The sequence below is a fragment of the Aeromonas sp. s11 genome (assembly GCF_040907945.1).
Classification (GTDB): domain Bacteria; phylum Pseudomonadota; class Gammaproteobacteria; order Enterobacterales; family Aeromonadaceae; genus Aeromonas; species Aeromonas veronii.
The window spans coordinates 1-41227 of the sequence record NZ_JBFOCU010000034.1 but is presented as its reverse complement, the minus strand read 5'-3'; the positions used below and the strand labels follow the sequence as shown (position 1 = coordinate 41227).

General features: G+C 55.8%; 56 protein-coding genes and 1 tRNA gene. 8 read left to right on the top strand and 49 right to left on the bottom strand.

What is annotated here, in order from left to right:
• Positions 1–8: 8 nt before the first annotated feature.
• The 8 genes from AB5Y84_RS10445 to AB5Y84_RS10410 form a co-directional block, all read right to left on the bottom strand.
• Positions 9–1171, bottom strand: a protein-coding gene (locus AB5Y84_RS10445; protein WP_368176341.1) for an IS3 family transposase whose coding sequence is annotated in 2 segments (ribosomal slippage) — positions 9–916 and positions 916–1171 — 1164 coding nt in all. Because the reading frame shifts where the segments join, the coding sequence is not laid out codon by codon here.
• A gap of 63 nt (positions 1172–1234) precedes the next feature.
• Positions 1235–6904 carry a PLxRFG domain-containing protein gene (locus tag AB5Y84_RS10440; RefSeq protein WP_368176889.1) on the bottom strand — a complete coding sequence of 1890 codons (5670 nt, stop codon included), beginning with the start codon at positions 6902–6904 and terminating at the stop codon, positions 1235–1237.
• Positions 6905–7025: 121 nt separating this feature from the next.
• Complete coding sequence (locus AB5Y84_RS10435) at positions 7026–7856, bottom strand: hypothetical protein (RefSeq protein WP_139441082.1); 831 nt, start codon at positions 7854–7856, stop codon at positions 7026–7028.
• 105 nt (positions 7857–7961) lie between these two features.
• On the bottom strand, positions 7962–8093 hold the full coding sequence (locus AB5Y84_RS10430) for a hypothetical protein (protein WP_368176888.1): 132 nt from the start codon (positions 8091–8093) through the stop codon (positions 7962–7964).
• The gene (locus tag AB5Y84_RS10425; RefSeq protein ID WP_368176887.1) at positions 8090–8335 is read right to left on the bottom strand and encodes a hypothetical protein; all 246 of its coding nucleotides are present in this window, start codon (positions 8333–8335) and stop codon (positions 8090–8092) included. The genes AB5Y84_RS10430 and AB5Y84_RS10425 overlap by 4 nt, the downstream gene beginning before the upstream one ends.
• A complete protein-coding gene (locus AB5Y84_RS10420; RefSeq protein WP_368176886.1) occupies positions 8332–8607 on the bottom strand; it encodes a hypothetical protein in 276 nt (91 codons plus the stop codon). Before AB5Y84_RS10420 ends, AB5Y84_RS10425 begins: the two co-directional genes overlap by 4 nt.
• Entirely contained in the window at positions 8604–9422 is an 819-nt protein-coding gene (locus AB5Y84_RS10415) for a phage antirepressor N-terminal domain-containing protein (RefSeq protein WP_368176885.1), read from the bottom strand. The genes AB5Y84_RS10420 and AB5Y84_RS10415 overlap by 4 nt, the downstream gene beginning before the upstream one ends.
• Before the next feature lie 81 nt (positions 9423–9503).
• Complete coding sequence (locus tag AB5Y84_RS10410) at positions 9504–9683, bottom strand: hypothetical protein (protein ID WP_368176884.1); 180 nt, start codon at positions 9681–9683, stop codon at positions 9504–9506.
• Between the two features lie 182 nt (positions 9684–9865).
• On the opposite strand from AB5Y84_RS10410, the gene AB5Y84_RS10405 reads away from it, so the two are divergent.
• Both AB5Y84_RS10405 and AB5Y84_RS10400 read left to right on the top strand, forming a co-directional pair.
• Positions 9866–10309, top strand: coding sequence for a hypothetical protein (locus tag AB5Y84_RS10405; protein WP_368176883.1), 444 nt, complete (start codon positions 9866–9868; stop codon positions 10307–10309).
• An 89-nt stretch (positions 10310–10398) separates the two neighbouring features.
• Positions 10399–10869 (top strand): hypothetical protein, encoded by a 471-nt coding sequence (locus AB5Y84_RS10400; RefSeq protein WP_368176882.1) that lies wholly within the window; start codon positions 10399–10401, stop codon positions 10867–10869.
• 21 nt (positions 10870–10890) lie between these two features.
• Here the strand turns inward: AB5Y84_RS10400 and AB5Y84_RS10395 are convergent, their stop codons facing one another.
• From AB5Y84_RS10395 to AB5Y84_RS10230, 34 genes are all read right to left on the bottom strand, one after another.
• Positions 10891–11721 (bottom strand): hypothetical protein, encoded by an 831-nt coding sequence (locus AB5Y84_RS10395; RefSeq protein WP_368176881.1) that lies wholly within the window; start codon positions 11719–11721, stop codon positions 10891–10893.
• A complete protein-coding gene (locus tag AB5Y84_RS10390; protein WP_368176880.1) occupies positions 11718–12191 on the bottom strand; it encodes a hypothetical protein in 474 nt (157 codons plus the stop codon). The genes AB5Y84_RS10395 and AB5Y84_RS10390 overlap by 4 nt, the downstream gene beginning before the upstream one ends.
• A complete protein-coding gene (locus AB5Y84_RS10385) occupies positions 12188–13399 on the bottom strand; it encodes a hypothetical protein (protein WP_368176879.1) in 1212 nt (403 codons plus the stop codon). The genes AB5Y84_RS10390 and AB5Y84_RS10385 overlap by 4 nt, the downstream gene beginning before the upstream one ends.
• On the bottom strand, positions 13400–13771 hold the full coding sequence (locus AB5Y84_RS10380) for a hypothetical protein (protein ID WP_368176878.1): 372 nt from the start codon (positions 13769–13771) through the stop codon (positions 13400–13402). It abuts the gene before it with no gap.
• A 9-nt stretch (positions 13772–13780) separates the two neighbouring features.
• Positions 13781–14554 (bottom strand): hypothetical protein, encoded by a 774-nt coding sequence (locus tag AB5Y84_RS10375; RefSeq protein WP_139441076.1) that lies wholly within the window; start codon positions 14552–14554, stop codon positions 13781–13783.
• 52 nt (positions 14555–14606) lie between these two features.
• Positions 14607–15017 carry a hypothetical protein gene (locus tag AB5Y84_RS10370; protein WP_368176877.1) on the bottom strand — a complete coding sequence of 137 codons (411 nt, stop codon included), beginning with the start codon at positions 15015–15017 and terminating at the stop codon, positions 14607–14609.
• A 544-nt stretch (positions 15018–15561) separates the two neighbouring features.
• Complete coding sequence (locus AB5Y84_RS10365; RefSeq protein ID WP_287868640.1) at positions 15562–15726, bottom strand: hypothetical protein; 165 nt, start codon at positions 15724–15726, stop codon at positions 15562–15564.
• Positions 15727–15870: 144 nt separating this feature from the next.
• Positions 15871–16380, bottom strand: a complete 510-nt coding sequence (locus AB5Y84_RS10360) for a hypothetical protein (RefSeq protein WP_368176876.1) — start codon at positions 16378–16380, stop codon at positions 15871–15873.
• On the bottom strand, positions 16373–18421 hold the full coding sequence (locus AB5Y84_RS10355; RefSeq protein ID WP_368176875.1) for a hypothetical protein: 2049 nt from the start codon (positions 18419–18421) through the stop codon (positions 16373–16375). Before AB5Y84_RS10355 ends, AB5Y84_RS10360 begins: the two co-directional genes overlap by 8 nt.
• A complete protein-coding gene (locus AB5Y84_RS10350) occupies positions 18418–18813 on the bottom strand; it encodes a hypothetical protein (RefSeq protein WP_287868634.1) in 396 nt (131 codons plus the stop codon). The genes AB5Y84_RS10355 and AB5Y84_RS10350 overlap by 4 nt, the downstream gene beginning before the upstream one ends.
• A gap of 2 nt (positions 18814–18815) precedes the next feature.
• Positions 18816–19271: a hypothetical protein gene (locus AB5Y84_RS10345; RefSeq protein ID WP_368176874.1), complete on the bottom strand. Its 456-nt coding sequence runs from the start codon at positions 19269–19271 to the stop codon at positions 18816–18818.
• Between the two features lie 62 nt (positions 19272–19333).
• Positions 19334–20335 carry a N4-gp56 family major capsid protein gene (locus AB5Y84_RS10340; RefSeq protein ID WP_368176873.1) on the bottom strand — a complete coding sequence of 334 codons (1002 nt, stop codon included), beginning with the start codon at positions 20333–20335 and terminating at the stop codon, positions 19334–19336.
• A gap of 17 nt (positions 20336–20352) precedes the next feature.
• Entirely contained in the window at positions 20353–21330 is a 978-nt protein-coding gene (locus tag AB5Y84_RS10335) for a hypothetical protein (RefSeq protein ID WP_368176872.1), read from the bottom strand.
• 54 nt (positions 21331–21384) lie between these two features.
• Entirely contained in the window at positions 21385–21555 is a 171-nt protein-coding gene (locus AB5Y84_RS10330) for a hypothetical protein (protein ID WP_162516394.1), read from the bottom strand.
• A gap of 7 nt (positions 21556–21562) precedes the next feature.
• A complete protein-coding gene (locus AB5Y84_RS10325; protein WP_139441069.1) occupies positions 21563–22045 on the bottom strand; it encodes a Gp49 family protein in 483 nt (160 codons plus the stop codon).
• Between the two features lie 44 nt (positions 22046–22089).
• A tRNA-Met gene (locus tag AB5Y84_RS10320) sits at positions 22090–22165 on the bottom strand.
• Positions 22166–22345: 180 nt separating this feature from the next.
• Entirely contained in the window at positions 22346–22696 is a 351-nt protein-coding gene (locus tag AB5Y84_RS10315) for a hypothetical protein (protein ID WP_368176871.1), read from the bottom strand.
• Between the two features lie 24 nt (positions 22697–22720).
• Positions 22721–24550: a hypothetical protein gene (locus AB5Y84_RS10310; protein ID WP_368176870.1), complete on the bottom strand. Its 1830-nt coding sequence runs from the start codon at positions 24548–24550 to the stop codon at positions 22721–22723.
• A 4-nt stretch (positions 24551–24554) separates the two neighbouring features.
• Complete coding sequence (locus AB5Y84_RS10305) at positions 24555–26108, bottom strand: TerL (protein ID WP_368176869.1); 1554 nt, start codon at positions 26106–26108, stop codon at positions 24555–24557.
• Positions 26098–26688 (bottom strand): hypothetical protein, encoded by a 591-nt coding sequence (locus AB5Y84_RS10300; protein WP_368176868.1) that lies wholly within the window; start codon positions 26686–26688, stop codon positions 26098–26100. The genes AB5Y84_RS10305 and AB5Y84_RS10300 overlap by 11 nt, the downstream gene beginning before the upstream one ends.
• 126 nt (positions 26689–26814) lie before the next feature.
• Positions 26815–26997, bottom strand: coding sequence for a hypothetical protein (locus AB5Y84_RS10295; RefSeq protein WP_368176867.1), 183 nt, complete (start codon positions 26995–26997; stop codon positions 26815–26817).
• Positions 26994–27218: a hypothetical protein gene (locus AB5Y84_RS10290; RefSeq protein WP_368176866.1), complete on the bottom strand. Its 225-nt coding sequence runs from the start codon at positions 27216–27218 to the stop codon at positions 26994–26996. Before AB5Y84_RS10290 ends, AB5Y84_RS10295 begins: the two co-directional genes overlap by 4 nt.
• Positions 27219–27225: 7 nt before the next feature.
• Entirely contained in the window at positions 27226–27774 is a 549-nt protein-coding gene (locus tag AB5Y84_RS10285; protein WP_368176865.1) for a glycoside hydrolase family 108 protein, read from the bottom strand.
• Positions 27771–28136 carry a phage holin family protein gene (locus AB5Y84_RS10280; RefSeq protein ID WP_368176864.1) on the bottom strand — a complete coding sequence of 122 codons (366 nt, stop codon included), beginning with the start codon at positions 28134–28136 and terminating at the stop codon, positions 27771–27773. Before AB5Y84_RS10280 ends, AB5Y84_RS10285 begins: the two co-directional genes overlap by 4 nt.
• A 191-nt stretch (positions 28137–28327) precedes the next feature.
• Entirely contained in the window at positions 28328–28723 is a 396-nt protein-coding gene (locus AB5Y84_RS10275) for a hypothetical protein (protein WP_368176863.1), read from the bottom strand.
• Complete coding sequence (locus AB5Y84_RS10270; RefSeq protein WP_139441060.1) at positions 28723–28917, bottom strand: DUF3283 family protein; 195 nt, start codon at positions 28915–28917, stop codon at positions 28723–28725. The genes AB5Y84_RS10275 and AB5Y84_RS10270 overlap by 1 nt, the downstream gene beginning before the upstream one ends.
• A complete protein-coding gene (locus AB5Y84_RS10265; protein WP_139441059.1) occupies positions 28914–29258 on the bottom strand; it encodes a hypothetical protein in 345 nt (114 codons plus the stop codon). The genes AB5Y84_RS10270 and AB5Y84_RS10265 overlap by 4 nt, the downstream gene beginning before the upstream one ends.
• A 116-nt stretch (positions 29259–29374) precedes the next feature.
• Positions 29375–29986, bottom strand: coding sequence for a hypothetical protein (locus AB5Y84_RS10260; RefSeq protein WP_368176862.1), 612 nt, complete (start codon positions 29984–29986; stop codon positions 29375–29377).
• Positions 29983–30405 (bottom strand): hypothetical protein, encoded by a 423-nt coding sequence (locus tag AB5Y84_RS10255; protein ID WP_279458745.1) that lies wholly within the window; start codon positions 30403–30405, stop codon positions 29983–29985. Before AB5Y84_RS10255 ends, AB5Y84_RS10260 begins: the two co-directional genes overlap by 4 nt.
• On the bottom strand, positions 30402–30656 hold the full coding sequence (locus AB5Y84_RS10250; protein WP_279458744.1) for a hypothetical protein: 255 nt from the start codon (positions 30654–30656) through the stop codon (positions 30402–30404). Before AB5Y84_RS10250 ends, AB5Y84_RS10255 begins: the two co-directional genes overlap by 4 nt.
• Positions 30653–30982: a nuclease domain-containing protein gene (locus AB5Y84_RS10245; RefSeq protein ID WP_368176861.1), complete on the bottom strand. Its 330-nt coding sequence runs from the start codon at positions 30980–30982 to the stop codon at positions 30653–30655. The genes AB5Y84_RS10250 and AB5Y84_RS10245 overlap by 4 nt, the downstream gene beginning before the upstream one ends.
• Positions 30979–31572, bottom strand: a complete 594-nt coding sequence (locus tag AB5Y84_RS10240) for a DUF1367 family protein (protein WP_139441056.1) — start codon at positions 31570–31572, stop codon at positions 30979–30981. Before AB5Y84_RS10240 ends, AB5Y84_RS10245 begins: the two co-directional genes overlap by 4 nt.
• 2 nt (positions 31573–31574) lie before the next feature.
• Complete coding sequence (locus tag AB5Y84_RS10235; RefSeq protein WP_368176860.1) at positions 31575–31802, bottom strand: hypothetical protein; 228 nt, start codon at positions 31800–31802, stop codon at positions 31575–31577.
• Positions 31799–32419: a Rha family transcriptional regulator gene (locus tag AB5Y84_RS10230; protein ID WP_368176859.1), complete on the bottom strand. Its 621-nt coding sequence runs from the start codon at positions 32417–32419 to the stop codon at positions 31799–31801. Before AB5Y84_RS10230 ends, AB5Y84_RS10235 begins: the two co-directional genes overlap by 4 nt.
• Before the next feature lie 595 nt (positions 32420–33014).
• Here AB5Y84_RS10230 and AB5Y84_RS10225 point away from each other — a divergent pair.
• The 4 genes from AB5Y84_RS10225 to AB5Y84_RS10210 all read left to right on the top strand — a co-directional run bounded on the left by AB5Y84_RS10225 (position 33015) and on the right by AB5Y84_RS10210 (position 35106).
• Complete coding sequence (locus tag AB5Y84_RS10225) at positions 33015–33806, top strand: hypothetical protein (protein WP_368176858.1); 792 nt, start codon at positions 33015–33017, stop codon at positions 33804–33806.
• A gap of 123 nt (positions 33807–33929) precedes the next feature.
• Entirely contained in the window at positions 33930–34349 is a 420-nt protein-coding gene (locus AB5Y84_RS10220; protein WP_368176857.1) for a hypothetical protein, read from the top strand.
• A gap of 79 nt (positions 34350–34428) precedes the next feature.
• Positions 34429–34773, top strand: coding sequence for a hypothetical protein (locus AB5Y84_RS10215; RefSeq protein ID WP_158653314.1), 345 nt, complete (start codon positions 34429–34431; stop codon positions 34771–34773).
• Between the two features lie 123 nt (positions 34774–34896).
• Positions 34897–35106 (top strand): hypothetical protein, encoded by a 210-nt coding sequence (locus tag AB5Y84_RS10210; protein ID WP_368176856.1) that lies wholly within the window; start codon positions 34897–34899, stop codon positions 35104–35106.
• Between the two features lie 212 nt (positions 35107–35318).
• Here AB5Y84_RS10210 and AB5Y84_RS10205 read toward each other — a convergent pair whose 3' ends face one another.
• From AB5Y84_RS10205 to AB5Y84_RS10175, 7 genes are all read right to left on the bottom strand, one after another.
• A complete protein-coding gene (locus AB5Y84_RS10205; protein ID WP_368176855.1) occupies positions 35319–35594 on the bottom strand; it encodes a hypothetical protein in 276 nt (91 codons plus the stop codon).
• Positions 35587–37005 carry a replicative DNA helicase gene (locus tag AB5Y84_RS10200; protein ID WP_368176854.1) on the bottom strand — a complete coding sequence of 473 codons (1419 nt, stop codon included), beginning with the start codon at positions 37003–37005 and terminating at the stop codon, positions 35587–35589. The genes AB5Y84_RS10205 and AB5Y84_RS10200 overlap by 8 nt, the downstream gene beginning before the upstream one ends.
• The gene (locus AB5Y84_RS10195; RefSeq protein WP_205756327.1) at positions 36995–37771 is read right to left on the bottom strand and encodes a replication protein; all 777 of its coding nucleotides are present in this window, start codon (positions 37769–37771) and stop codon (positions 36995–36997) included. The genes AB5Y84_RS10200 and AB5Y84_RS10195 overlap by 11 nt, the downstream gene beginning before the upstream one ends.
• 185 nt (positions 37772–37956) lie before the next feature.
• Positions 37957–38112, bottom strand: a complete 156-nt coding sequence (locus tag AB5Y84_RS10190; RefSeq protein ID WP_279458736.1) for a hypothetical protein — start codon at positions 38110–38112, stop codon at positions 37957–37959.
• Positions 38113–38165: 53 nt separating this feature from the next.
• Positions 38166–38369, bottom strand: a complete 204-nt coding sequence (locus AB5Y84_RS10185; RefSeq protein WP_279458735.1) for a hypothetical protein — start codon at positions 38367–38369, stop codon at positions 38166–38168.
• A 5-nt stretch (positions 38370–38374) separates the two neighbouring features.
• Positions 38375–38794, bottom strand: coding sequence for a hypothetical protein (locus AB5Y84_RS10180; protein ID WP_279458734.1), 420 nt, complete (start codon positions 38792–38794; stop codon positions 38375–38377).
• Between the two features lie 41 nt (positions 38795–38835).
• On the bottom strand, positions 38836–39042 hold the full coding sequence (locus tag AB5Y84_RS10175; protein ID WP_279458733.1) for a Cro/CI family transcriptional regulator: 207 nt from the start codon (positions 39040–39042) through the stop codon (positions 38836–38838).
• 17 nt (positions 39043–39059) lie between these two features.
• Here AB5Y84_RS10175 and AB5Y84_RS10170 point away from each other — a divergent pair, with 17 nt between their 5' ends.
• Both AB5Y84_RS10170 and AB5Y84_RS10165 read left to right on the top strand, forming a co-directional pair.
• Positions 39060–39794 carry a helix-turn-helix domain-containing protein gene (locus AB5Y84_RS10170; protein WP_368176853.1) on the top strand — a complete coding sequence of 245 codons (735 nt, stop codon included), beginning with the start codon at positions 39060–39062 and terminating at the stop codon, positions 39792–39794.
• 379 nt (positions 39795–40173) lie between these two features.
• Positions 40174–41205, top strand: coding sequence for an IS630-like element ISAhy2 family transposase (locus tag AB5Y84_RS10165; protein ID WP_001809438.1), 1032 nt, complete (start codon positions 40174–40176; stop codon positions 41203–41205).
• Positions 41206–41227: the final 22 nt, after the last annotated feature.

Here is a 41227-nt window from a genome sequence, read left to right as displayed (position 1 = left end):
TGTAGTGGTCAACTAAATCCGGACACTTGGTTAGGCCGTTCTTCGGCTTTTGCTGGCGGTATCCCGTCATTGTGTTGATGTGGACGCCGCCAGTTGTAGTAATCCATCAGGTAATAACTGATATCCCGCTTTGCTTCCCGCAAGCTCATATATCCCATAGCCGGGAGCCACTCTGACTTCAGGCTTCTGAACAACCGTTCCATCGGGGCGTTATCCCAGCAGTTGCCACGCCGACTCATGCTCTGGGTCATGCGATAGCGCCACACTCGTTGCCGAAATGCCCTACTGCCATATTGGCTGCCCTGGTCAGAGTGAAATAGCACACCAGATGGGCAACCCCGCTGCTGATAGGCCATCTCCAGGGCTTTGATTGCCAATTCTGCATCAGGTTTATCAGACATCGCCCAGCCCACGACCCGCCGAGTGTGCAGGTCAAGCACCGCTGCCAGGTAATGCCAGCAACCACCGGCCCAGACGTAGGTGATATCGCCACACCACACCTGATTGGGTTGCTGGACATCAAATTCGCGGGCCAGCAGATTGGGTATGTCCGGTCGTTCAGACTGTGCCACCTGATAGCGATGAGCGCCCGGTTGCTTGGATACCAGACCGGCTTCCTTCATCAGGTTACGTACTTTGAATCGGCCAATCTGATACCCCAACTCTCGCATCATCGACATCAAGGCGCGGCTGCCTGCAGAGCTCCTGCTCTCTTTGAACAACCGGCGCAACTCACAGCGCTGTTGCATACGTTCACGGTTAATCGTCCGCCTGCGAGCCAGATAATCGTAAAAACAGGAGGTGGGAACATCGAAGGCGCAGCAGACCAAAGTGATGGGGGCTTGCTCCCTTAATCGGTCTATCAGCGCGTATGTGTGAACTCGTCCGCCATCAAGAGAGCAGTAGCCTTTTTTAGAATGTCCTTTTCACGTTCGAGCCGGTTGATACGGGCTTCCAGCTCCTGAATTTTCTGCTGCTCTGGAGTCAGTGCTTTGCTGATTGGGGTTGTGCCAGTTCGTTCGGATTGCAGCTGCAGAACCCAGCGACGGAGCACTGTTTCACCGACATCCAGTGAACGGCTGGCTTCAGGGACAGAATATCCTTGGTCGAGCACCAGGGATGCGGCTTCGAGTTTGAATTCGGCAGTAAATGAGCGACGTAATCTTGTCATTGAACACCTCAGGTCATGGTGGCGACTGTACCACCTAAAATGGTGTCCGGGATGATTAGACCACTACACAATGCTGTGTGCCTGGGTAAGATCCAGCACGCCAGACCTGTATAGTCGCTCAAGCATGGCCCGTTCATCAGCTGGTAACGTGGTAGAGCGGGTCAGTGAACGCCAGGCTTCTGTGGTGCCAGCCTTAAACTTGCCGTGCCTCCAGTAATCCCTCAGCGCCTCAGTCATAGCGGAAGCAGACTTGGCAAAGCCGTACTTGGCGCCAAGCTGCGGCAGCATTACGGTGAAGTTCTGGGTCATGTTAACAACAGCAGAGGCCAGCGATGGGCCGATGTAGTAAAGGAAACCTATGTTACCAGCGGCTCCTGCCCACGCTTTCCCGGTGGGGTTCATGTTTAGATCGTGGCGCTTGTTCATCTCATTAAGCACCTGTTGCGCGATCTCCAAATCATCCGGCTTGAGGCTGCTTGGCTCGCCGGCTACACCAGCTCTGATCTGCTCGCTTAGCTTGTCCAGCTCCCCCTGCATCTTGTGGCCATAGCGGATCTTTGATACATGCCGGGCATAGTGGTAAACGCTGTTGAGGTATGCCCGGTGCGCATCGCGGCTGGCCCCCTTCACCCGGCGACGGTGAATTGCATGCTTGGCGTAGGAGGCATCCGGCATCATACGCAGCATAGCCTGCCAGATCTCGTCTTTCAGGGCTGTCTTGCTCACTCCGTCTGCGTTATCGAGGAAGTTCAGCATCTCCATGCCCAGCTGGTTAGCATTTGCGCTGTCACCACTGCCCTCCTCTTTCACCGTCATTACCGCGTTGTAACCATCTCTCTGGTACTGCTTGACTGCCTGCTCAGCGTCTGCACGGCGCTCGAAGTGCTCACGTACGTACTCGTCTCCCTTACTAGCCTTGATCACGTAATCGCCGTAGCGGGTCAGCGGAAAGTAAGGACCATGCTGCAGGGCGTGTTCCATCTTCTGACGCATCCCAGCAGCCATAGCACGCCCTTCGCTGACGCCAAGCAAGTCTTCCAGTCGTTGCTCTATCGCTCCGCGCAGAGATTCCCATTGCTTGGTATAGGTGTCGAGCATGGTGCCATATAGCGCCTTGGCATTAGCTGGTAACGCATTGTACTGTTTGGCCAGCGCTGAATGATTCAGCTCTATGGTACGCAACTCCGCTTCATAGGCGGCACGGGTCTCAGGCTTCTTGGCCCGCTCCAGCTTCTGTTTTGCCTCCTGATAGTAACTGTTCTCATCAAGTGACTTGTCCGGGTGCAAGCGGGCCATTGTCGCGTCGTGCATCAGGTTGGAAAGATCAGCCTTTTCCTGCTTGCCAAGTGCATCCCACAGAGGGTCTATCCGGGTTTCTGCATCCAGCAGAATGTCGTTGCGATCAGCCTCCATCTGGGTGCGCAAGCGCTGGTACTGGGATACAGCCCCGCCCGTGATATATCGGTAAACTTGGTCAATCTGCAGGTCGGTCAAGGTGCCAAGCATCAACGGCCGCCCCTGCTTGAGCCAGTTTTTTACTGAGCTAAGAGCAGCTCCGGCTTGGTAGACCGCCTTTTGCTTGATGGATTGCTCAAGAGTTTTAGAGTCGTCGGCTGCGGTATTGGATTGGCTCATCTTGAGCCCGCCCTTGCGGATATCATCCTTGGTGAGTACATTTGAATCAGAAACCCGTTCTGGTGAACCACGCTTGGGCAATTGGAGCCCTTGGGTCGTACCGAGCGGGTTTTTATATTGGCTGGTACGTCCATCCTCCTGACTGAACTTCTGACCACCATCCGGGCCGCCATTGTCAGGGCCGCCGCGCTTCATCTTCTTGCCCAGCCCCTCAATAAGCCCCCTGGTTTCGGCGGCGGTAATGCCACCAGGAACAAAGCCGACAGTGCGCAGCGCCTTGGTAACCCATGCCACCACCTGATCCCAGCCTCGGCGCCAGGCACTCTGCTCCAGCTCGGCAAGGTGGGCAACCACCTCCTCGGCCTGCACCCCCAGCTCCTCGTCAGCGTAGTGGGTGTCTACCCAGTCCCACACCGCCTTCATGCTCGGGTCATTCCTGGATTTGATTAGGCGGCTGATCAACTTGGTGTACTCGCCATCGCCCAGCACATTGGCCAGCCCGTAGTGGGCCAGCACCTCATGGCGCAGGATCTCGCGCATCCGCTTGGGGTTGGCAATGGTATCGGCGGCCACATGCAGAGTGCCGTTGTCATCATCGAACGCGGCGCGGCGGATCAGGCCGTCTTTGGCTGCCAGACCAAGCGCCTGCTCCAGATCAGCCTGGGTGGCGTGGATCTGCACATCAATGCCGCTGGCGCCGCGGTACTGCTTGAACCACTCCTTGGTGACCAGCTCCGCCTCTTTACGGGTCAGGTGCTTGGCTGGCTTCTCGCCCTGTGCCATAGCTTGCTTGGAAAAGCTGATAATGCGTTCAGGCTTGTCGTCTTTGGCTGGCTCATCGGCTTGTTTGCCGATCACCTCCTGATCGCCACGAATGTTCTGCTTGGTGCGCTCTCCGTTGCGAATACCTTTGCCAACCGCCCTGATAAGGCTGTCCAGCTCATGCTCTTTGATGGGGCCTTTCACCAAACCTGCTTTACGCAGCAGACGAGCGAATTCGGTCTTGATGTCATTCCAGGTCTGAATGGTGCGGGGCGGCAGCTCTTTCTCTGCGATGCTGGCAAAGACTTCCTCCGCTTTGCCCATTTCATCAAGGTGCTTATAACCTTTGTTCGCGGCACTCCATTCTTTGGCTAGCCACGGCTGTTGTTTCGCATCAATTAGCTTCTGGAGAAGGGAGCGCTTATTTTCAGGCGTAAACGTGTCAGTACCGTAGTGACCCAAGAGCTCATGGCGCAGAGTCTTGATGAGGTCCTCTTTAGCGCCAACTCTTCCAGTTTGCGCCTCTCTCGCTCCGCCTTCTCCTTTTCCAACTCTTCCAGTCGCGTGTTCTCGCGACGACTTGCCTCCTCTCGAACCTCCCTGCTCACCTTTCTGCTCCCCCACGGCACCAGTAGATACCCCTGCGCCAGTGCTTTCAGGTTTCCGAACAGGTATGTCTCGAATGGATGCGGAGGAGGAAAGTAAGGAGCTCCCGTTGTCTCCGGCATTTCCGGATATGATGGTGACAAGTCCAGCGCTTGGGTGGTATGCACCTTTTGTTGTTCTGGCGAACTCTGTTCCTTCAACGCTGGGTCCGTAGATTTCACTGGCCTTCTCCCTGATAAATGGCTCAACCGGAATGTTGCCATTGTAATCCCTCAGGAAATCGTCAACCACCTTCCCTGCGTCCTCAACAGATAATCCCTTCCGCTGCTGGGACAAGCGCACGTTGCTGGCTGGCACGGCATCAGCCTCAATCTGCTGCACCGGCTCGCTGGCGGCAGGCGCGACATACTCCCGCACCTTGGCTGCGGACGACTTGGCGACCACCATGCCTCCCTTGCCCGGGATCGCCTTCACGCCGCTATCCTTGGCCCACTGCTTGATCAGCGGCACCTCGCCTTTCAGGGTGATGGTGCCATCCGGGTTATCGATGGCTTCCGCCCACGGCGTCGGCGCGACGGCAGTCTCAGGCGCTACCGGTTCAGGTTGCGCCACCTCAGAAACAGCAACCCCGGCATCAGTGGCCGGGGCTGTCAGTGTTTGGTCATCTTGCTGCTGTCCATCAGGTACAGGTGGAGCAGCAGCGTTGTCTGTCTGATCTCCGGGTCCAGCTCGGTCGGTGAGTCCGGCAATGGCTGGTTCAGCGCCCGCTGCAACTGGTTCGCCTGTGACAAGCTGATCGCCTTGTCCTTCACTGCCGACTGCAAGTGCCTGGGGAGCCTGCTCATTGGAAACCTCTGCTTGTGGTTGGGTGATATCAGCGATCTTGGCGATACCGAAACCGCCGCCATCGAGGGGGACCGGCGTTTCATCCTGACGACTGGCCAGTGCCGCCTCTTTCTCGCTGGAGAAAGGCAGGCCACGGCGGGTCAGGCGCAGGCTGTTGTATTGGGTTGGTGTTGCGGTAGGTTGTTCCTGTCCAATTTGAGCTGCAGTTGGTGCAGGTAGCTCAGTGCCTACCTCGCTTGCCACGCCATCAATGGTGGCGCCTGGCAGCAGGCCACCTTGCGGTGGAGGCAAAGAACCATCACTCATAAGCTCGCCACTGAGGCTCAGATCTTCAATCGCAGGCGCCATGCCGGCAGATTGCGACGGACGCTCAACCACCCCAGCATCTTGCTCCGTGGCATTGGTTGCCACGCCGGTACCTGGATCCATCAACTCCCCTTCCAGTGGAATGATGGGACGCCCTTTGAAATCATGGCTGCCACGCACGAACCCTTGCCGCTCATAGGCTGGCACATCACGGATAGGGTCGAACTTGCCAGACCCTAGCGGGTTATTTTCACCGGCAAACATGCTTTCGATCTGGCTGTCGATGCTGGCCCCGCGCTCAGCCTGACGCTGATCCAGGCCGTGGATCATATCGTCCATCTGCTCATCACCGGTCACCACCCGGCGCTCAACCCGCACTACCGGCTTGCTGGCTGCCTGCGCCTCCGGCCCACGCACGCCGCCAACCACACCACCGAATGCACCACCAAGGGTGCCTTCGTTCAGCGCGGAGGAGAGCACGCCAGCCATCGGGTCGCGGGTCTCATCAGCCCACTCCTGCACCGCCTGGTTAACGGCTCGCTGGGTTTCGCCCCCCTGCCATGCTTCGGTAGCACCCTCACCGACAAAGCCTCGAGCAGCAGCGCCAGCGCGTGTGGTGCCAACCTTGCCCAGCACGCCGCCCACGCCGCCACCGGCACCGGTCAGCATCCCGGAGAGGAAATCAGCCGACAGCGCACGGGGATCAGACCACGCATCGGTGGCCGCCTTCTCGGCAATGCTGTCTATCGCTGCGCGGCGGATATCGCCAACACTTGCCCCCTGCATATCACCATCAGCCAGCTCCCAGTACGCCTGCTGATAAATGGGGTTGGCGTTGAGCTCATCATTGCCAAGGCCATTGAGGAACCCACGAGCCTCCTGCTCTGCCTGCTGGGCCCGCATCCCTGATGCCATCGCCCCGGCATGGGCACCATAGCCGATAGAGGTCAGGCGGCCGATCGCTTTATCCAGCACAGCACGCTTGGCTGCCTCGCTGGGCGCGGCAAGATACGCAGCCCGCACAGAGTCGAGCGCCCCAGCCTGAATGGCATCCTTCACCGTGGCTTTGGCCACCAGTTCGCGCGCCTGCCCCTCCACCAGATCCTTGGCCAGCAGCTTGCCAGCGCCACGCAGCACCGGTTTTGCCAGCACGCCAGCCCCCTTGGTGCCGCCTACCAGCCCGGTGAACTGCCCCAGTACGGTAGCGAAGTTGCCCGCCCACGCGCGGGGATCGGCCCACGCATCGCCAGCCTCAATGGCGCCGGTCTCCGTATTCTCCTGGAAGAACTGCTTGCCCATCGCCTCCCGCATCGGGGTAGACACCTCTTGCAGCTGGCCATCAGCCCACGCACTCACCCCGCGCCCGGCATCCTTGAGCCCCTGCGAGTCGGCGATCTGCCCAACCGTTTCAAGATCACCGCCCAGCGTCTGGCCAAGGCCGCGCTGGAACATGTCTATGCCGTCCATGATGATCCCCTGCTCATCAGGCTGCTCTTCTGGCTTGCGTGATTGTTCAAACGCCATACGGCGAGCCGTTTGCGCTCTCAGGAAATCATCATAAGTGGGCTTACTGGCCATCAGTTCGTTCTCCGTAGGCAATAAAAAAGCCGGGCCCCTGTTAAGGGTCCGGCCATGATGGGGAAATTTTGTGCCACTACCGCTTAAATGGCAAGCGCGGCGCTACCAACTAACTAGCTACCTACACCGCATCGCTGACATAAAATCGATCAAGATCGCCATCTTTTAACATCGCCTTTGCCTTGATGGTGATCACTTGGTTATGGGCGTAGCTAGCCAAGTATTTATTGTCGGGCATCAAAAATGCCGGATCACTGACGTCAGCTTTTATGCGGGCATTACTCTCATCACCAACAAGGCGCACCTTGCCGGTTTTAGATTCTTTATCCAGCTCGGTGAATACCACTTCCCAGTCACGCAACTCGGTCAGCGTGACATCGCCTTCCGACCAGATGGCGTCTCTGGTTGCCTTATCAATGGTGGTTTTGTAAGGATCTGTCTTCTTGCCAATCGTGAGCGTGTCACACTCCTGCCCTACCGGCTCAACTGCGTTACGAACTGACGGGCGTAGCGAATCCGCCATCTTCTCGATGGTGGTCATCATACGATCGATAACTTGCTGGTCGCGGTTGCCAAGCTCTCGAATCGCTTGCTCAAGTCGCTGACTAAGTAGTTTCATCTCTTCCCTATTACCACTCGCTTTCGCGACAACAAACGCAACAATACCACCGAACAAGGCGCCACCAAAGCCACTAAAGAGTTGCTGCTGTTGCGCAAACTCAATGATAGCCGAAAGTTCAAAACACTTCGCTCTTGGTTCTGAGGCGTAAACCCTCACCCCTTGCGAGCCGAATTGCTTGGCATATTCACCAGTTACAACAAAATGTGAAGACACGGCAAGCACTCTGGCAATGCCCTGCAAAGACCCGCCAAGAGCGTACAGATCTATCTTGTGCTCATCAGCCATTCTGCCGTCATAAGTAACGGGTACTTCCATCAATTCAATTGCCACGTCGCTCTCCCTAGTAAAATCAGAAGATTTTACGGTGCCGAGCGAAAACCACAAAGTGACCCCAGTTGCACTTTAAACAAAAATGGGGCCGAAGCCCCACCGTTATTACTCTGCCTGTTCAGGCATCATGCGCTCTATCCGCGCCGTTATCTTGGCCCGCTCAACGCGAGTCATATCGACACCTTCCAGCTCATCCAGCAAGGCGGCCAGCTCCACCATCAGTTGGGCGGCGCTCATTGGCTCACCCCCAGACGGTGTTTCTCCTCACTGATCCAGCACTCTACAAAGATGAGGGCGTCAGTGATTTTGCTGTGCGCCATTGCTACAGCGCCTTCACCCTGATCATCCATGGTGGAGACAACACCCTTTTGCGTCAGCTGTTGAGCGTCCTCAAGTAAACCTTCTATCTCCTGAAGATAGCCAAGCACCGGATCGGTTGACTCACGCCGAGTTGGGAACTGCACGACATTGTCGCTCATTGCAGACCTCCCGGCGCCGGGTGCGAGTTGACAAGTGGGTGCTCCTGCTTTAACTCAGCAAGCATGTCGCAGGCGTAAATGTATGCCATTCCAGCTCGCTCCATTGCGATATCTTTCAATCCATCGCTGTTGTCGTCGCATACCTTGATGCCGCCGATAATCTCCTCAACCTCGGCAAGATACCAAACGGCCCATTGCAGATCTGTCCACTCGAGGTCTTCACCAGCTGGATCCTGTAAAGCATGGATCGGAACAACCTTGTTGTCGCTCATGCTGCGCCTCCAACTTCCAGCGCAGTAATGATGACACCAACCGCCTCTGCCCCAGCTTCGTTATAGCGAAAGGTCTCTACCTGCTTGGTCGAGCTGCGGGATTTATCCAGAAAGAACTTTCCGTATCGCTCAGTTTTCAGGTTGTGCTCGTTGGCGATACGACCAACCTTATTGGCGCTGATCCCAAACCGCTCGCCCACCTCGGATGCACTGTAATAACGCTCAGTCAACACTGGCAGAGGAAGGATGTTATCACCAACCACCGTATTGACTGCCGTCGCCATCGCGGTTTGTTTTGCCTCCTGACTCAGGTTGGGCATGACCGACAGTGCCACAGTAATGGCATCCGCCGTCATTTTGATCGCCCTCGCCTGACGGTATTCAGGCAGATAGGACTTGGCGGCCTTCTTGACAGATTGGCGATCAGCCTTACCGGTTGTCCAGTATTGCCAGAGCACCTCGTCACACTCTTCCTGATAGGCAACCACCTTCTCGCGGATCTCGGGGGAGACCTTGCCCGGCTGAACCGAGTAGAGCCAGGCCGGAAGCTTGCGGAGTGGAAGGCAAGTCATTGTCTGATTGCCACCGGCTGAAGGTATGGTCATTTCGACCATACCTTTGAACTTTGCTGTCATTTTGCGGTGCTGGGTTTTCCAGTCCAGCCCCATCCCCTCAACCACCGGTTTCATTGGAACATAGGGTTCGCCTTGGTGATCTACCAGATAGAGGTTGCTGCCATGGAACGGCACGAGCATTGACTGATTCGCGGCCCTGCCAATAACTTTGGTTTGCTGATACTGTTGTTGTATAGTCATAAGGTAACTCCAATCATTTGCGTGGTGGGTTTACATTCCTCGGCCTTGGCGGCTGCAACCGCTTTGGCCGAACTCTTTCTACTAGAACTTGAACTCATTCAGGTTTACCTCTCCCCGCTTTACCAGCGCATCCAGTACCGCCAGCCTGTACATCACCTCTGCTGCCAGAGTCCTGAAATGCTGGTCCGCACTCTCGCTATACTCCGCGATCATCGCTGAGGTCATGCGTATCTGTATTGGTTTTTTCTTCTCGCTTGCCATCCTCTCCCTCTCTTGTCTGTTGTTTCGACATGATGAAGATAATCCAACAAATTAGTGCATGCAATGATTTTTCAATACCATATGTGAAACGAAGCGCTTTGACTCTCCTGCGCTGCATGGTAAATACTTGTAGCCATTGAAAAATGCTGATTACTATCCCAATCGGCACATTAGGACCAGTTATGGCTATCGAGAAAAAATCAAAGAAGAACACTACTAGCGTTAACCTTTCCCTCAGGCTAGATCCGCGATCTAAGTACCTGATTGATCTGATGGCTAGACATCAAAAGCGGACGATTACCGGAGTGATTGAGTGGGCGGTTGAGCGCGCCGGCGCTGAAGCCATCTTCGATATTGAGCACGGAGAAAGCTTTTTAGAGGTGATTGATAGGTTATGGTCAACCGACGAGTCGGTCCGTTTGGCTAATCTTGCCCAGGCACGGCCAGATCTCCTTGATTATGATGAACTAAGGATCTGGGAAACCATCAAAGCATCACCAGACCTCTGGAACAGTAATGGCCAGTTGCTGTACTCAACCTTGCAGGAAGAGTGGGACAGCCTGCTAGAGCATGTCGAGCAGCACCGTCTAAGTCGAGCGGTAAAGCCGTACTTTGTTGTCTTATAAAACAACCAATGCTTAGCGATGCTCTCTTCAATATCCTTGTGCTCAACTGTGGGTTGGCTCTGGATTGATCCAAGAAAGGGATAACCTTGATGAACAAAGTCTTTCCAATAACTCTGCTTCTTTTGATTACCTTTACAACACCGTGTAGTGCAAATACGGAGCCCACCTACGAGTACTTTTTGAAGGCCCAAAAGGAGCGCAGGGAAAGTTATGAGCGAGACGCCAAGCTGAATAAAAACATTATTGAAAGCCTGCGGCATGGAGTATCAGATATTAATAGCAAGGCACCCATAGACTATGGCAATGATGTATTTATGACATCAAGCAGCATCACAGATAACGGCCTTATGACCATGAGATTCATTATGAAGTCAAACACCCGATTTCAAATTAATCCAAGGTTGATTTCTGAGGAATTAGTCAACCTAGCATGCACCACTAAATCAATATACTCCGGTATAGATGCAGGCGTCACCGCAAAAGTATTGCTTACCACGGTTGACGGGTTTGATGTTGAATCTGGCCCGATAAGCAAATCAACCTGCGCAAAATATAAATAGCCCGCCGCTCGGCGGGCTTTGTTATTTCTGCATGGCTGCAAACGATGATATGGATGGGTTGGATGATAATGCCCCATCCTGATATGCTTGGGCTCGCTTCTGCAACTCGGCATTGATCTTGGCCCGCCGTTCCGCTTCACCCAGCACTCCGTTTAGATTCTCATTTGAAAACGCCGCGCTCGCCTTGGTGTTTACTCCGTCCCGTGCATCACCAAAAGTTCTGCGCATTGGTGCGGTAGGCTCTGGCACTCTCCGCAAAGCTTCTGGGGCGGCTGCGCCAGTTCCTGAATTGCTGCCATCGCCATTGGTGTCGGCCCCTGGGCCAAGCGATAGCCAGTACTGCAACTCACCCGCGCCGCCATACTCAGAAACCAGCTGTTGCACGTTGGGATCCGAGGCGATCATGTACCCCATCATATCGTGCATGGCGATCGCCTGATCGCGCTGCTCCGGGCTAATCTTGTCATCCGGCATCGCCATAATATCTGACTTCTGCTTGGCGATAGCGGACAGTCTGCCAATGGCGTTTTTAGCATTGGTTTCACGGTATCTGGCGTCGGCGTTGGCGTTCGCTGTTGCGGCCGCTGATGCCAACTGCTTTTGAAACATAGCCAGATCATGCTCCCGCTGCTTGGCGTTCTCACTGGACTGCGCCGCAAGGCGAGTTTCGGTGTCAGCTTTGCCAGCATCAATATTCTTCTGAAGCCGAGTCTCTGCCGCAGTCAGCTCAGTGGTCATCTCCTCCTTACGTTGCGCAGCTTCCCGCTGGCGCTGCTGCTCGGCAAACCCGGCTTGTGCGTTGTTGATGGTACCTGCCCCAAACCCTTTGGCCAATGCTGCGAGCAGGCTCATGCTGCACCCCCTTGCTGTTCGGCTTCATCCATCTTCTGCACGATGGCCTGCAGTATCTGGCTGGCTTCTGCCAGGATCTGGTCGTCAATCACATCATTCTCGGCGTCCATCTCCTTGAGTTTGTCCATGGCGCGAAACAGGGCGTCAATCTTGCTGTCTGGATCACCAATCTTGCCGGATGCCAGCATTTCACGGCAGCCGGCATACACCGCCTTGACAATCTGCTGCGCCGGCACGCTGCGGCCAGCCTCCTTGGCCTGCTTGAGAATGGTGAAAATACCCCCTGCCACCGCATCGGCGACCCCCTGGATCTTGTCCTCGCCAGCCTGCAGGCGACCGGCAACGGCCTGCCCACCATCGCCAAGCAGAGTGGCGCCAAGCATCTCCATCATACTGGCGTGCATCGCGTCATCATTGCCAGCTTGCTGCTGCGGCTGCTGGCCCTGCAGATTCTGAATCAATCCCATCACTCACCATCCCATGCATACTGAGCCCGGATACCGGGGGTTACATCAAACCGGCTGGGGCTGAAATTAAAATCGCCAGCCATGTTCTTATCGAGGTCGCTATTGCTCGGCAAGGAATAACGCGGAGGGGCTGAGTCCACCTCTCCATTGCTTCCACCATTACCATTGCTGTGGCTGGCGCCCGCTTGGCTGACGGCATTGCCAGCCTGCACATTAAGGTCGTTGAGTGCAGCGCCAAAGCCTGACGCTGGCTGGGTCAAGCCGCTCGCCACACCAGAAACCAATTGACTTGCCCCTGGTACCACACCAGACAGAAATCCCATGGCGGCTTTAAGAGTCGAGTCTAACCCCCCTTCTGACCCGAGGGATTGCCCTCTCTGCCCAGTGAGCCGTTCGCTATCAAAATCACCACGTGCAGCATCTCGGCCGATGCCAGAGAAGTAGGAGTCGGTATTGCCGACATCACCGACCAGCCCCGCAACCGCCTTGCCAGCTCCTCCCAATATCGCGCCACCGAAAATATTGGCGCCCGCCTGCTTGTTAAATGCCCCTGATGCGTCGGCAATATTGGCCTTGTCGCGTGCGGTTAAAGTGCCGTTTTGCGCCTTGCGCTGGAGGTTGCCAATCACCCCATTCACGTTGTCAGTTTTGATGGTTTCGTTGAAATTGGTAGACGGCCCCATACCAAGAGCGCCCTTGACCTTTCCACCAAGCGAACCATCGTGCATGCCATACATCGACGGGCCGCCGATAGAGCTGATGTTGTGGTTTGGCGTGCTGGGAGCTGCGCCGTAACTGCTCAAGGTCTGGTTAATAGAAGAAACTCGACTGGCAATGCCACCCTTGCCGCCTTGGTTGCCGTTGGATGACAAGTTGCCACCGCTCGCTTTGGCGTTTCCGCTCGCCATGGCTTGTGCGGCTGCTCGCCCAGCACTGTATGCTCCGCGCTGCGCAGCCTCGCTCATGCTGCCCGTTGAGCGGTTTGCGCCACTGCTGCCGGCCTTGCTACCCGACGAGTTCGCACCACCACTCTTGCTGGATGCTGCTCCCTTGCTGCTTGAGTTGGAGGTGCTGCCACGATTGCCTGCGCTGGCGCCCTGGCTGCTTCCGTTGCGGTTATTGTTGTTGGCACCCTTGCTCGAGCTGCTGCCACCTTTGCTGCCGCCATTACCGCCCTTGCTGCCGCCGCTATTTCCGCTGCTCTTTGCCATTTACGCCCCCTGCTTTTTAATGTTGGCCAGCACGCCACTGGTCAGAACGCCCCCGGTAGCCATGCCATCACCAGCCAGCCCAGGGGTCGATACCTGGTACTCGACCGGCGTCAGGTTGGCCGGCAGTCCATTTTCCTGACGCAACTGGTCCTCCCTTCCCCATAGGTCTTGCTGCATATTGCGCTGGTTCTTCTGGGCCTCTCGGTTCTCCAGATAGGAGCCGCCAGCAACCAACGCGGATCCCAGCAGGGTTGCAGCGCCAGGGCTTTTCTGCATCCAGTCGCCCGCATCCTTTAACCCGCCAAGCACTGCATCAACGGCCTGGTCAGCCATGTCGATCGCGCCTGATACGATGCTGCCAAAATCAAACATGTGACCTCCTTACTTTACGTTTACGCCGGGCAGTGATGCGGACGGGAACTTGGTCCAGTCTGGTTTGATGGTGCTGATGTTGGAGTACATCTGCTGGTACATGGTCAACGTCGAGTTGAGTTCGGTTTTCATGTTGTTGACCAGCTTCTCTTTGTCGGCGGCCTTCATCGTGTTGTCAGCCATGACCGCTGCATAGCGGTCGTTATAGGAGCTGACTGCCTTATCGACCGTGCTCATGTACATCCCGTGGGTATTTGCCACCACCTGCTGCGCCAGCTGATCCATGCTGGCCTTGTTTTGGTTGTCCAACTCTTTCAGACGCTGCTGACCCTCTGCATCCAGCAAGCCAAGGCTGTTTTTGTGCAGCAACTGATCCCGCTCTTTTTGGTATTGGCTCTGCACCCCCAACTCTTTCAGGCGCTGCTGACCCTCTGCATCCAGCAAGCCAAGGCTGTTTTTGTACTGCAACTCGGCCATCCCCTTTTCATGGCCAAACTGATTACCCTGCATGGTCAGTTGATGACTGCGATCAATCCGGTTCTCGTCACTCTTCCATGCCTGCCCCGCGTTCTGGCTGGCGATAGGTAACGCCGCATCGACGATCGCCCGCTGAGATGCCTCTGCACCGATAGACGAATTCGACAAGCCGCGACCGGCCGCATATTGCTCGCCCTTCGCCTTGGCCATGCGCATCAACAGCCCATCCTGGCTAATGGTCTTGTTTACCTGATCGTTCACGTCCTTGGCATCAAAGGGCGTGGTTGTTGCGGTAGTTGCTACCATGTATCCCCCAATAAAAAAGCCGCCTATTGGCGGCTTGCTTGAATACTGAATGTCACCAGGTGAACGCCTGTACCGCGCTCACATCAGTGAGGGTGGAGACAGCAAGTTCAGCAGCGTTACTGGCCTGCCGGATCTGCTCGCGCAAGACCAGCACATCAGCCACCGCTTCAACTCCTGCCTCCCCGAGCCGCTCACGCTCCTGCGCCCGCTGCAAGCGCCAGTCAAGCGCAGTAATGCGGCGTCCCGCCTCAAACTTTATCTCTGAAATTTTACGCGCTTTTGCCTCATCAAGACTAAGCGGCTCTGGAGCTGGCTCTGACTCTGGCTCTGGCTCTACCTCCGGCTCCGGATCCGGCTGCACTTTCTCACGCCATCTATTCGGGTGAAACTTGTTAGCAAATCCGGCATCAGCAAGAATCGTGTTAACAACGACTCCTGAACTATCCAAAATCTCGATTTCCATTATCTGACCCTCCGAATTGCTACAAGTCCTGCACCATTGACACCCGCCGCACAATAACCAGGAATTCTGGCCAGCCAGCCTGAATCACCGCGCTTACCTTGAGAGGAAGTGAAGGCGGATGAGCCTATTGCGTAGTACATCGTCGCTGTATAGCTGCCCCCCATCTGCAAAGAATAACTACCTGCCGCACCACTTGCGGCAAGTACGCTCGCCACGCCGGGCCCACCTCCGTGATCCCCACCATCACCGCCTACGACAGCGATAGACGTAAGGTACAGAGCCGGATTCACAACGGCTCTGATGTTCGCGGACTCTACCTTCCCAGGGGTTCCGTGGCTAGTAAATAGCCCGCCTCCACCACCACCAGCTGAAGTCTCGCTAGTAGAGGGGTTACTAACAGCCCCACCTGACCCGCCAGTGAAATTGAGTTCGCCTCCAGAAGCAGTGCCCCCAGTTCGCGATTTTGCCCCATTCGCTATCATATCCAATGAGGCATCAGGGCATACAACTGTCGAATTACCTCCTGGCGCCCCTACAGTAACGACTACGCCCTGCCCCTTCTGCAAAGGGAATGACTGGTGTATAGATAGCCCACCTGCTCCGCCACCATCGCCTCTGGCTGGCCCACCCCCTCCTGCTCCGTGACCTGCTGACGACCCGCCAGCAGGGTGCCCGCCACCGATAACAATGATCTCGTACTCGCCATCATCTGGCACAGTCCACGAGCTACTGCTAAAAAAGACAGACCATGGATATTCGGTAGGAAAGCTCATATTGACAACATGAGCTCCGAGCGAAGAAAGCTCCTTCTGAGCCTCTTTTACCTCATTAAAAATAATCGGTGCCAGCTCATTCATAGCTCGGTCTCCACTGCGACAGACCCAGTCAGTCGTCCGCTTTCGTTATAGTGATACGAGGTGGTTGTTTTTCGTCCAAGGTAGGTTGACTCAGACCCTATCAGGCGACCCGAAGTGTCATAACTGAATGTGGATACTTGCTGCCCGGCAGGGAATAACGCTGTCACTACGGAAATTCGGCCAGTCGCATCGTAGCTGTAGTCAGCGCTAATATAGCGATCTGCGGTATCCGACCCATGCAGCAGGTTGAGAATTAAATCGCCGTCAGCGTTCGGCTTCTGACCATTGAGTGAGCGCATTGCCCCCACATCGCCAGGGGTCAGGTTGATATCCCCATCCAGCATCTTGCCGTTGATGAGGGTCGTCTTGGTTACGCGCTCCTGCATGTCCTTGGCGACTCGCTCGAAGCCGGTTTGCACGGCACCAAAGTCAGCCTCGACGGCCTGACCATCAGCCAGCTCGCCGGGGACATATTGGTTTAGTCGGTCATAATACGGGTTAGCCACGCCTTACCCTCCTTGCGAAATAGTCCAGCGTCACACCAGTGATGGTGAAGTTTGGGTCTGATGCGCTAGCCCCACCTACCATCAGAGATAGACTGGTTGATGTGCCAGACAGTTCGATAGGCGACTGGGTGTAGCCATAGCTGCCGCTCCAATAAAACTGGTTCCACTGAGCCTGATTCCAGATTGCCGCCTGATCCCAAGCAGTAGAGGCATCCTCACCGATCACCGCGCTCACTCGCTGACTGGTGAAGTGGGCATCCACCATGTAATCGGTTGACCATTTCACCTGCACTTGGGCTTGGTTGGGGGAGGTCTGCTCAACCATAGCGGCCAGCCAGGTCTTATTGACCGCAGGGGAGCCGGCATGAGCAAACGGAAGGCGAATGCGCCAGGTGATCGGCGCGCCATCAAATGAGCGAGATTCCCGATCGCAGGTAAAGACCATGCCGTCATGGCCATCGAGACAGAAGAACACCTGCTCACCCTGCTCCGTGTAACGCCACACGCCAGTCACCGGCGCGGGATACTGGAATGTGGTGGCCATGGGGGTGCCGTCGGCCAGCATGGTCACCGCCAGATTAGTCCTGCCGGCACTGAACAAACGATACTGGTTAAGCTCGGCAACCTGCGTGGATAGCCGCCAGTTCAGACCGTCTATCAGCGACTTGAAGTGGTGATCAGGGTCGAGCTGGTTGAGTGCGAAATCGCCGAACTCCTGCACCCGATCCAGCCTGACCAGGCCGCGATCGGAGAGACCAACCGGGAGAAACAGCGACTGACCAGTACCAGCCGCAATACCAACCGACTCTGAGAGTGCCCGCTGCTCCCAATCCTTCGAGCCAGATCCGTAAAGGCCAAACACCCGCTGCGCCGATGCGATCACCAGCACGCCGCCAGTGGTGGGCAGCATCTCTGTGATTTCATCGCCAATGGCAAATGACTCTGCGCCAAGCAAGGCGCTCCAGGTATGGGGATTGCCAGGCGCGCTGTGCTGGTACTGTCCACCCGGGTACCCCAGAAACAGGTGCCCGGCATGGACGGCGATCGCCATCGGTTTGTCTTTTGCGGCATCTGACTGTGCATGGAGTGGGACAAGCCACCCATCTTCCCGCAGCTCAAAGGCGCGCTGCACGCCAGAGACAACATAGGCGGCCCGCTGCCCCGCCCCGCCAAAGAAGTTGTGCACTGCAGCTTGATATTGGCCGCCAGCCTGAAAAGAGATCGCCGTCACACTGGAGACGGTGCAGGTACCTCCTCCCGGCGCGGTCAGCACATTACCAACGACCGGGGCCTCGCCGGGTGCTGCGATAACTACCCCGCTCTTACCATCTGCCGCCAACTGTGCGACGCACCGGAACGACTTGCCGTCACCAGTTCTGGTGAGGGTGATATCCCCATTGGGTATATTTGCCGCACTGGCAACAGCCAATACCGAGCCAAAGGTGGTGATCCGCTGCCAGCCTAATTCTGTCGCTCTGAACAGCCCTCCGGTTGCGGCGTCTATATCACGCACGGCAAACACAGCGCCGCGCACAGCGATAACCCCGCGAATAGGCCCAACTCCAGGCACCGCACTGATCTGTGAGCGACGCCAGTCGGCTGCAATCGCCTGGGTGGCAATGTTGTCGGCCTTGGTCTTGCTGTATTCGCGCCCAGCCTGCCGCGCCACATAGTGAACGCCATCAATCGCCAGATCCGCGCCTGCCGCTACACCGCCTTCAAGCGCAATGGCATTGATGAATGCCCCTGAACGGGACAAGTACACACCGCGCCCACCTGGCCATGTGATCGCCACGAACCGTTGGTGAGTTATCTCTGGCGCATCCCCTACATCTATCGATATGAACTTTCGGTTTCTGCTCGGCGATGGGTGACCATCAAAGCGGTCATAACCCAGCATTCGTGAGTAGCCACCACTGGCAAGAGCATCGACGTTCACCGCGGCCAGGGCAAATCCTGGCGCCTTAGCCAGCGGCGTGGTGGAAAGGTCAATCCCACCTTTCAGTGAGATGAATGTGCTATTGCGGGTTGGAAGTTTCACCACGCATCTCCATTCACCAATGAGAGTGGAGGCACATACCGCTTCACCAGCAGCCCGTAGTAGACATTCCACTCGCGCTCACCAATAGCAATGAGCTCGGTAGCAGCCTGCCGATACCCGCTCTGAGCGACCGCGTACCAGACGATAGCCATGTGATACTGCGGCTCAATGTACGGCGTGTCAGCCTCTGCGGTCATCGTTTGGGTTGGTGTTGGGGTTTCACCACGCAACCACTCCCAATCGTTGCGCAATAGCTGGATCTTCTCCCAGCTCTCACGGATTGCGTCTGCTGCAGCCTGGGTGCGCGGGCTGCCATCGGTCAGCGTTTTAGGTGGGCCGCCGAGGTCGTGCACCTCTGCGGCATACCGCCTGCACAGCTCAAGGAAGGTCATGGTTAGCCGACCAGACTAACCGGGTAGGACTGCACGGTGCGTGGTACGAGAGAGCCGTCATCGTTCTGCTCGTAACGGGTTTCAGTCGCCTGCTGTAAAACCTGATATACCGGTTCAGGTACTTCCACCGTCTTCTCGCGCTGGATGATGTAAGCAACACCGTTTACTCCGGCATAGACATCATCGTTACCGCGACTGTGAGGATCGCGCGAGATACGGATTTTTACCCGCTTTGCTTTGTTCAGCTCGCGCTGCTCGGCACTGGGTGCGCCAGTGATGGCTTCGGCACTAGGCGCTGTGTTTGCATCGCGGGTTACGCCGTTCGCTTGCTCCTGCTCGATGATCTCGGCGACCAGCTTGTCGCGACTGGTGTTGGCTGCCTTGTCGATGCCGAAGTTCTCGGACAGGTATTTTAGCAAATCGGCCGGGGCGGCGTTATTGAGGTCGATCAGTTCCATGGGTCTGTGCTCCTGAAAAAAGGAAAAGGCCCGCACTTGGCGGGCCGGTTATGGGTTGCGTATTAGAGGGCGGTAACCGCAACCTCGATACGGGTCAGCCACAGCTCGTTGAGGCGAACTGCAGTGAACCAGCTTTTCCAGGAGGCGGAGCCGCGCTGGCCGAGCGGGTCGCCACCACGCGGGGTGTTGGGGTTCAGGATCATCGGCACGATGGAGCCTGGGCCGCCATTTCCCTTGAGCGGAACAATACCGAAAGCGTTCTGCGCCAGCACAACCATCGGGTACACATCGGCACTGGTGCCGCCAGTGGAGACCATGGAGCCCTTGGCGCCACCTGCATCCGGCAGGGAGGCCAGCACCGGGGAGAGCACAAAGCGGAACTCTTCCACGGAGCCGATCTCTTCCGGGCACAGCGGCTGGCGGGTGCCGTACTCGGCAACGGACTTGAAGCCTGCCAGGCCGCGAATGTCGGAATCGCAGTCAGTGTGAGCCACCACCACAAACGCGGCCTCAACCGGCTTGGTGGCTACGTTGACGGACGGAGCCAGGATCTTGGTAATCTTCTTGGCGCGCTGCTTCTTGAGCGAACGAGCGGCAAGGCGCAGCTTGTTGAGGCTGATCGCGGTGTTCACACCATTGCGAGCAGAACCATTCGCATAAATAACGTTGGTACCGCCAGAGATAACGCCCCAGGTCAGCAGCTCAAAGGTTTCGCCAGCCTGCTCACCCAGCAGCATCTGCACATCCTGCAGTACCGGATCTTCGTGGGTATCGGCGATCACATCGGTGATTTCGCACCAGTCGCCATACTGAGACATACCGACGGTCACATCCTGATAGGCCATCTTTTTGCTGGCCGGAGTGACACCCTCAGTAAGCGGGGTGGTGGCCGGAGCGAACGGCACCGGGCGGCAGAACTTGACGGTCTGACCCTTGTTCTTGGGCTGCGGCTTGGGGTCACCAAACTTCTGCAGCACCAGGATAGGCTCGGCGTGCTCGAGCATTTTCACTTCGGCGATGATGCCGACACGCGGGGAGATATCCCCGTAGGTGGTGATTGGCATAGCTTATTTCTCCTGAATCAGTATTTGCGCTGCACCAGACGCTTGTCGGCGTCGGCTGCGGCACGGGTAAAGACAGAGGACTCATCCGCTGTATCCACCGTGGCGCGGCCCTGGCTACCGCCAAGCGGGGCCATGTCTGCCAATTTGCGCTGGCGCTGCGCGTTGCGTTGGGCTTGAGCTTGGAGCTGGGTGGACTTGTAGAGGGTCAGCACCACATCTGCGTCTGCTGCGCTGTCGGAGTTGGCGATGTTCTGCACGGAGGCGGGTTGCTGGGCGATCCAGGCTTGAAACTCCTGACTCACCACAACCTTTTCAGCATCGGGGTGCCGACGCATAAGCTCGTCAGTCTCGATGGTGATCAGCTCTTCGTGCTGGCGCTCCTTGGCCTGCTCACGCAGTTGGTTAACCGGCTCCATACCTTGCGAGATCTCGCTGCGCAGCCCATCGCGCAGGGCATCAGCGACGCCTTGCATGTGGTCGGCAATGTCGGGGTAGTCCTCGCGCATCGCGGCAATGCGGCTCTCCAGCGCATCGAGCTGGCGGCTGGCTTCCTTCCCATCCCCCTGCTTGTCTGCCTGCTGGATGCTGCTGATCTGCTCGTTGAACTGGCGCTCTTTCTCGGCAAGCTGCCGCGCAGTGGCGGCATACCGACCATTGGCGGAGCGGGCGGCCTGAGCCTCCCGATCCCGATCGGCGATCAGCGATTGCAAATAGGCGCGCTGCTCGGGGGTGGCGTCAGCGAACAGGTCATCGCTGGACGCGGCGTGCTGCTCGGCAGCAGAGGCGGCTTCCTGTTGATACTGTTCGTCACCGTCATCACTGGCGGCGTACTGTTGCTCGTCGTGCTGCTCGTCGTTTTGCGGCTCGCTGGTTGCGGGCTCACCACGCAAACGCGCATCGGCGGCACCAGCAGCTTGTGCGAACACATCCAGATCGCGGCCTTCGGCGGCGTTCTGTTCAGCTTCTGATGCGGCTTGGTCGTTCAGGTGATCCATGTAAAATCTCCAAAAAAAAGCCCGCACAAGGCGGGCCGTTGTTACCTTCCGGCGTTAACCGGCTGGCGTAAAATCGTTGATGAGCTTGTCGAGCAGTCGGATCTGGGCCCTGGTGGCCTGGGTCTGCTCGTGCTCCATGTCCTGCTCCAGGTCAGCGCGCAGCTGCTTGAGCTGCTCCTGCAGGTGCAGCAAGACGGCGTTGGTGTCCTGGCTACGGGTGAGCATGGTGGTGTCAGCTCGCCACGGATGGGTTATCAGGGCGCGGAGTGCCGTTCAGATCGGCCAGCGCGTCGGCGTCGGTCAGGACTACAGCATTCTGCGCATCATGCAACTGCTGCTTCAGCAGGTAGCCCTCGAGCATCCACACCTTGTTGATAGCGTTCTCGCGGGCGATCTTGCGGCCTAACTCGGCGCTGAAGTTCTCCGGGCTGGCGCAAGCGCTTTCCCCGGTAACTGTAAAGCCGTTCTTCAGCGTGATGACGCAGAAGGTCAGCAGACGATGCGATTGGTAAGGAGGCGGTGGGGCATGCTCCTTGGTGGTGTCCACGTCCGCGTGGCTGCAATGCAGGGTGCAAGCTACCGCTGCGCCAGCAACGCCATCTGCTGCGGTGAAGTAATACTCGCTGGCGATCACCTCTTCGATGCGCTGCGGGGTTACACGCGGGGCAGTCAGGCCCTTGGCTTGGATCTCTTTCTCGATCTGCTGGTCGCTCATGGCCACTCCAATAAGAAACCCGGCGCATGGCCGGGCTATGAAAATGGCGCTGGTTGCAGGACTCGAACCTGCGTCACCCAGATTATGAGTCGGATGCTCAACCATCTGAGCTAAACCAGCGAAGTTACTCTCTCACCCTGCCTCCGGCAGTGCTTGAGCAGGCCCTTTACCCCGGGTCGGGAGATGGGATCACCTCCTTGTCCAGATTGCGGGCGCCAGAAACGCAAAAACCCGCACAAGGCGGGTTATGAGACTCTGGCAGTCTTAGAGCTATTTTGTGCCACCTGCTGGAAAAGTCAACTACTCCAATCCGTAATTCCCGGTCGGCGGCAGGATCTGCTTCATCTTCACCTCGGCCATAAACTTCTGGGTGTCGTGGGTCTGCTGCTTGTCCAGCTTCTCCAGCTCCACCATCAGCTGCGCCTGACTCATCTGCTTGGCCTGTGCCAGCTTCATCAGCTCGATGCGCTCGCGGCGCTGGCTGTCTTCGTGCTGCAATTGCATAGTGGCCAGCTTGAACTGGCTGGAGAACTCCAGCTCCTGCTGCTTGAGCGATGCCTGCAGCTGGGCCATCTGCAGGGCGCTGGCGCTCTTCATCTGGGCGAGCTGGGTCTCGTGGTCAAACTTGGCCTGAGCCAGCTGCTGCTCCATCTGCAGCTTGATGAGTGCCGGATCTTACTGACCAGCTTCTTGCTGCTGCTTGATAGCCGCCTCGTACTCATCCTTGCTGCGCAGCACCTTGGCGTTGTCGATGTGCATGGACTGCAGCAGGGTCTTCATCGCCTCATAGGGGTTGAACATCGGCGCGAAATTGGGGTTCTGGCTGTACTTGTCCAGGATCTGGGTCAGCTGGGCGGTCTGGATCTCCTTGACCAGCAGCGCACTGGTGCCGCGGGCCTGCACCTCGAAGTCGCCCTTAATGGCGGCATCTTCGCTGAACTGCATGTTCCAGTTGTAGAAGCGGCGGATCATCGGCTTGGTGATATTGTCGTCGTACTCCTTCACTTGCTGGCGGCGCACGGCGTTGGCCGCGTTCATCAGCATCGACATGCCGCCCAGCGTCGGCGTCACCTGCCCCTGCTCACCTTGGCTTATCATTGGCACTCCGGCCTCGCGGTCGAGCAGAGAGAGCGCCAGCTGCAGGATATTGGCCATATCGCTCTGGCGGCTGTCGAAGTGGAACACCCCGAACGCCTTTTGCACCTCGGCATACTGCTGGTTGGAGTCCATCTCCCACACCTTGAAGGGAGTGGCTTCCCAGTTACCATCGCTCGGTGTGATGAGTCGCTTGTTTACCACCACCTGCGGCCCGACTGTCTTGGCGGCATTGTCCAACATTGCCCGCCACGCGGAGTTGATGATCCGCTGCGGGTGGCGCATCAGGTAAGGCATCGACAGGCCGAAGATACTCCCCTCGTCCGGCTCACAGACGTAGACGGAGTAGGGCCACTCCAGAGTATCCATCGGGTTGATGGTCACTTTCAGGATCACATCACCCGAGAAGATGATGACGCCATCGAACTCGCGCCCATCCAGCCCACTGATATCAACCCCGGCCACCGCCAGCAGCTCGATAGGCACTGGGCCGTGATAGGTCCACACCTCATAGCGGGAGTCCTGACTGGTGGGGTTGAGCCCGCACAGGTAGCGGATCTGGTCAACGAACTCGGCATAGCGGGTGCGGGTGGTTGACGGGTCTTGCGCCAGCAGCTTCTCGATCTGCTCGGGAATAAAGCCCATGTCGGTCAGATTGAGCAGCTTGCGCAGCTCCTTCTTGGTCATGTACTCCCGCTCGTAGACAAATTCACAGTCGGCGAAGCGGGTAGCACTCATGTCCGGTACGAAGTCCCACGGCAGCACGCAGCGGGCACCCGGCTTGAGATCCTTCGCAATCTCGACCGCCCATGAGCCATCCTCTTCGGGCAGCCACGCCTGCTTGATGGCACTCTCCACGATCGGCCCCTTGATGATCCCGGTGCCAATCTTGGCGGCATAGTGCAGCATGCGGCGCGACTCGGCGTTGTAGTCGCAGGCGATCAGCTGGTCATCAATGGTCTTTTCCATCGCGGTGGCGGCGGCTTGGGCGGCGGCCAGGATCTGCGATGCGGCTTGGGCGCTATCCGTGGGCTGCTGCTCGCCATTGGCACCGGTCATCATCTGCTTGGCCAGCAGGGACAGCTTCGGATCGGGAGATGGCGCAATGCCATAGTTCTTGTCATCGACCGGGAACAGCATATCCCCCATCTGGGCCGCCCATGCGTCGGTCTTCTCGCGGGTAATGTTGACGAAGGCTTGCGACTTCTTGGCAATCTCCAGCTCCTTGACGAACTCCGGCTCGTACTCGCCACGGTACTGGCGCAGGTCATCCAGCCAGCGTTGCTCGACAAGACTACGCTGCTGCAGCTGGTTATCGAGATCGCGAAAGCGACTGGCACCGAAGACATCAAGGGGCGAAAGCTGCTCCACCGCCTCGCCAGGCAGTGTAATTTCGGTCGGGTTGTTCATGGGGTCAGTATCCTGTTACAGAGTCGGCGGCGCGCTGCGCTGCCCTGGTGGCGTTGCTGTTGATGGTCTGCTTGCGATCCCGCTCCGGCATGGCACCCAAGCACAGGTACTGGGATGCGTCAGCAGGGTGGGAATACTGGTTCTTGTCTGGCTGCTCGGTGTACTTGGTGGCGCCTGCCACGTTGAGCTGCTTGTACTGGTATCCGGTCTCGTAGGCTTTGATGATGACCCGGCAGTGCGGGCTGATAAGCAGGGCTGGCTGACCCTTACCGACAAGGCGTGACATCCACCACCGAACCCCCTCAAGGCGCGCCATCAGGTTGTTGGTGTAGGCCGGTTCGGCGGGCATCCCCTTGTTGTTCAGCACCTCAAAGCAGGTGGTCTCATCTGCCTGACTGCGCCCTACCCCTGCCGGGTCCCCCCAGATGGTGAACTCCATGTTGGCGTAGCGGCTGGTCAGCAGTGGCGACAACTGCTCATCAATGAAGCGCTCGATCCCCATACCAGTGGCCACCACCTCATCCAGAATGCGCAGCTGCCCGAAGGCGGTGATCTGGCCGATGATGGCGGCTGGGGTAAGCTCGAAGTCCATGCCAATGACGATGGGCAGCGACTTGATGGGACCGAGCTTGTCCTTGGCGACGTGCAGATCCCGGTTGAAGTGGTCGATAAAGACCGGCTTACCGGTGGCCACAGTGGCAAAGCGGTTGCAGATGCGCGAGCGCACCCAGTTCAGGGTCTTGCCGCCAAGCTGGTCAAACCAAGCGTCATACCCCTTCTTGTTGTTCTTGACGTTCTCTGCCTTGGGGTTGGCCACGAACCGGCGCCCCAGATAGTCACGGAAGTAGCCGGCATCGATAAGGGCTTGCAGGTCTGGCGAGATGGGCGCACCGGGCGACACCTCTACCAACGCCCCTGGTTGCTCGTAGAAGCTCCAGCCGACCGGCTTGAGTGAGTTGCCGTCGTCATCCTGCTCGAATTCGAATTTGTGCCACCAGTGGTCCTCGTCCGGGCTGTTGGTGTCCATGATGAGGCCGCACCACGTCGGGCCGCCGTCCTTACCGGATGGGTAACGGGCCTGCACCGCCCGGGATGCCGCCTCGTTGACAATGTTCAGGTCGAGGAACTGTGCCTCATTAATCCAGACGCCAGTCATCTCTAACGACAGCATCTTGCGGATGTCCTTGGGCCTGTCCATCGACAGGAAGAAGAACTCAGCCTCGATGGTGGTCCTGCCGTCCGGGTGCGGGATCCGCATCATGCCGACTATCGGGGCGTCGAACTTGATGGGGCACACCTCTTCCGGGATCCAGTCCTGAAAGGTCTTGATGACCGTGGCCTTGAGTTCGCCGTAGGTGTTACGGATGCAGACCCAGCGAGTCTTGCGTACGCCGTCTGCGTTGGGCTCCTGATTGATGGATACGTCCAGCATGAACATCACGCAGCCGACGCTCTTTCCTGAGCCTACCGGCCCGCGCACGGCGGCGATCATTGGCCGATCCCGATGGATAGCCTCAAAGGTCGGGCTCGGGGCATAGGTAATGGTCCTAATCTCCATCGCCTTCCCCGCCCCTGTTCATAAAGCCCAGGTTCCACAGCACCTGAACGCCGGTATTCTTGCCCTTGCGCAGCAGCTCGTACTCGATGCGGGCTTTGTCGGTCAGCGCCTTGTCCTTTTCGGACTGCACCCGCTTGTGGTTGGTGCTCTCGACGATGTACGGGATCTCGACGATGGTCTTCTCGAGCTGCACGATGCGGCCGAGTACGTTATCCATCGCCCGGGTGGTGGAGTTGTAGAGCTTGTAGAGAGACATTCGCTGCTCAATATCCAGCTCGTCCTCTGGCAGCTCCAGATCCTTGGCGATGCGGCCGAGTGTCAGCACCCCGTTACGGAACCCGCAGCGCATGGCGACCAGCTCGTCGGACAGGTTGGCCTTCACCGCATCCTCGATCACCTCATCGGGAAAGAACTTGGCGTAGACCCCATGCCGCTGGGCGGGCTGGGCCACTTTGGTGGCGCGAGGCTTATCGGTTTTCTTGCGGTGGTCACGCTCTGGGTTGAGCGCGTCATTCACCTTGCCGGCAGTGCGGCGCGGCGGCCGCTTGGCTGGCGGCTTCTTGTCTTTGTTATCGGTCATGGTTATCTGGTACAGCGCTCCAGTGCGTCGATGTAATCGAGCAGGCGAGCCGTAGACTCACCAGAAAGAGAAACCCCGCCATCAGCGGCGGGGCTCCAGTCCAGATGTGGGGATGGCGGCGGGCAGTTAGGGCTTGTGCAGCTCGTCGCGCACCCGGTCAGAAGAAGGGCCAAAGCGATCAGAAAAGCGCCCTTGAGGGTCAGCGTGGTTCGCATCGTGTTCCTCTTGTATCTCTCTGGCCCGCTGGATGCGGAGCAGTCTCGCCAGCTCGTCAGCGATCAGCTCCAGCAACTTAAGGAAGGCTGTCACGGCCTTCGCGCCTTGTCTGCCGGCAGGTTCAGCGCCACCTTGTCCAGGATCTTGGCCAGTCCGGTCAGGAAGCTCTGCACCTTGCCGATCACCTCGTCATCCCGAGTGGATGGGGTGATTGCCGCCAGCTGGGCCAAGCCCTGCACAATCAGCGACGCAGCCCCGACAACCGCCATCAGGATCAAGATCCAGTGGACGGCAATATCAAACAGGTTCTCCATGTCTACCTCACAGGTTACAAATCCGGCTCAGCCAGCCGTAGGCATTGGCCTCCTGCGACTCCTGACGCTCAGCCAGGGTGATGCAGTGGGCAATTCGAAGGGAGTTGACCGCCTCGGCCAGCAGGCGCTTGCCACCGGCACCACGGACCTTGATGTACGCCTCCAGCGCAGAAAGAGAACGGGGCCCGATGGCCCCGTCTGCTTTCACGTCTGGATAGAGTTTTTGTCGATCGTTCAGCACATTCAGCAGGCGCTGCAGATCGGTAGCAGCTCGACCAGGGCCGGAGTTGACCCCGTAGTCAAAGAGGTAGGTGGCCAAGTCAGCATCGAACACCTCAATGGTGGAGAGGTGCAGCTGGTTCCAGAAGGAGGTGTAGACCTTGATCGCCTCCGCCTTGGGGTAGTCACGCATGTGGCCTGTGTAGCCGAACTGGCGAGCGGTGGCCTGAGTCACCCCCCAGCGAGTCGGGCCGCCGCGATCCTCTGCACGGTCAGTGAACCTGTCACCGCCCTCGCGCTGGATCACCTCGTCAATTACCTGTAAACGGATGCTCATGATGTACCTCCTTCATCCGGGATGCCCAATCTGCGCTTGATAAACCGCTCAATCATGAAGAGTCCTCGCCCGCCCATGTGGCCGGTGATGCCGGTGGCGACAGCGGTCATATACCAACTCATGTGCATCTCGGTGCAGATGTAGGCCATAAGCAGACCGGCAAAACCTGAAATGGCCCATTCACCAGCCAGCTCAGCAAGCGAAAAGGTCAGCGCCCGATCCTGCTTTAACCTTGATAGGTAGCTGGCGGTACCACCCCATAGGGCGAGCACAACCATCCACAAATACCCACCGTTTGGCCCAGCTACGCGAGAAATCCAACTTCCAGCTTGCTGCAGTTGATCACCGCTGCCTGCATCCATGTGAACTCCAGAAATGAAAAAGCCCGCACAGTGGCGGACCAGAAACGAAAAAGCCGGGCTCAAAAAGAGTCCGGCTATGATGGATAGATTTTGTGCCACGCGCCCGCAAATAGCAAGCAATCGCAGATATTGGATGCTGTCGGATTATTGACGGTTACAGAATTCGCATTCAGTTAGATGGCATGGAAGTATCAGAAGTAGCCGTCACTGGGTTTATCGTATGCATTGGTCATTCTCTTATAGCCAAACAAGTCCAACCCGCGAACCTGACCAATCTCATTTGGATGCACAATACTTATTAGCTGGCAATCTTCAACGGCTGGGTTGTCAACATCAATCGTATAGTTACGCACATCAATCTTGTGGCATACCAGCAGATACGCTGGCATATAAATTGACATTTTTGACTCTTCATCGATCTTCACAATGCCCAGCTCAATCAGGTGCTCTAAATCTAGCTCTACCCCCCAGTCAGAGAACCAGGAGGGCCCGCCATCATCATTATGCAAATAACCCGCACTTATGACCAATGGCTCAAGCTCTCGCGTGTTTGCAAGAGCGTATTCAAGCAGCTCTGATGCTCTCATTACTTCATCTTCCGGTACCGCTCCACCTGCTGGAGGAAGAATGCCTGCATCTCACCCTTGTAGTTGCTGGCCTCACTCTCTGCCGGTGTCTTGATCTCCGGGTTCCGTTCTTTCCAGACCGCATAGGCGGCAGCCTTCTCTACTTCCACCCGCTCTTGGTCTTGCTGCGGCAATTCGCACAAGTTGAAGCTCAAACCTGATGCTCCTTCATCCACTCACGAAGGGCATGACTGTGGTAAATGGATCCATTCCACTGGAACTGGTTAATCGTGTCCTCAGCACAAGCCTTTATCAGGTCTCCTGCATCGGAGTCGAACACCGAGTCATCCTTGAGCTCAATGGTGCAGATACATGCCTTTGAGTCGTAGAACACACTCTTTACATAAGTGTGCAGGTCTGATGTGGCTAACATATGAGTGAACATCAACATCTGTGATAACTCAGTCGCCTTGGCGTAACGCGACTCTATTTTCACGCCGAATGCGATAATGGTGTCTACGTCTGTCTGTCGCGCCTTCTCATCGAAATAACTCATCAACAACCTCGCATATTTCCGTAGGAAAACACAAAGGCACCAAGAGGTGCCTTTGCCTTCATCATTCGCATTGTATTTGATTGAGTCGCAACTGAAAGTGACCTACATCAGAAAGATCACGCCGCCTTAGCCTTATCCAGGTACTGATGGAATTCCCTTACCGCATCGGTGTAGCAATACTGCAGCTCTTGGGCGGCGTTGCGCTCTGCGTCGGTGGTCAGTGCTGGGGCTGCTATGTACCCGGCGTGGCAGTGCGGGCAGGCGTGCGGCTTCGGCTTGGTGAGTTCCCCGGTACCGGAGCATGCCGGGCAGCGCCCACCCTGGGTGTCACGCTCACAGCGGGAGACGATAAGCGCCCGTACCCGAGTAGCGTTATCGAGATCCCCCAGTAACTCCAGCTCGCGGGCCCGCTTTGCTTCACGGCGGCCATATGGGTGATGGCGCTTATAGAGTCGCAGCAGTCGCTCGCTGTCTCCGTTCAACTCAGCCACGTTCATCACCGCGCTGACCGGGTAACTGGCGACCAGCTGGCGCAGTGCGGTGCCGTCGGTAAGGTGGCGGGCGCGCAATACCTTCACCCCTATCGGGTGGATATGCTCGGCGTGAGCCAGAGCAGCCAGCACCTCCTCACGCCCCACGCTATCCGGTGAACGACCGGAGCGCTGTGATTCTGCCTCGATAGATACAGCCTTCGGGCCGTGCAGTTTGATAAGAAGTTCGATACTCATGGGTTGGTCCTCTGGTCTTGGTCCTGATTGAAAGCGGTGAGCAGCCAGGCGCGCAGCTGGCCGGATTTGACGTGTTCCGGGGTGACCTCAAGCACGGTCCACCCGAGCAGGGCTGCCTCGTTCATCTTGGCGCGGTCCTCAACGAACCCTTTGCCGCGAGTGTGGCGGCCACCGGAGTGAATGCCACCGTGGATCTCGACGGCGATCATGCGGGTGGGCCAGGCATAGTCGAGACGCCAGCGGCGCTTGGGGTGGAACACCAGCTCGGTGGTAGGGTCAGGGAAGCCGACCAGCTGGGCCAGCACTCGCTGGTGCAGCTCATCCACCTGCTGCGCCTTCTTGACCTTGTTCACCACGGCCTTGGCTTTCGGGTTGTTGCCGAGCATGCGGCTGGCAGCGATAGCGGAGAGGTGGATCATGCAGCTACCCCTCTATCAATTAGAACCCGCACCTCTTTGTTAACATCGTTGCGCTCGATAACAACCCGACATCCGGGCACCCGAATGACACCTGAAACAACAGAGAGTACGCCAACCTCAAACCCGGCATCACGTATCCGTCTACTCAAAAAAGCGGCCTGATGATGCACGACAGGCAATTGGGACAAATCTTGCTTGCTGATGTAGGCATCCATCTCCCATTGCGGGATGGTGACGATAGTTGCTGTCATGCAGCCCCCTTCACACTGACAAGCCCACGCACCACCCAGCTATGCAACTGACGGGTCAGGGCGCTATAGGTGACCTCTTCACGCTCCCCGGGCTGCCAGTCGTAGGCGATACGGCCATCAATGGCGTCATGGCAAGCGCTGCACGCCTCAACCGCCACTAAATCATCCCCCTTGAGGGCCATTCCATGCGGGGCGCTTGGCAGGTGAGCCAGCACCGTGGTTTCAGTGCCACCGATGCAGACCCCGGCAAGCTGGATCTTGCAGGTCTGGCCGCGAGCGCCATCGCGCAGGTCGCTGGAGCGGATTGGGCTGGTCTCGAATCTCATCCGGCAAACCCCATCAGCTGGGAGCAGGCGTTCTCAGCCTCCTCCTCGGTGGCAAACTGCTTGCTCAGCACATAGCGCCAGCAGACCCCGAATACAGCCCGGTACAGGTCGGAGAACTCGGCCTGCTCCATCTTGGCGAAGCTGACGCTCTTGGCCTCCTTGCGCATACCGCCATCCGGCAGCATCACCACGGTGTAATAACCGGCCTCGACAGTGAGCCACTTGCGCATCACCTCAAACGACTTCTCAGCCTGGGGGCCGTGGCGTTCAACGCGGCTGCTGGCCAGCTGGTCGATAAACTCATCCTTGGCCTTGTCCAGCACGTTGCCGGCGCCGAACTGGGCGAGGTAGCGAACAAACCTGGACAGGATCCCCTGCTCAGCCGGTGAGACCATGCCGCCAGTCGGCTCCCAGTAATCGAAAGTCAGGTTGAGCAGGGCGAAGAAACGGCGGTGAAACGCCAGATTGCGGCGCCCCTTGCCCTTGGCCAGGATGGTGGTACCGATCGGCATCAGCTTGATGGCTTCGGCGTCGGCCGGAGTGGACGGGGCAAGCACCCCGCCGGACATTTTCAGAAGGGTAAGCTCCATCCTCACCCCCGCTTGGCTTTGTTGCGGCGCTTGGTGGCGGCACGCTGGCGTTTGGCGGCCCTGTCATTGCGCGGGTTGGACACTGGCCAGCTGCGATTTTTCAGGGTGATAGGCGAGCGGGAGGGACCAACCCAGGCGCGCATTCCTGCCAGCATGGCAAGGCGAACCTGCAAGCGAAGGTCTGTGCCGAGCTGGCGAGCCATGTAGAACGTGGAGGAGAACAAGCTCATGCCGCCACCTCACCAGTCAGGTTCAAGCACAGCTGGAGCTTTGCGTGGATAGCTGCCTGCTCCTGGCTCAGCGCATACTTCTCGATACGACGGCGGGCCAATCCCTGTCCGTGCACTGTGCCGTTGGCAACTGATACCGCCTCTCTGCGGGTGAAGTCGTGCTGCCAGTTGGTAAGCTCGTGGACAATGCGGATCTGCTCGGCCATCCAGTTGAACGCGCGGATGTAGAGCAGTTTGAATTGTGCAGCTTTCTTGCCGGTGAACCCCATGACCAGGAATACCATGCCGTCCTTCGTCATCAGGCACTCGGGTCTTGGATTGCCATTTTTATCAATGAAATCAGTCAGCTCAAAATTGAGCGCGGTAAATTCCTCATCACAGTCCAGCAAGCGGATAGCTCGCAGCACGTTGCGATGATCTTTTCCAAACAGCTCGGCTACCTTGCGGGAAGTGGTGAACGCCTCCCCGTGCTTGGCGATCACCAGCTCACTGAATAGCAATTCCTGTTCGGGGCTTATGGAATGGTCAGCCAACGCAGAATTGCGCTGGTTGTTAAAATTGACGGTGCAGCCCAACTGGGTCGCAACGGATAGATCTCGGGTAGTCAATTTGGTCATGGTCGGGTCCTTTTGGTCAAACTGCCGGGTGGTCTAAGTCCGGCACCTTCGATGTTACGGCGCGTTATACCGCTTGTCACTGGTTGGCAAGGCCCTCTCCATCAAAGTTATCCACAGTCTCGCTTGAGGCACCCTCATCTCAAGCCTTATATGAGTTGACTCTCAGCCATTCCGGCCCCTCTTTCACTTGCTCTGGAGTCGTACTGAGCAGCTAAGAATTTAATAAAATCATCCGGCCAACTTACTCAGATTCTCCCCCGAAGAGCCTTCATTCAAACCTTAAAAATATTTCACTTTATTTTGCTCAGATGAGTATCATTGCCAGGTGGTTCCTATCTCTCACTCTGGGCCTCCCGATGGCGACGTTCTAAACAGCCAGAACACCGGTTAAAGTAACTATCTGGGGCTGTAACCTAGGGGCGGTAGCGTTGCCAACGCTTACCACACCACTGTTGTTATATACAGTCAAATATGCTGCCGCAAGCGCAAAAAGATGAGATCAAGTGAGCACTTTCAACTTCAGTGAGCACTATATAATATATTAATTATTGATATTCTGTATCATGGCAGGGCACAGATAGATAATATTAGCAACATGTTGCCCACGCTTACAAATAGAGAGGATGTTTTGAAAAAATATAGGTATGACCCAGTTATTACAGGTCTTGTTGTGGGGCTTGGAGCGTTAATGCTTTGGTACTATTCCAGTTTGGCAATTGAAAATAAAACTGTGCCTGTGTATTTAGACTATATTATGAAATTTATTAGCGTTTTAATTGCCACATTAGTTGGTGCATTTTCTGCCTTTATCTTTAATAGGAAGATAGAAGATGGGAGGCAGAATAAGATATTAATTGAAAACCTAAGGCATGCGAATTTTTTAATCGCGGTAAAATTAAATCAGTTAAGAGTTCTTAAGCTTCGTTACCTAGACCCTTACGAGCATCATGAACTTCGCTGGGGAGTTATGAAAGCATGCCCTGAAGTTAATGAGAAAACAAGCATTGACTTTTCAAACTTAAGCGTAGTCCATGACAAACACCCACTGCTACTAATGAAGATAGAGCTAGCAGAAGAGAGCTATAAACTTTCTATTCAAGCACTAAACAGTCGCTCAGTTTTACATACAGATCAGTTACAACCTGCACAAGCTGAATATTTGAAAAAAACAAATTCGCATGATTCATATCTAGCATTTTCAAAGCAAATTGATGATACTCTTCTTAAAAAGATGGAAGCAGCAACAGACAATTGCTACATGATAATACCAAAAACGATAGAGCTTTTAATTGAAAATCAAAAAGAAATGCTAGATGCTGCTCGCAATATGTTTCCGAATATAGAATTTTTTGACCATAATAAATTTTATGAAACCGAGCCAGAATAACCACCCATTTAAATAGATGAGCAAAACTTGGCACACTCTGTTTGAATCCACCAGATTCTACGACCCAATAACTTAGGCAGTGCGGATACGTTACTTATTAAATTAGCAATACTAGGAGTATGCATGGCAACCAAAGGGCAATTTACAGGAATGACAGGCTCATTTCTGGTGGCGGCTCAACTTTCCTCTAGGGGTCTAGTAACTTCAATTACATCAAGAAGTGCTGCCGGAGCAGATATCCTTGTAACGGACGCGGAATGCGATTCTGCCTTTGCAGTGCAAGTCAAGACCAACGGTAAGTCTGCTGGTTTCTGGATATTGGGAAAGAAAGAACCATCGAAAGGAAGTGATTCTTATATCTACGCATTCGTAAACCTAGGAAATAACCAATCAGGTGATGTAACGGGTGACTATTACCTTGTTCCAAGCAAAGTTGTTCGCAAGCTCGCCAGATATGGCGGTGCTAGTTGGCCTAACTACTCAGTGTACAGAGAAGATATTGAAGAATATCACAATAATTGGGGGGTATTCGTAGATCACTAGCTCCTTCCTTTAAAGGAACATCTATCGAAACTCCTCCATTTCACATTAAACCACTTAACCAAACTACCTCAGGTGACATATGAAGTTTATTGATGCCAAAAATGAACTGCTTCAGATACTACAAGATGCAGATACACGATTTGTTTCTTCATATCAAATTTGCATTACCGTTGAGACAAAATTCCCTAAACTATGGAAGTTTATACAAAGCGAATACGGTACCGCTATAGGTAATCCAACAATGGGAGCTGGTGCAGGACAACATTACTCTCCAGCATCATTTGTTTCCCAAGCCCTTGAATATTTCAGCAAGACAACAAAAGAAATTAAAAAAGAATACTTAATATGTGAGGGTGTGAACTTTAGCAATATAGAACCAGGCTACACAGGAAACGTTGTGGCCATCTGGGCATGGCAAGAATAAAGAACGCCGAACTAATGGTACAAATCGTTCGTTGCATTCAGAGGGACAACTAAAATCCTCACTTAACCAAGCCTAAGAAAGGCTCTAATTAAACCACTGCTGAACGCATAAGGAGATCATCTAATGGCCACTACTATGTATTTCGAGGAAACGGTAAAAGATCAAGGTGGAAAAACGGAAATGGATCTAGAAATTGGCCGTTCTTCATTTTATCCAGAAGACAGCATCTACATAACTGTAGACGGGAAAACCGTAATAATGAACCGGAAAACAGCTAAAAGATTTGTGGAAGCGGTCTATTCTGTCGGCTTCTACCACGGTTTCATAGAATAAAAACCTTCAAGCAAGGCTCTCAGAGAGCTAATTGTACTCGCAGGGACCGGCTAAAGCCGGTCCTTTAGATTAATCATCGCATAGACTAATAACCGAATGAAAATCCACACCTACTGCGTTAAAGCCCCCCTAGACCAAAGGATCTGACATCAACGGTCATATCCCCTGTATCAAACACACTGACATCATGTCGCTGACCAGTCTAACAGTTGCTAAACCTCCGACCTTTCTTTATCTCTCAACACCAGCACTGGCGCGCCTCTCAGCCGTTCGGCCTCCTCCGCCACTTGCTCAGGCGTCGTGTCGAGTACCAGCCAATGCCCTGCCCCGCGCTGGCAATCGGTGTGCCCCAGCACGGCGATTTCGTCTGCAACCTCCAGCAGCACCCGCTCCCCGCACCAGCCACGGACGGGCGGATAGATCACCACCCGGCAGAATTTCGCGGCCTTGACCGCGGCGATCACGTCAGGATTGAAAAAATCAGCCATCCCACCCCCCTTTAGCAGGCTTGCTCTTGCTGCGATCCACTTCTGCCGCGTGTGCCATGCGCGCAACCTCTTGCTGGTCGATGTTTGAGATCACCCCGTCATGGAACTGGCAATACGCTGTGCCTGTCTTGCCGCCACGGTTTAGCCTAACCAACAGCTCCATCACCCCGGCCATTGGTGAATCGTCGTGATAAACCTCATCGCGGTAACAACCGATCCACACATCACAATCCTGCTCAATCTGGCCTGTGTCACGACTATCGCTCGGCACCGGGCGCTTGTCTGCTCGCTGCTCGAGCCCACGGTTCAACTGCGTCAGGAGCAACACCGGGCACCCCATCTCCTTGGCCAGCATCTTGAGCGCCTTGGTTATCGCGCCATAAGCCAGATCGTTGCGCTCAGCCTTGTCGGCAGTCATAAGCGTCAGATAGTCAACGGCGATCAGGCCAAGCTGACCGAATTGACGGCGTAAGCGTCGGCTTTCTCGCACGACCTGATGCACTGTTAAGCCAGGCAGATCTGCGATATGGAGTTTGGAGTTGCCAAGCTCTGCGGCAACGGCGTAGGCCTTGTCCATCTTGCACTGGTCGCTCATAGACTTGAGATCCTTGCCAGATACGCCGGATGCTTGAGATACCATTACCTCAAACAGCTCTCCCCGTGTCATTTCGAGAGAGAACCCCACCACAGGGAGCTTTTTGACCAGAGAGGTGTGATTGCACAGACTCGCCATCAGCGTCGTCTTGCCCATCTTTGGTCGAGCACCGATACAAACCAGCGCGGTTAGGCTGATCCCTCCCGGGTAGAGCAAATCATCCAGAGATGGAATGCCGGTGGCATAACCGGTCATCTCGCCAGGCCTGCGATTAGCGCGCCGGTCAAGCTCATCACACCAATCCTGCACAATCTCACTGGCCGGAACAGCGATCCCGGTGACCCCGCCAGACCGCTTAGCATCGACCTCAGACAACAGCAACAGCAACCCCATCGCAGCGAACCGCTCATCGGTCGTGCTGAAACCTGGCTCAACCATTGCGGAGATGCAGTCATGCAGCTTTGCCACTGCAAACCGCCGTTCGGCAGCGCTGCGCACGATCCCCCCATAGGTCACGATGTTCGCCGCGCTTGGGGTGTTCTTGGCGATCTCAACCAGATAGGCAAACCCGCCAGCCACATCGAGCTGGCCATCCTGCTCAATGCGGTTTTGCACAGTCATGATGTCAACCGGGTGTCTGGCAGCGACCAGTTGGCTGATTGCACCGAAAATGATCTGGTGCGGGCGACTGTAAAAATCGCGATCAGACAAACCGAGATCGTGGAAGGCATCGCTACGCAGCATCAAGCCACCAAGAACGGACTGTTCTGCCTCGAAGTTGTGGGGCGGCACAAACCCAATGGCGTCATTCGTCATTGAATCGACCCTCCCTCACGCCGAGATAACAACGCTCGGTCACCAAAAAGTCTAAGTTCTTCGGCTTCCAGGATGACTCGCCATCACGGCGCGTGCGGCTCTCACACATCCAGCGGCAATTGGTGGCGATGAACGCCAAATACGCACGCCAGCGTGTCTCGTCGAATTTGAACTTACCCCAGAAGTTACGGATCTTGGTTTTACGCGAATCCGTCAGCTCCCGAACGGCTGGCATCTCAGGGAGTATTTCGTGGTAAGCATCCAGGATCGCCTGATACGGAGTGTGTTTTACTGTTCGCTTTTCGGGGGTTGCTGCTGGGGGTTCAGCGCTAGCTGATGCCCCATCAGTAGTTGTCTTTACTGTCTTTGATATATTGTCTTTTGTGTGTCCGATTACCTCTGACACCTGTGTCATGGTTTCTCTGACACTTTCTGTCATGGTTTCTCTGACAATGTCAGACTTTCTATGACACTCTGAAATGTCCCAGTCACTTAGGTTCTTGTTGGGTCCAATTTTGCTACCTTCCCACACAAGAACCTTCATGCGAATCAGTGTGTTCTTAGCCAGGCTAACTGCCTGCCGAGACAGTTTTGTGCGCTTTGCAATCTGGCTATCAGCAATGCGATCTACCTTTTTGTTGAACCCATAAGTGCAACGGCAGATAGCATGCGCAACCTTTTGCTCGTTCTTGCTTAAATCAGACTCAATGAGTGCGTCATACAGCTCGTTGGCTAAGCGGGTATAGCCATCGTCAAGATCTGCCACACGAACCTCCTGCGGCGCGCTATGTGGTCGTCTGTCTGGAAATTTAAGTAACGCCGCCATCTCACACCTCCAATTCATCAGCCAATCGGCGCACAGCCAATTCGTATTCGCGCTGGGTAAGCCCCTGGCGCTGTAATTCGCGCTTCCTGAGCTCATAGAGCTCCCATGTTGATGGGGATGACGGGTTAGGCATGGCCCACCTCCTGCTCGGTGAATTCACACCCTGGGCATTCAAATGAGCGGTCATCGGTACCAGTGCGCAGCTCGCTGCCACACATCGGGCAGTGATCCAGATCGGCACAAAGGGGGTGGCCCAGCGGGGCCGTTGGGTTCATGGTCATGTTGAGGTCCTGAATTAACAGCCCGGTGGTGAGGCGGGCCTGATTGATAATGGTTATGCGCTTGGCTGCTTCTCGGCGCGTTCGATTTTGCGGGCCATCAGCTCGCGGGAAAGCCGGGTCGCTGTGCGATCAGTGCCAGCAGCCTGCGCAATGGTGATTACAGAGTCATCTTCCAAGTGAAGAGCCAACTCATGCATGACTGCTTTCAAAATGATGTTGCTGCGCTCGCTAATGGGCTGAGCAGTTTTATGTGACATAGCGACTACCTACTTAATATTGAGTTGACCAGATTACGGAATTTTTCATATCCGCCCTTGAGTTTTTCTACCGGAGTCTTATGGCGCTCACTCTCGTAAACAGCCTCATCATCAGGAGTGAACGCAAGCTTTCCGTACTCAGGCAATCCATATCCGCTAAGAATTTCGTCAATGGTCGCTGGCGGATACCCTTGCGCTATTAGAATTCGGCTGGCGCGTTTTACGGCTCTAACCAAAATCTCCGGCTCATGCTGAGATATGGAATTGAGTAGGGTTATTAGCGAGGCTCGGGCAAATGCAGTTTCAGTCATGCAAAATTCTGACGCGACTTCACGCCAAACCTCGCGCTGAGCTGGTGTTCCTCGCAATCTCAAGGCTGACATCGTGTCCATTTTTTCGTGATCGGGCAGTGCTGGTCGTCCCATTTGGTTGGTCCTCTGGTGGTTGGGGTAAAGCTGGCCGCTGGTCAGGCGGCCCGCTGGGTTTCCGTTTGCTCCGGGCGGTAATCATCAAGGCCGAAATCAAGTTGGCCACCGGAAGCGAAATGGATGCTGGCCGCATGCTTGGCAGGGATAATCTCTGGCCATTCGGACGCGGTGCTTTTGGTCACGCCAGCGGCACGCGCCATAGCGTTATTGCTGCCAAAAAACTGGATGGCTTGGTCTTTCTTCATTGGTCGGGGTCCTTTATATGGATACTGGTAATACAGAACCCATTTTGGTTCGCTTTTCCGAACAAGCCAACCATCGGCATAGCGCACAAGAAATAGGACAAAATGGGGGAGTGTTTTTTTATTCGAACGAGTGCGACATGAACTCTTTCAGAGATCGACTTAAATACATGCTCAATGAGCGCGGCTGGAACCAGGCCGATCTAGTGCGCAAGTCAGGTGTGAGCAAGGCGGTGATATCCGTTCTGCTGTCTGACCCGCTCAAAGATCTGCGCGTCAGCAGCCTGCTCTCAATAGCTAAGGCGCTCGGCTGCGACCCACTATGGCTCTATACCGGCAAAGAGAGCGGCACCTATGTGGCAGATACGCACCTCGGCAAAGTAGCGGTATGGGAAATGTCAGACCTCACCAAGTACCAAACCGATGCCCTCTACACGCTGGATGGAAGGGACACCATATACAGCGATTACGATGGGCAGCTGATCGGCATCATTGCCAACGATGACAACCTCGCAGGCTCCGGCATCAAGAGCGGTGATATCTGCGTTATAGACCTTGCCGACCGGACGCCGCGCCACAACGACGTGGTGCTGGCGAGGATAGTCAGCAGTGAGCAGGATCGGCTGCTTAAGGCGCTCGATGGCCTCTCTGGCATTACGCTGGTAACTGATGACCAACGCCTTGGAGTGGTGCCAATCAAGGACGCCATTGTCTTTGGCCGCATGGTCGAACTGCGCCGCAACACGAAAGAGTAACGGCACCAACTTCAATCAAGCCCGCATCACGCGGGCTTTTTTGTGCCCCCAATTTGGCAGCCACATCACCCACTAAAAAAATAGTTCGCAAAACCGAATATTTTCTATTGACGCTGGCGTTCGGCAATATTAACCTTTGCCTTGTTCGGTAAAGCAATCGAACAACCAAGACCGATAACAGCAAGGGGCAGCGTGGAAGGCGGCCAATCGTGGTGAAGGTCTTGGGATGGTGACAAGGGGTAATGAGGCGGCACCTGTCATCGATCCCGCCTAAATAGCTGTTCCGAATAGTAGATCACCGGAGGAAGGGAACTCAGTCCAGTTTGTGCGATCTGATTAGTCGCTAAACAAAACAAGCCACACCCAAAGGACTGAGTTGATGCCTATCCTACCACCTCTGCCACGACCACAACGGCGCCGCATTCACAAAATCATCCATGCCACCCGTGATAAAGGACATGCTCGTCGCTTGATGGCCATCTTGCTGTTACATGAAGGACGCACGATCACCGATGTTCATCACCTTACCGGCGCTGCGCGCTCGACCATCGGTCGTTGGCTTCGGTGGTATCGAGATGAAGGCATAGATGCGCTAGAAGCCTTACCGGCTGGCCGTGCCCCAGTCTTACCTATCGCCAAGATTGTCACCTTACTGGTGCTGCTCATGCAGTTTTCTCCGCAAGATTTTGGTTATCAGCGCAGCCGTTGGTGTACTGAACTATTGGCTATAAAAATCAATCGGTTAACAGGGCTCAATGTGGCAGCCTCCACGCTCCGCCGATGGTTACCTCGTATGGGCATTGTCTGGCGCAGGCCCGTGCCGACCTTGCGGATAAAAGACCCAGCCTATCAGGAAAAAATGGCGAATATCGACGCCGCGCTGGCCCGCTGTGATGCCGATAATCCGGTGTTTTATGAGGATGAAGTCGATATAGACCTCAATCCCAAATTAGGAGCCGACTGGATGTTCAGAGCGCAGCAAAAGCGGGTTGTCACACCGGGGCAGAATGCCAAGCATTATCTGGCAGGCGTTCTCCACGCAGGCAACGGAAGGGTACTTTACGTCAGCGGGATCAAGAAAAACTCATCGCTGTTTATTGCCATGCTGGAAAAGCTGCGCCACCACTACCGACGAGCCAAAACCATCACGTTGATCCTCGATAACTACATCATTCACAAAAGCAAACAGACCGAGCGATGGTTGAAGAAGAATCCCAAGTTCTGCCTGGTGTTCCAGCCAGTTTACAGCCCTTGGGTTAATCACATAGAACGGCTATGGCACAAGTTACATGAAACCATCACGCGCAATCATCAATGCAGAGGGATGGCAAACCTGCTGGCCCGAGTGAAACACTTCATGGATACCGTGTCTCCTTTCCCGGGGAATGGCTATGGCACAGCGAAGGTGTAGCACTATTGGGATCAGTTATTTA

Coding starts and splice junctions, on each gene's coding strand:
- AB5Y84_RS10440 (WP_368176889.1), bottom strand. CDS start 6,904: ATGGCCAGTAAGCCCACTTATGATGATTTCCTGAGAGCGCAAACGGCT.
- AB5Y84_RS10430 (WP_368176888.1), bottom strand. CDS start 8,093: ATGAGCGCCGCCCAACTGATGGTGGAGCTGGCCGCCTTGCTGGATGAG.
- AB5Y84_RS10425 (WP_368176887.1), bottom strand. CDS start 8,335: ATGAGCGACAATGTCGTGCAGTTCCCAACTCGGCGTGAGTCAACCGAT.
- AB5Y84_RS10420 (WP_368176886.1), bottom strand. CDS start 8,607: ATGAGCGACAACAAGGTTGTTCCGATCCATGCTTTACAGGATCCAGCT.
- AB5Y84_RS10415 (WP_368176885.1), bottom strand. CDS start 9,422: ATGACTATACAACAACAGTATCAGCAAACCAAAGTTATTGGCAGGGCC.
- AB5Y84_RS10410 (WP_368176884.1), bottom strand. CDS start 9,683: ATGGCAAGCGAGAAGAAAAAACCAATACAGATACGCATGACCTCAGCG.
- AB5Y84_RS10405 (WP_368176883.1), top strand. CDS start 9,866: ATGGCTATCGAGAAAAAATCAAAGAAGAACACTACTAGCGTTAACCTT.
- AB5Y84_RS10400 (WP_368176882.1), top strand. CDS start 10,399: ATGAACAAAGTCTTTCCAATAACTCTGCTTCTTTTGATTACCTTTACA.
- AB5Y84_RS10395 (WP_368176881.1), bottom strand. CDS start 11,721: ATGAGCCTGCTCGCAGCATTGGCCAAAGGGTTTGGGGCAGGTACCATC.
- AB5Y84_RS10385 (WP_368176879.1), bottom strand. CDS start 13,399: ATGGCAAAGAGCAGCGGAAATAGCGGCGGCAGCAAGGGCGGTAATGGC.
- AB5Y84_RS10380 (WP_368176878.1), bottom strand. CDS start 13,771: ATGTTTGATTTTGGCAGCATCGTATCAGGCGCGATCGACATGGCTGAC.
- AB5Y84_RS10375 (WP_139441076.1), bottom strand. CDS start 14,554: ATGGTAGCAACTACCGCAACAACCACGCCCTTTGATGCCAAGGACGTG.
- AB5Y84_RS10370 (WP_368176877.1), bottom strand. CDS start 15,017: ATGGAAATCGAGATTTTGGATAGTTCAGGAGTCGTTGTTAACACGATT.
- AB5Y84_RS10365 (WP_287868640.1), bottom strand. CDS start 15,726: ATGATGGCGAGTACGAGATCATTGTTATCGGTGGCGGGCACCCTGCTG.
- AB5Y84_RS10350 (WP_287868634.1), bottom strand. CDS start 18,813: ATGACCTTCCTTGAGCTGTGCAGGCGGTATGCCGCAGAGGTGCACGAC.
- AB5Y84_RS10345 (WP_368176874.1), bottom strand. CDS start 19,271: ATGGAACTGATCGACCTCAATAACGCCGCCCCGGCCGATTTGCTAAAA.
- AB5Y84_RS10340 (WP_368176873.1), bottom strand. CDS start 20,335: ATGCCAATCACCACCTACGGGGATATCTCCCCGCGTGTCGGCATCATC.
- AB5Y84_RS10335 (WP_368176872.1), bottom strand. CDS start 21,330: ATGGATCACCTGAACGACCAAGCCGCATCAGAAGCTGAACAGAACGCC.
- AB5Y84_RS10330 (WP_162516394.1), bottom strand. CDS start 21,555: ATGCTCACCCGTAGCCAGGACACCAACGCCGTCTTGCTGCACCTGCAG.
- AB5Y84_RS10325 (WP_139441069.1), bottom strand. CDS start 22,045: ATGAGCGACCAGCAGATCGAGAAAGAGATCCAAGCCAAGGGCCTGACT.
- AB5Y84_RS10315 (WP_368176871.1), bottom strand. CDS start 22,696: ATGGAGCAGCAGCTGGCTCAGGCCAAGTTTGACCACGAGACCCAGCTC.
- AB5Y84_RS10310 (WP_368176870.1), bottom strand. CDS start 24,550: ATGAACAACCCGACCGAAATTACACTGCCTGGCGAGGCGGTGGAGCAG.
- AB5Y84_RS10305 (WP_368176869.1), bottom strand. CDS start 26,108: ATGGAGATTAGGACCATTACCTATGCCCCGAGCCCGACCTTTGAGGCT.
- AB5Y84_RS10300 (WP_368176868.1), bottom strand. CDS start 26,688: ATGACCGATAACAAAGACAAGAAGCCGCCAGCCAAGCGGCCGCCGCGC.
- AB5Y84_RS10290 (WP_368176866.1), bottom strand. CDS start 27,218: ATGGAGAACCTGTTTGATATTGCCGTCCACTGGATCTTGATCCTGATG.
- AB5Y84_RS10285 (WP_368176865.1), bottom strand. CDS start 27,774: ATGAGCATCCGTTTACAGGTAATTGACGAGGTGATCCAGCGCGAGGGC.
- AB5Y84_RS10280 (WP_368176864.1), bottom strand. CDS start 28,136: ATGGATGCAGGCAGCGGTGATCAACTGCAGCAAGCTGGAAGTTGGATT.
- AB5Y84_RS10275 (WP_368176863.1), bottom strand. CDS start 28,723: ATGAGAGCATCAGAGCTGCTTGAATACGCTCTTGCAAACACGCGAGAG.
- AB5Y84_RS10265 (WP_139441059.1), bottom strand. CDS start 29,258: ATGAGTTATTTCGATGAGAAGGCGCGACAGACAGACGTAGACACCATT.
- AB5Y84_RS10260 (WP_368176862.1), bottom strand. CDS start 29,986: ATGAGTATCGAACTTCTTATCAAACTGCACGGCCCGAAGGCTGTATCT.
- AB5Y84_RS10255 (WP_279458745.1), bottom strand. CDS start 30,405: ATGATCCACCTCTCCGCTATCGCTGCCAGCCGCATGCTCGGCAACAAC.
- AB5Y84_RS10250 (WP_279458744.1), bottom strand. CDS start 30,656: ATGACAGCAACTATCGTCACCATCCCGCAATGGGAGATGGATGCCTAC.
- AB5Y84_RS10245 (WP_368176861.1), bottom strand. CDS start 30,982: ATGAGATTCGAGACCAGCCCAATCCGCTCCAGCGACCTGCGCGATGGC.
- AB5Y84_RS10240 (WP_139441056.1), bottom strand. CDS start 31,572: ATGGAGCTTACCCTTCTGAAAATGTCCGGCGGGGTGCTTGCCCCGTCC.
- AB5Y84_RS10235 (WP_368176860.1), bottom strand. CDS start 31,802: ATGAGCTTGTTCTCCTCCACGTTCTACATGGCTCGCCAGCTCGGCACA.
- AB5Y84_RS10230 (WP_368176859.1), bottom strand. CDS start 32,419: ATGACCAAATTGACTACCCGAGATCTATCCGTTGCGACCCAGTTGGGC.
- AB5Y84_RS10225 (WP_368176858.1), top strand. CDS start 33,015: ATGTTGCCCACGCTTACAAATAGAGAGGATGTTTTGAAAAAATATAGG.
- AB5Y84_RS10220 (WP_368176857.1), top strand. CDS start 33,930: ATGGCAACCAAAGGGCAATTTACAGGAATGACAGGCTCATTTCTGGTG.
- AB5Y84_RS10215 (WP_158653314.1), top strand. CDS start 34,429: ATGAAGTTTATTGATGCCAAAAATGAACTGCTTCAGATACTACAAGAT.
- AB5Y84_RS10210 (WP_368176856.1), top strand. CDS start 34,897: ATGGCCACTACTATGTATTTCGAGGAAACGGTAAAAGATCAAGGTGGA.
- AB5Y84_RS10205 (WP_368176855.1), bottom strand. CDS start 35,594: ATGGCTGATTTTTTCAATCCTGACGTGATCGCCGCGGTCAAGGCCGCG.
- AB5Y84_RS10200 (WP_368176854.1), bottom strand. CDS start 37,005: ATGACGAATGACGCCATTGGGTTTGTGCCGCCCCACAACTTCGAGGCA.
- AB5Y84_RS10190 (WP_279458736.1), bottom strand. CDS start 38,112: ATGACCATGAACCCAACGGCCCCGCTGGGCCACCCCCTTTGTGCCGAT.
- AB5Y84_RS10185 (WP_279458735.1), bottom strand. CDS start 38,369: ATGTCACATAAAACTGCTCAGCCCATTAGCGAGCGCAGCAACATCATT.
- AB5Y84_RS10180 (WP_279458734.1), bottom strand. CDS start 38,794: ATGGGACGACCAGCACTGCCCGATCACGAAAAAATGGACACGATGTCA.
- AB5Y84_RS10175 (WP_279458733.1), bottom strand. CDS start 39,042: ATGAAGAAAGACCAAGCCATCCAGTTTTTTGGCAGCAATAACGCTATG.
- AB5Y84_RS10170 (WP_368176853.1), top strand. CDS start 39,060: ATGGATACTGGTAATACAGAACCCATTTTGGTTCGCTTTTCCGAACAA.
- AB5Y84_RS10165 (WP_001809438.1), top strand. CDS start 40,174: ATGCCTATCCTACCACCTCTGCCACGACCACAACGGCGCCGCATTCAC.